The organism is Devosia sp. MDV22-iso42 (assembly GCF_058629155.1).
In genome coordinates, this window is record NZ_JBZVWR010000006.1 from 395214 (window position 1) to 450803 (window position 55590).

Annotated in this window: 55 protein-coding genes, 2 tRNA genes and 1 pseudogene (1 of these 58 cut by a window edge); 32 read left to right on the plus strand and 26 right to left on the minus strand. The window is 65.5% G+C overall.

What is annotated here, in order from left to right:
* Positions 1–511, minus strand: partial view of a TetR/AcrR family transcriptional regulator gene (locus AC4NN3_RS03575; protein ID WP_491925738.1) — the 5' portion only. 143 nt of this gene lie to the left of the window's left edge; the window shows 511 of its 654 coding nt (coding positions 1–511); it begins with the start codon at positions 509–511; its stop codon lies off the left edge, out of view.
* A gap of 144 nt (positions 512–655) precedes the next feature.
* Here AC4NN3_RS03575 and queA point away from each other — a divergent pair, with 144 nt between their 5' ends.
* The 4 genes from queA to map all read left to right on the plus strand — a co-directional run bounded on the left by queA (position 656) and on the right by map (position 5387).
* A complete protein-coding gene (gene queA, locus AC4NN3_RS03580; protein WP_491925739.1) occupies positions 656–1717 on the plus strand; it encodes a tRNA preQ1(34) S-adenosylmethionine ribosyltransferase-isomerase QueA in 1062 nt (353 codons plus the stop codon).
* A 108-nt stretch (positions 1718–1825) separates the two neighbouring features.
* On the plus strand, positions 1826–2965 hold the full coding sequence (tgt, locus tag AC4NN3_RS03585) for a tRNA guanosine(34) transglycosylase Tgt (RefSeq protein ID WP_491925740.1): 1140 nt from the start codon (positions 1826–1828) through the stop codon (positions 2963–2965).
* A gap of 21 nt (positions 2966–2986) precedes the next feature.
* Complete coding sequence (gene pgi, locus AC4NN3_RS03590) at positions 2987–4627, plus strand: glucose-6-phosphate isomerase (protein WP_491925741.1); 1641 nt, start codon at positions 2987–2989, stop codon at positions 4625–4627.
* A gap of 4 nt (positions 4628–4631) precedes the next feature.
* Positions 4632–5387 (plus strand): type I methionyl aminopeptidase, encoded by a 756-nt coding sequence (gene map / locus AC4NN3_RS03595; protein WP_491925742.1) that lies wholly within the window; start codon positions 4632–4634, stop codon positions 5385–5387.
* 95 nt (positions 5388–5482) lie between these two features.
* Here the strand turns inward: map and AC4NN3_RS03600 are convergent, their stop codons facing one another.
* The 3 genes from AC4NN3_RS03600 to AC4NN3_RS03610 form a co-directional block, all read right to left on the minus strand.
* Positions 5483–6010 (minus strand): hypothetical protein, encoded by a 528-nt coding sequence (locus AC4NN3_RS03600; protein ID WP_491925743.1) that lies wholly within the window; start codon positions 6008–6010, stop codon positions 5483–5485.
* A 33-nt stretch (positions 6011–6043) separates the two neighbouring features.
* Positions 6044–6118, minus strand: a tRNA-Lys gene (locus tag AC4NN3_RS03605).
* A 78-nt stretch (positions 6119–6196) separates the two neighbouring features.
* Entirely contained in the window at positions 6197–6970 is a 774-nt protein-coding gene (locus AC4NN3_RS03610) for a hypothetical protein (RefSeq protein WP_491925744.1), read from the minus strand.
* Between the two features lie 143 nt (positions 6971–7113).
* On the opposite strand from AC4NN3_RS03610, the gene glmU reads away from it, so the two are divergent.
* Positions 7114–8469 (plus strand): bifunctional UDP-N-acetylglucosamine diphosphorylase/glucosamine-1-phosphate N-acetyltransferase GlmU, encoded by a 1356-nt coding sequence (gene glmU, locus AC4NN3_RS03615; RefSeq protein WP_491925745.1) that lies wholly within the window; start codon positions 7114–7116, stop codon positions 8467–8469.
* Between the two features lie 11 nt (positions 8470–8480).
* Positions 8481–10307, plus strand: coding sequence for a glutamine--fructose-6-phosphate transaminase (isomerizing) (glmS, locus tag AC4NN3_RS03620; RefSeq protein WP_491926456.1), 1827 nt, complete (start codon positions 8481–8483; stop codon positions 10305–10307).
* Positions 10308–10310: 3 nt separating this feature from the next.
* Here the strand turns inward: glmS and recG are convergent, their stop codons facing one another.
* Positions 10311–12419, minus strand: coding sequence for an ATP-dependent DNA helicase RecG (gene recG / locus AC4NN3_RS03625; RefSeq protein WP_491925746.1), 2109 nt, complete (start codon positions 12417–12419; stop codon positions 10311–10313).
* Positions 12420–12521: 102 nt separating this feature from the next.
* Positions 12522–12677 (minus strand): hypothetical protein, encoded by a 156-nt coding sequence (locus AC4NN3_RS03630; protein ID WP_491925747.1) that lies wholly within the window; start codon positions 12675–12677, stop codon positions 12522–12524.
* Positions 12678–12882: 205 nt separating this feature from the next.
* On the opposite strand from AC4NN3_RS03630, the gene AC4NN3_RS03635 reads away from it, so the two are divergent.
* From AC4NN3_RS03635 to AC4NN3_RS03645, 3 genes are all read left to right on the plus strand, one after another.
* Positions 12883–13161, plus strand: coding sequence for an FAD assembly factor SdhE (locus AC4NN3_RS03635; protein ID WP_491925748.1), 279 nt, complete (start codon positions 12883–12885; stop codon positions 13159–13161).
* Positions 13158–16643, plus strand: coding sequence for a transcription-repair coupling factor (gene mfd / locus AC4NN3_RS03640; RefSeq protein ID WP_491925749.1), 3486 nt, complete (start codon positions 13158–13160; stop codon positions 16641–16643). Before AC4NN3_RS03635 ends, mfd begins: the two co-directional genes overlap by 4 nt.
* 144 nt (positions 16644–16787) lie before the next feature.
* The gene (locus tag AC4NN3_RS03645) at positions 16788–17522 is read left to right on the plus strand and encodes an invasion associated locus B family protein (protein WP_491925750.1); all 735 of its coding nucleotides are present in this window, start codon (positions 16788–16790) and stop codon (positions 17520–17522) included.
* A gap of 55 nt (positions 17523–17577) precedes the next feature.
* On the opposite strand, the gene AC4NN3_RS03650 is transcribed toward AC4NN3_RS03645, so the two are convergent.
* Genes AC4NN3_RS03650 through AC4NN3_RS03660 form a run of 3 tightly spaced genes read right to left on the minus strand, consistent with a single transcriptional unit; the run spans position 17578 to position 19660 of the window.
* A complete protein-coding gene (locus AC4NN3_RS03650) occupies positions 17578–18741 on the minus strand; it encodes an FAD-dependent monooxygenase (protein ID WP_491925751.1) in 1164 nt (387 codons plus the stop codon).
* A complete protein-coding gene (locus AC4NN3_RS03655; protein WP_491925752.1) occupies positions 18738–19208 on the minus strand; it encodes a DUF6691 family protein in 471 nt (156 codons plus the stop codon). The genes AC4NN3_RS03650 and AC4NN3_RS03655 overlap by 4 nt, the downstream gene beginning before the upstream one ends.
* On the minus strand, positions 19208–19660 hold the full coding sequence (locus AC4NN3_RS03660) for a YeeE/YedE family protein (RefSeq protein WP_491925753.1): 453 nt from the start codon (positions 19658–19660) through the stop codon (positions 19208–19210). Before AC4NN3_RS03660 ends, AC4NN3_RS03655 begins: the two co-directional genes overlap by 1 nt.
* Before the next feature lie 188 nt (positions 19661–19848).
* Between AC4NN3_RS03660 and AC4NN3_RS03665 the strand changes: the two genes are divergently transcribed.
* From AC4NN3_RS03665 to AC4NN3_RS03675, 3 genes are all read left to right on the plus strand, one after another.
* Positions 19849–20811 carry a TerC family protein gene (locus AC4NN3_RS03665; RefSeq protein ID WP_491925754.1) on the plus strand — a complete coding sequence of 321 codons (963 nt, stop codon included), beginning with the start codon at positions 19849–19851 and terminating at the stop codon, positions 20809–20811.
* Complete coding sequence (locus AC4NN3_RS03670; RefSeq protein ID WP_491925755.1) at positions 20808–21779, plus strand: quinone oxidoreductase family protein; 972 nt, start codon at positions 20808–20810, stop codon at positions 21777–21779. Before AC4NN3_RS03665 ends, AC4NN3_RS03670 begins: the two co-directional genes overlap by 4 nt.
* 44 nt (positions 21780–21823) lie before the next feature.
* A tRNA-Ser gene (locus tag AC4NN3_RS03675) sits at positions 21824–21913 on the plus strand.
* A gap of 45 nt (positions 21914–21958) precedes the next feature.
* On the opposite strand, the gene AC4NN3_RS03680 is transcribed toward AC4NN3_RS03675, so the two are convergent.
* Entirely contained in the window at positions 21959–22618 is a 660-nt protein-coding gene (locus AC4NN3_RS03680) for a DUF6629 family protein (protein WP_491925756.1), read from the minus strand.
* A gap of 266 nt (positions 22619–22884) precedes the next feature.
* On the opposite strand from AC4NN3_RS03680, the gene AC4NN3_RS03685 reads away from it, so the two are divergent.
* The 5 genes from AC4NN3_RS03685 (at position 22885) to AC4NN3_RS03705 (ending at position 25919) form a co-directional block, all read left to right on the plus strand.
* Positions 22885–23121 carry a hypothetical protein gene (locus AC4NN3_RS03685; RefSeq protein WP_491925757.1) on the plus strand — a complete coding sequence of 79 codons (237 nt, stop codon included), beginning with the start codon at positions 22885–22887 and terminating at the stop codon, positions 23119–23121.
* 119 nt (positions 23122–23240) lie between these two features.
* Complete coding sequence (locus AC4NN3_RS03690; protein ID WP_193335882.1) at positions 23241–23417, plus strand: hypothetical protein; 177 nt, start codon at positions 23241–23243, stop codon at positions 23415–23417.
* A gap of 173 nt (positions 23418–23590) precedes the next feature.
* Positions 23591–24262 carry a 5-oxoprolinase subunit B family protein gene (locus AC4NN3_RS03695; RefSeq protein WP_491925758.1) on the plus strand — a complete coding sequence of 224 codons (672 nt, stop codon included), beginning with the start codon at positions 23591–23593 and terminating at the stop codon, positions 24260–24262.
* The gene (locus tag AC4NN3_RS03700) at positions 24259–25161 is read left to right on the plus strand and encodes a 5-oxoprolinase subunit C family protein (RefSeq protein ID WP_491925759.1); all 903 of its coding nucleotides are present in this window, start codon (positions 24259–24261) and stop codon (positions 25159–25161) included. Before AC4NN3_RS03695 ends, AC4NN3_RS03700 begins: the two co-directional genes overlap by 4 nt.
* Positions 25158–25919: a 5-oxoprolinase subunit PxpA gene (locus tag AC4NN3_RS03705; protein ID WP_491925760.1), complete on the plus strand. Its 762-nt coding sequence runs from the start codon at positions 25158–25160 to the stop codon at positions 25917–25919. Before AC4NN3_RS03700 ends, AC4NN3_RS03705 begins: the two co-directional genes overlap by 4 nt.
* A 124-nt stretch (positions 25920–26043) precedes the next feature.
* On the opposite strand, the gene AC4NN3_RS03710 is transcribed toward AC4NN3_RS03705, so the two are convergent.
* The 5 genes from AC4NN3_RS03710 to AC4NN3_RS03730 form a co-directional block, all read right to left on the minus strand.
* Entirely contained in the window at positions 26044–26814 is a 771-nt protein-coding gene (locus tag AC4NN3_RS03710; RefSeq protein ID WP_491925761.1) for an ABC transporter ATP-binding protein, read from the minus strand.
* Positions 26811–27578 carry an ABC transporter ATP-binding protein gene (locus AC4NN3_RS03715; RefSeq protein WP_193335887.1) on the minus strand — a complete coding sequence of 256 codons (768 nt, stop codon included), beginning with the start codon at positions 27576–27578 and terminating at the stop codon, positions 26811–26813. Before AC4NN3_RS03715 ends, AC4NN3_RS03710 begins: the two co-directional genes overlap by 4 nt.
* 10 nt (positions 27579–27588) lie before the next feature.
* The gene (locus AC4NN3_RS03720; RefSeq protein WP_491925762.1) at positions 27589–28722 is read right to left on the minus strand and encodes a branched-chain amino acid ABC transporter permease; all 1134 of its coding nucleotides are present in this window, start codon (positions 28720–28722) and stop codon (positions 27589–27591) included.
* 4 nt (positions 28723–28726) lie between these two features.
* Entirely contained in the window at positions 28727–29758 is a 1032-nt protein-coding gene (locus tag AC4NN3_RS03725; RefSeq protein WP_491925763.1) for a branched-chain amino acid ABC transporter permease, read from the minus strand.
* Positions 29759–29919: 161 nt separating this feature from the next.
* Entirely contained in the window at positions 29920–31275 is a 1356-nt protein-coding gene (locus AC4NN3_RS03730) for a substrate-binding protein (RefSeq protein ID WP_491925764.1), read from the minus strand.
* Positions 31276–31465: 190 nt separating this feature from the next.
* Here AC4NN3_RS03730 and AC4NN3_RS03735 point away from each other — a divergent pair, with 190 nt between their 5' ends.
* Genes AC4NN3_RS03735 through AC4NN3_RS03750 form a run of 4 tightly spaced genes read left to right on the plus strand, consistent with a single transcriptional unit; the run spans position 31466 to position 36452 of the window.
* Positions 31466–33088 carry a helix-turn-helix domain-containing protein gene (locus AC4NN3_RS03735; protein ID WP_491925765.1) on the plus strand — a complete coding sequence of 541 codons (1623 nt, stop codon included), beginning with the start codon at positions 31466–31468 and terminating at the stop codon, positions 33086–33088.
* Positions 33089–33146: 58 nt separating this feature from the next.
* Positions 33147–33530, plus strand: coding sequence for a response regulator transcription factor (locus AC4NN3_RS03740; protein WP_491925766.1), 384 nt, complete (start codon positions 33147–33149; stop codon positions 33528–33530).
* Entirely contained in the window at positions 33514–33750 is a 237-nt protein-coding gene (locus tag AC4NN3_RS03745; RefSeq protein ID WP_491925767.1) for a hypothetical protein, read from the plus strand. Before AC4NN3_RS03740 ends, AC4NN3_RS03745 begins: the two co-directional genes overlap by 17 nt.
* On the plus strand, positions 33750–36452 hold the full coding sequence (locus tag AC4NN3_RS03750; RefSeq protein WP_491925768.1) for an ATP-binding protein: 2703 nt from the start codon (positions 33750–33752) through the stop codon (positions 36450–36452). The genes AC4NN3_RS03745 and AC4NN3_RS03750 overlap by 1 nt, the downstream gene beginning before the upstream one ends.
* On the opposite strand, the gene AC4NN3_RS03755 is transcribed toward AC4NN3_RS03750, so the two are convergent.
* The gene (locus AC4NN3_RS03755) at positions 36449–37270 is read right to left on the minus strand and encodes a potassium channel family protein (RefSeq protein ID WP_491925769.1); all 822 of its coding nucleotides are present in this window, start codon (positions 37268–37270) and stop codon (positions 36449–36451) included. The two genes, AC4NN3_RS03750 and AC4NN3_RS03755, sit on opposite strands and share 4 nt — an antisense overlap.
* Positions 37271–37351: 81 nt before the next feature.
* Here AC4NN3_RS03755 and AC4NN3_RS03760 point away from each other — a divergent pair, with 81 nt between their 5' ends.
* The 6 genes and pseudogenes from AC4NN3_RS03760 (at position 37352) to AC4NN3_RS03785 (ending at position 41426) form a co-directional block, all read left to right on the plus strand.
* The gene (locus AC4NN3_RS03760) at positions 37352–37852 is read left to right on the plus strand and encodes a DUF1993 domain-containing protein (protein ID WP_491925770.1); all 501 of its coding nucleotides are present in this window, start codon (positions 37352–37354) and stop codon (positions 37850–37852) included.
* Between the two features lie 152 nt (positions 37853–38004).
* On the plus strand, positions 38005–38748 hold the full coding sequence (locus AC4NN3_RS03765; protein WP_491925771.1) for a glycosyltransferase family 2 protein: 744 nt from the start codon (positions 38005–38007) through the stop codon (positions 38746–38748).
* A 120-nt stretch (positions 38749–38868) separates the two neighbouring features.
* Positions 38869–40599 (plus strand): flagellar hook-length control protein FliK, encoded by a 1731-nt coding sequence (gene fliK, locus AC4NN3_RS03770; protein ID WP_491925772.1) that lies wholly within the window; start codon positions 38869–38871, stop codon positions 40597–40599.
* Positions 40596–40868, plus strand: a complete 273-nt coding sequence (locus AC4NN3_RS03775; protein ID WP_193335899.1) for an EscU/YscU/HrcU family type III secretion system export apparatus switch protein — start codon at positions 40596–40598, stop codon at positions 40866–40868. The genes fliK and AC4NN3_RS03775 overlap by 4 nt, the downstream gene beginning before the upstream one ends.
* 73 nt (positions 40869–40941) lie before the next feature.
* A pseudogene (locus AC4NN3_RS03780) lies at positions 40942–41022 on the plus strand (hypothetical protein); the annotation flags it as partial.
* Positions 41023–41096: 74 nt separating this feature from the next.
* On the plus strand, positions 41097–41426 hold the full coding sequence (locus tag AC4NN3_RS03785; RefSeq protein ID WP_491926479.1) for a hypothetical protein: 330 nt from the start codon (positions 41097–41099) through the stop codon (positions 41424–41426).
* 16 nt (positions 41427–41442) lie between these two features.
* Here the strand turns inward: AC4NN3_RS03785 and AC4NN3_RS03790 are convergent, their stop codons facing one another.
* Together AC4NN3_RS03790 and AC4NN3_RS03795 are read right to left on the minus strand one after the other, a co-directional pair.
* Complete coding sequence (locus tag AC4NN3_RS03790) at positions 41443–41904, minus strand: cell wall hydrolase (protein ID WP_491925773.1); 462 nt, start codon at positions 41902–41904, stop codon at positions 41443–41445.
* A 109-nt stretch (positions 41905–42013) separates the two neighbouring features.
* Complete coding sequence (locus AC4NN3_RS03795) at positions 42014–42346, minus strand: hypothetical protein (RefSeq protein WP_491925774.1); 333 nt, start codon at positions 42344–42346, stop codon at positions 42014–42016.
* 166 nt (positions 42347–42512) lie between these two features.
* On the opposite strand from AC4NN3_RS03795, the gene AC4NN3_RS03800 reads away from it, so the two are divergent.
* Positions 42513–42833, plus strand: a complete 321-nt coding sequence (locus AC4NN3_RS03800) for a hypothetical protein (RefSeq protein ID WP_491925775.1) — start codon at positions 42513–42515, stop codon at positions 42831–42833.
* On the opposite strand, the gene AC4NN3_RS03805 is transcribed toward AC4NN3_RS03800, so the two are convergent.
* Positions 42830–43423, minus strand: coding sequence for a 5'-methylthioadenosine/S-adenosylhomocysteine nucleosidase (locus AC4NN3_RS03805; protein ID WP_491925776.1), 594 nt, complete (start codon positions 43421–43423; stop codon positions 42830–42832). The genes AC4NN3_RS03800 and AC4NN3_RS03805 overlap by 4 nt on opposite strands.
* A 125-nt stretch (positions 43424–43548) precedes the next feature.
* Between AC4NN3_RS03805 and AC4NN3_RS03810 the strand changes: the two genes are divergently transcribed.
* Entirely contained in the window at positions 43549–43848 is a 300-nt protein-coding gene (locus tag AC4NN3_RS03810; RefSeq protein ID WP_491925777.1) for a hypothetical protein, read from the plus strand.
* Between the two features lie 24 nt (positions 43849–43872).
* Here AC4NN3_RS03810 and AC4NN3_RS03815 read toward each other — a convergent pair whose 3' ends face one another.
* From AC4NN3_RS03815 to AC4NN3_RS03835, 5 genes are all read right to left on the minus strand, one after another.
* Complete coding sequence (locus AC4NN3_RS03815) at positions 43873–44691, minus strand: universal stress protein (protein ID WP_491925778.1); 819 nt, start codon at positions 44689–44691, stop codon at positions 43873–43875.
* A 97-nt stretch (positions 44692–44788) separates the two neighbouring features.
* A complete protein-coding gene (locus AC4NN3_RS03820) occupies positions 44789–45085 on the minus strand; it encodes a PRC-barrel domain containing protein (RefSeq protein WP_491925779.1) in 297 nt (98 codons plus the stop codon).
* Between the two features lie 76 nt (positions 45086–45161).
* The gene (locus AC4NN3_RS03825) at positions 45162–45764 is read right to left on the minus strand and encodes a DUF6969 family protein (RefSeq protein ID WP_491926457.1); all 603 of its coding nucleotides are present in this window, start codon (positions 45762–45764) and stop codon (positions 45162–45164) included.
* 421 nt (positions 45765–46185) lie between these two features.
* Positions 46186–47409 carry a YeeE/YedE family protein gene (locus AC4NN3_RS03830; protein WP_491925780.1) on the minus strand — a complete coding sequence of 408 codons (1224 nt, stop codon included), beginning with the start codon at positions 47407–47409 and terminating at the stop codon, positions 46186–46188.
* Between the two features lie 108 nt (positions 47410–47517).
* Positions 47518–48441: a sulfurtransferase gene (locus AC4NN3_RS03835; RefSeq protein WP_491925781.1), complete on the minus strand. Its 924-nt coding sequence runs from the start codon at positions 48439–48441 to the stop codon at positions 47518–47520.
* A gap of 309 nt (positions 48442–48750) precedes the next feature.
* On the opposite strand from AC4NN3_RS03835, the gene trxC reads away from it, so the two are divergent.
* Together trxC and AC4NN3_RS03845 are read left to right on the plus strand one after the other, a co-directional pair.
* Positions 48751–49191 (plus strand): thioredoxin TrxC, encoded by a 441-nt coding sequence (gene trxC / locus AC4NN3_RS03840; protein WP_491925782.1) that lies wholly within the window; start codon positions 48751–48753, stop codon positions 49189–49191.
* 119 nt (positions 49192–49310) lie between these two features.
* On the plus strand, positions 49311–50243 hold the full coding sequence (locus AC4NN3_RS03845) for an MYG1 family protein (protein WP_491925783.1): 933 nt from the start codon (positions 49311–49313) through the stop codon (positions 50241–50243).
* A 6-nt stretch (positions 50244–50249) separates the two neighbouring features.
* Here the strand turns inward: AC4NN3_RS03845 and AC4NN3_RS03850 are convergent, their stop codons facing one another.
* Positions 50250–53366: an efflux RND transporter permease subunit gene (locus AC4NN3_RS03850; RefSeq protein ID WP_491925784.1), complete on the minus strand. Its 3117-nt coding sequence runs from the start codon at positions 53364–53366 to the stop codon at positions 50250–50252.
* Positions 53367–53388: 22 nt separating this feature from the next.
* The gene (locus AC4NN3_RS03855) at positions 53389–54558 is read right to left on the minus strand and encodes an efflux RND transporter periplasmic adaptor subunit (RefSeq protein WP_491925785.1); all 1170 of its coding nucleotides are present in this window, start codon (positions 54556–54558) and stop codon (positions 53389–53391) included.
* A 208-nt stretch (positions 54559–54766) separates the two neighbouring features.
* Between AC4NN3_RS03855 and AC4NN3_RS03860 the strand changes: the two genes are divergently transcribed.
* Entirely contained in the window at positions 54767–55264 is a 498-nt protein-coding gene (locus AC4NN3_RS03860) for a hypothetical protein (protein WP_491925786.1), read from the plus strand.
* Positions 55265–55590 lie beyond the last annotated feature (326 nt).

Genomic DNA, 55590 nt, shown 5'->3' on the forward strand with positions numbered 1-55590 from the left:
GGCCGGTCCACAGGGCATGCAGGCCCCTGGCCAGTTCCCGCAACGGCAAGGCTGGGCGCAGCTCATGCCGGCTGAGAATGGCGCCGATGATGCCGCTCAGCGCATCGAGATAGGCATGGCGCGTGGCGTCATAGCGGACGGCAAAGGCGGGGTCGCGCAGGGCGTGCACCTGCAGCTCGACCGACAGCAGCGACAGATCATCATCCGCGGCGAGTTGGGCAAAGTGGGCGGCCAGCGCCTGGTTGAGCCCGACCAGGTTCTCTTCATCGTGGGTGGCCAGGAGGGCGTTGAGCTGGTCGATCTCGGCGGCGAGATGCCGCTGCATCAGGGCGAGCAGCAGAGCGTCCATGTTGTCGAAATTGGAATAGAACGCACCCTGGCTGAAGCCAGCCGCCTCGCAGACAGCGCGGGTCGAGAGCGCGGCAATACCCTTGCGGGCCACCAGCGCGCCGGCAGCGGCCAGCAGACTTTCCCTCGTTGCGAGCTGGGTCTGCTTGCGGGTGGTGGGCAAATTGGTCTCCATGCACTTCAAATCTCACTTGAGATGTGAAAATGCAAGGGACGGAGCCGTCTATATTCGGCATGGCGGCATGACTGTGAACCGTCTTACTGCCTATGGACTTGCCAATTTGCCTTGAACTGCTAGGCAGGACGCATGCTGGTTTCCGACTTCGATTTTGCACTCCCCGAAGAGCTCATTGCCCTGCACCCCGCCGAGCCGCGGGACAGTGCGCGCCTGCTGCTGGTCGATCCGGCCAGGGGGCTGCGCGACCTGCACATTCCCGACCTGCTGACCCTGCTCAAGGCGGGTGACGTGCTGGTGGTCAATGACACCCGCGTGCTGCCTGCCGAACTGCGCGGCAGCCGGGTGCGCGGGGAAAACCGCGCCAATGTGTCGTTCAACCTGCACAAAAGGGTCGATGCCCATACCTGGCGCGCCTTTGCCCGGCCGGCCAAGAGACTGCATGTGCTCGACCAGCTCGAACTGGGCAATGGCCAGGCCGATGCCCTGACCGCCCGCGTCGCCGGCAAGGGCGAGACCGGCGAGGTAACGCTGGAATTCGATCTTGGCGGGGCCGCGCTGGACGAAGCGATCAAGGCGCATGGCGCCATGCCGCTGCCGCCCTATATCGGGCTCAAGCGCGGACTCGAAGAACGCGACAAGACCGATTACCAGACCGTCTATGCGGCCGAGGATGGCGCCGTGGCCGCGCCGACGGCGGGGCTGCATTTCACCGAAAAGCTGCTGCAGCAGATCGCCGCCATGGGCGTGTCCATCGAGCGGGTGACGCTGCATGTCGGGGCGGGCACCTTCCTGCCGATGAAGGTGGACGATACCGACGACCATGTGATGCATGCCGAATGGGGCGAAATCGGCGCGGAAACGGTCGAGCGCATCAATGCGGCCCGCGCGGCTGGCGGCCGGGTGGTGGCTGTCGGCACCACCAGCCTGCGCCTGCTCGAAAGCGCCTCGCGCGCCAGTGGCACGCTGGCGCCGTTCAGCGGCGACACGGACATCTTCATCACGCCGGGCTTCAAATTTGCCACGGTGGATGCACTGATGACGAATTTCCATCTGCCCAAATCCACGCTGTTCATGCTGGTCAGCGCTTTTGCCGGGTTCGACGTGATGAAAGAGGCCTATGCCCACGCGATACGCGAGGGTTACCGGTTCTATTCCTACGGAGATTCGTCCTTGCTGCTTCGGGCGCACTAGGGCGGCCAGTGCGTCGATCCGCCCACTTGCCTCTCCCCTCAGGGGAGAGGGGCGCCAGCTCGCAGCGCCCAGTTGTGTGGCTGCGACCAACCCGCTAGAACCCGCGCCATGAGCACGACAGACAAGCAAGTCACCTTTACCCTTTCGCAGACCGATGGCCTCGCCCGTCGCGGGCGCATCGATACGCCGCGCGGCGATATCCAGACGCCCGCCTTCATGCCGGTGGGCACGGCCGGGACGGTCAAGGCCATGTATCCCGAGCAGGTGCGCGAAACCGGCGCCGATATCCTGCTGGGCAATACCTATCACCTGATGCTGCGGCCAGGCGCCGAGCGCGTGGCCCGCCAGGGCGGGTTGCACAATTTCATGGACTGGCAGCGGCCGATCCTGACCGATAGCGGCGGCTTCCAGGTCATGTCGCTGGCGCAGTTGCGCAAGCTGACCGAGCATGGCGTGACCTTCAAGTCGCATATCGATGGCTCCAGCCACGAGCTGACGCCGGAACGTTCTATCGAGATCCAGACCCTGCTCGACAGCGACATCATCATGCAGCTCGACGAGTGCATCAAGCTGCCGGCCGAGCGCAAGGAAATCGAGCGCGCCATGGAGCTGTCGCTGCGCTGGGCCGACCGCTCCAAGAATGCCTTCAACAACCAGCAGAACCGGGCGCTGTTCGGCATCGTGCAGGGCGGCGACGACGCCGACCTGCGGCTGCGCTCGGCCCAAGGGCTGAAATCGATCGGCTTTGACGGCTATGCCGTGGGGGGCCTGGCCGTGGGCGAGCCGCAGGAGGTGATGTTCCGCGTGCTCGAGGAGATTACCCCCGAGCTGCCGACCGACCGGCCGCGCTACCTGATGGGCGTCGGCAAGCCCGACGATATCCTGGGCGCCATCGGGCGCGGCATCGACATGTTCGACTGCGTGCACCCGACACGGGCCGGCCGGCATGGCCATGTCTATAGCCGGTTCGGCGTCATCAACCTGAAAAATGCCCGGCATAGGGATGACCACCGGCCGATCGACGAGGCCTCGCCCAACCCCAATTGTCGGCGCTGGAGCCGCGCCTATCTGCATCACCTCGTTAAGACAGAAGAGATTTTGGGCGCGATGATCCTTTCCCAGATGAACCTGGCCTATTATCAAGAGCTGGTGCAGGACTGTCGCCGCGCGATCGAAGCCGGTCGCTTTACCGATTATGCGGCAGAAACCCGCGCGGCATGGGCCGCGGGCGATCTGCCTGTTCTCTGATCTCCTGAAAGGGTTCTCGACATGGCTAAAGCTGGACGCAAGGCGAGTTTCTCGAGCCTGAGCAAGCATCGCAAGCGACTGGAAGACCAGCCCATGCGGGTACAGTTTGCCGTCGATCCGAACCGCTTCAAGCGCTATTCGGCGAGCGGCGCCGGCGTGCTGCTCGATTATTCCAAGAACCGCATCGACGAAGACGCCATGGCGGCGCTGTTCGACCTGGCGCGCGCCGCCGGGGTCGAGGAACGGCGCGACCAGATGTGCGAGGGCATGCATATCAACCTGACCGAAGACCGGGCCGTGATGCATATGGCCCTGCGCTACCAGGGCGACAAGCCGGTCGAGGTCGATGGCAAGGACGTCATGCCCGAGGTGCGCGCCGTGCTCGCTGCGCTCGAGAGCTACAGCACCGAGATCCGCAACGGCACCATTCGCGGCCATGGCGGCGCCCAGTTCACCGATGTGGTCAATATCGGCATCGGCGGCTCAGACCTCGGGCCGGCCATGGTGACGCTGGCCCTTGAGCCCTATACGCGGGCCGACCTGCGCGCGCATTACGTCTCCAATGTCGACGGCGCCCATATCCATGATGTGCTCAAACGGCTCGATCCCAAGACGACGCTGTTCGTCATTGCCTCCAAGACCTTCAGCACCGACGAGACCATGACCAATGCCGGCACGGCGCGGGACTGGATCGCCGATACGCTGGGCGAAGAGGCGGTGCCCAACCACTTTGCCGCCGTCTCCACCAATATCCCGGCCTGCGCCAAGTTCGGCATTCGCGAGGACCGCATCTTCGGGTTCTGGGACTGGGTCGGCGGGCGCTATTCGGTGTGGTCCGCCATCGGCCTGCCGATCGCCATTGCGGTCGGCTATGACAATTTCGCCAAGTTCCTGGCCGGTGCCGACGCCATGGACCGGCATTTCCTCTCCGCCCCGCTGGAAGAAAACCTGCCGGTGATCATGGCCGTGCTGGGCGTCTGGTATCGCAATGTCTGGGGTTTTTCGACCCATGCCGTGCTGCCCTATGACCAGCGCATGAGCCGCTTTGCCGCCTATCTGCAGCAGCAGGACATGGAGAGCAACGGCAAGTCGGTGACGCTGGCAGGCAAACCCGTCGGCTGGTCAACCGGGCCGATCGTCTGGGGCGAGCCGGGCACCAATGGCCAGCACGCCTTCTACCAGCTGATCCACCAGGGTACCGACATCATCCCCTGCGATTTCCTCATTGCTGCCAAGCCGCATGAAAGCCTGCCGCCGCATCACGACAAGCTGGTAGCCAATGTGCTGGCGCAGTCCGAGGCGCTGATGCTTGGCAAGACGGCCGACGAGGTCGTGGCCGAGCTCAAGGGGCAGGGCCTCTCCAAGGCGCAGATCAAGGACCTGACTCCGCACAAGGTGTTCCCTGGCAACCGCCCCTCCAACACGTTGTTCTACGAGCAGCTGACGCCGGAAATGCTGGGTTCGCTGGTGGCCCTCTATGAGCACAAGGTGTTCACCCAGGGCGTGATTTGGAACGTCAATTCCTATGACCAGTGGGGCGTGGAGCTGGGCAAGCAGCTGGCCAAGGCATTGCTGCCCAAGGTGGAAGGCCGCCAGAGCGGGGAAGGGCATGATAGCTCGACCCAGGGCCTGCTGGCCTATTATCAAGCCAACAAGGCCTAGACATTTGACCATCACGACGGAAGAACAGCTCGAAAAGCTCAAGGCCATCGGCCGCATCTGCGCCATCACCCGCGACGCCATGGCAGCAGCCATGCGGCCGGGCATGACGACTCTTGAGCTCGACGAGATCGGCGCCAAACTGCTGGCCGAGCATGGGGCGCTGTCGGCGCCGGTGATCACCTATAATTTTCCGGGTGCCACCTGCATCTCGGTCAATGAGGAGATCGCCCATGGCATTCCGGGTGACCGGGTGCTGCGCGAGGGGGACCTGGTCAATATCGACGTGTCGGCGGCCAAGGATGGCGTGTTTGCCGATTGCGGCGCCTCCTTCGTGCTCGGCGAGGGCGACCCGCGCGTGGTCAAGCTCTGTCGCGACGGCAAGAAGGCGATGTGGGCGGGCATCAATACGGTCAAGGCCGGCGCGCCGCTGGCCGACATTGGCGACGCCATTGGCAAGTTTGCCAAGAAGGGCGGCTATAGCCTGATCCGGAACCTGGCCAGCCACGGCGTCGGCGACAGCCTGCATGACGAGCCCGGCGAGATCGCCACCTGGCCGGATCGCTCGGAGCGACGCCGGATGACGAACGGGCTGGTGTTCACCATCGAGCCCTTCCTGTCACTGGGTGGGCGCATGGCGGACCAGAAGTCGGCCGATGACGAATGGACGCTGGTCAGCCGGCCATCGGCACCCTGCGTGCAGTATGAGCATACCGTGGTGGCGACGCCGCGCGGGGCCGTGGTTATCACCCTGGCGGCCTAGCATAGCGCCCGGCGGGCGACCGCGTGGCGATTTGTTCGGCACGCTCAGGCTTTCGACGGCTTTATCCCGGGGGGTCTGGCGGCAATGTGGAGTGGCTAAAGCCAGACCAGCAGCAGCGGTCCGAGCAACACCAGGCCGACCGCTGCCACATAGCGCAGATTGCCCAGCTGGCGCAGGGTGGGCACGCTGAGGAACGATGACAGCAGCAGAAAGCCCAGCAGGGCGATGAAGACCGGGTTGAGCGGCGTCAGATGGATGGCGGCGCCTTCAGTCAGCTGCAGGTATATCATATGGCCCACGACAAAGCCGAGCAGCGCCGTCACCACGACCGTGACGGCCTTGGCGGTGATCAGCAGGGCCATGTCGATGGTATGGGCGGTCAGCAGCAGCGCCAGCCCGGTTGCCGTGACATGCACGGCCGCCAGGGTGGGCAGGATCTGGTTGTTGGCCAGCAGGGGCACCATTTCGGGCGGGGCCGTGAGCGGCAGCGCGCCAATCATCGGCAGGTTGGCCCCATACTGGGCCAGCACATAGATGACATAGAGCATGACCAGCGTGCTGGCGGCAAAGGTCACCAGCGTCGCGGCGAGGACCTTGAGCAGATCGATGGTATCCTGTGACACTGCAGGGGCCCGATCAGAATGAAGGAAGAAGCTTGGTATGCCGGGAGGGGGTCGAACCCTCGACCATTCGATTAAAAGTCGAATGCTCTACCACTGAGCTACCGGCACGCACCAAGATCGACGCTTTGGGCGTCGCGGCGGAACATAGCCACGTTGCCCACGCTGTCAACCGCAATTGCGCCGAACTCAATCGCGCAGCGGCGTTCCGGTAAACGGGGTGGGCAGGCAGGCAATCGAAATACGTTCGAGGCGGGTACACAGCGCAGTGGCCTCCGAGAGCTCGGCGATGGGGCCGACGATGATGCGTTTGCTGACGCCGTCACCGGCGTCGAGCACCAGGGGAGACAGGCCGAACAGCAGCGGGCCCAGCTTGAGCGACAGGTCGTTCCAGGCGCCCAGCGCCTGGTCGGCCGGCACGGCCGGGCCGAGCGCCATGCCGAAAGTCATGGCATTGGGCGCGGGAATGGAGGCTGTCTCGACTATGGCCGGGAGGGGCTGTCCGGTGGCATCTGCCGCTGCGGCCATGGGCTGCTGGCGGATCTTGACCGTGCCACCATCGGCATCATATTCAACGGCCTCACCGACTGACGCCGTGACTGCCGAGCGGTCGATCGCCGTATTGGCTGTCTGATATTCGAGCAGGCGCGGCAGGCTGACCTCGAGCGAGCCGACGCGCTGCTGCACCGCATTGCCCTGCTGCTCGGCCAGGGCAAAGCGCGTCGTCAACACGGTGTTGTCACGCTTGAGCTGCAGGGTCTGCTCGCGCAGTTCGGCAACCTGGAGCCGCAACTGGTCTAGGGAGGCGCCTTCGATACGGGTCTTGTGCAGGCCGCCCAGCACGCTTGAGGGTATCACTGCCGAGACATTGGCGCCGAGCACCGCGATGGCGCCGCAGACCAGGGCGACGATGCCCCAGCTGGTGACGTCCGATTGCCGGAACTGTGCCGATGCCTTGGCCAATGTCAAAAACCCCGATGGCGCAATCGAATCAGGTATTGCGCAGTAAAGTCACCATGCGGTCCGGGTTAGGGGTTCGCCAACGCTTGGCTGCCATAAATCTGTGAAAATGTGCGCGATACAGCGCGCAATGCGGGAAAAATACCATGACGGAACTTTTGTCGATCATTCTGGCTGCCGGCGAAGGCACCCGCATGCGTTCCAGCACGCCCAAGGTGCTGCATCCGGTGGGCGGGCTGCCGATCATCGGCCATGTGACCCGGGCCGCCCGTGACGCCGGGTCGAGCCGCATTGCGCTGGTCACCGGCCCAGGGCACACGGCGATCCGTCAGGCGGTGACGGCGATGCAGCCCGACGTGGTGCATTTCGAACAGTCGGAGGCCAAGGGTACCGGCCACGCCGCCGCCATGGCGCGGGAGCTTTTTGCCGGGGCCGAGGGCTATATTGCCGTGGTCTATGGCGATCATCCCCGCCTGCGGGGCGAGAACTTCCGCGTGGTGCTCGACCGACTCGATGCGGGCCTGGATGTGGCCATTCTCGGTTTCGAGCCGAAGGATCCGACCGGCTATGGCCGCTTCATCACCGATGGCGAGACCCTGCTGGCGATCCGCGAACACAAGGATGCCAGCGAAGAAGAGCGGCGCATCCGCCTGTGCAATGCCTGCATCCTGGCGTTCCGGGCCGAGGTCTTTCGTGACCTGATCGACCGGATCGAAAACGACAATGTGCAGAGCGAATATTACATAACCGACCTGGTCGGACTGGCGAACAAGGCGGGCAAGAAGGTCGGCTTCGGTATCGCTCCCGAAGACGATGTGATGGGCGTCAATGATCGCAGCCAGTTGGCGCGGGCCGAGGGACTGTTCCAGGATGTGCGGCGGGAGGACTTCATGAGAGCCGGCGTCACGCTCAAGGATCCCAAGAGCGTCTGGTTCTCCTACGATACCGAGATCGCCCAGGACGTGACCATCGAGCCCAATGTGGTGTTTGGCCCGGGGGTGAAGATCGAGAGCGGCGCGGTGATCCATGCTTTCAGCCATATCGAAGGCGCCCATGTCGGCCCCAATGCGTCGGTCGGTCCGTTCGCCCGGCTGCGGCCGGGCGCCAATCTGGGCGCGGACGTCAAGGTGGGCAATTTTGTCGAGATCAAGCAGGCCGAGATCGGCGCGGGCGCCAAGATCAGCCATCTCAGCTATATCGGGGACGCCAGCATCGGCGCCGAGGTCAATATCGGCGCCGGGGTCATCACGGTGAACTATGACGGCTACAACAAGCACCGCACCATTGTCGGCGACAATGCCTTTATCGGCTCGAACTCTTCGCTGGTGGCGCCGGTCACGGTGGGCGAGGGGGCGCTGGTGGGCAGTGGCAGTGTGATCACCGACGATGTAGAAGCAGATGCACTGGCGCTCGGTCGCGGTCGCCAGATCAACAAACCGGGACGGGCCAAAGCGATCTTTGCCGCCGCCCAGGCGAAAAAACTCAGCAAGAAGGGCCTCTAGCCATGTGCGGGATTGTCGGGATTGTCGGGATTGTCGGCGGCGAACCAGTCGCCGGCCGTCTGGTGGACGCGCTCAAGCGCCTCGAATATCGCGGCTATGACAGCGCCGGCGTCGCTACGCTGGTGGGCGGCAGCATCGACCGTCGCCGCGCTGAAGGCAAGCTGGGCAATCTGGCCCAGAAGCTGGCCTTCGAGCCGCTGAGCGGACAGATCGGCATTGGCCATACGCGCTGGGCGACGCATGGCGCGCCGACCGAGCAGAATGCCCATCCGCATGCCACCGACCGCGTGGCCGTGGTGCATAACGGCATCATCGAAAACTATCGCGACATGCTGGCCGACCTTGCCAAGGACGGCTACCTGCCGACCACCCAGACCGATACCGAGGCGGTGGCGCTGTGGACATCGCGCGAGCTGGCCAGGGGCGCCGACCCCGAACTGGCCGTGGCGCGCACGCTCAAGGTGCTGCGCGGCGCCTTTGCGCTGGCCTTCATGTTCCGCGGCGAGGAGGGTCTGCTGATCGCGGCCCGGCACGGCGCGCCGCTGGCCATCGGCTATGGCGCGACGGAAATGTATCTGGGGTCCGATGCCATGGCGCTGGCGCCATTCACGGCAAGGCTCAGCTATCTCGAAGACGGCGACTGGGCGGTCATCACGCCCCGGGGCGTCACCATCCGCGACGGCAAGGACGCCATCGTGCAGCGCGAGCAGCAGATTTCCCAGACCTCGGCGCTGATGGTGGACAAGGGCAATCACCGCCACTTCATGGCCAAGGAAATCTACGAGCAGCCCGAGACCATCGGCCATACGCTGAGCCACTATGTCGATATGGGCGCCGAGCGCGTGGCCATCCGCGAAAACCTGCCCTTCAACTTTGCCGACCTGACCCGGCTGACCATCAGCGCCTGCGGCACCGCTTTTCTGGCGGGCGCCGTGGCCAAATACTGGTTCGAGCGCTATGCGCGGCTGCCGGTGGACATCGATGTCGCCTCCGAATTCCGCTATCGTGAGCCGCCGCTGGAAAAGGGCGGGCTATCGCTGTTCATCTCGCAATCGGGCGAGACGGCCGATACGCTGGCGGCTTTGCGCTATTGCGCCAGCCAGGGCCAGCATGTCGCCGCATTGGTCAATACGGTGGAATCCACCATTGCCCGCGAATCCGACGTAGTGTTCCCGATTCTGTGCGGCCCGGAAATCGGCGTCGCCTCGACCAAGGCACTGACGGCACAGCTGACGGCGCTGGCGAGCCTGGCCATCGCGGCCGGTCGGGCGCGTGGCGTGCTGAGCGCCGAGCAGGAGACCGACCTGGTGCGGGCGTTGATCGGCCTGCCGACGGCCGTGTCCGAGGCCTTGGGAACCGAAGACCAGATCAAGGACATCGCCAAGGGGCTGAGCAAGGCCAAGGATGTGCTCTATCTCGGGCGCGGCCCGATGTTCCCCATCGCCATGGAAGGCGCGCTCAAGCTCAAGGAAATCAGCTACATCCACGCTGAAGGTTATGCAGCAGGTGAACTCAAGCATGGCCCCATCGCCTTGGTGGACGAAGCCATGCCGGTCATCGTGGTGGCGCCCTCCGACGAGCTGGTCGACAAGACGCTGTCCAATATGCAGGAAGTGGCGGCGCGCGGCGGCAAGATCATCCTGATCACCGACCCCGAAGGCGCCAAGACGGTGGGCCACGGCGTCGCCGACATCATCCTGATCCCGCATGTCTCAAGCTTCGTGGCGCCGATCCTGGCCACAATTCCGGTGCAACTGCTGGCCTATCACACCGCGGTATTCATGGGCACGGATGTGGACCAGCCGCGCAATCTGGCCAAATCGGTGACGGTCGAATAGGGGCTACCCCGCCCGGATCAGCGGGATCGCCAGGTCCTTGCGGAAGAGGTAGAGCGCGGTGCGGGCGGCCTGGCCCGCCGGGCTGGTCAGCGCCGGATCGGCTGTGAGCAGCGCCTTGGCATCGTCATGAGCATAGTCGAGCAGATGGCGATGCACATCGGGCACGGCGAGGCGATAGCCGGGCATGCCGGACTGGCGGGTGCCGAGCACGTCGCCCTGGCCGCGCAGTTCGAGATCGCGCTCGGCGATGACAAAGCCATCTTCGGTGGACTTGATGGTATCGAGCCGGGCCTTGGCGGTTTCGCTGAGATTGCCCTTGTAGAGCAGCAGGCACGAGGAGCGGGTCGAGCCGCGGCCGACGCGACCGCGCAGCTGGTGCAACTGGGCCAGCCCGAAGCGCTCGGCATGCTCAATGATCATGATTGAGGCATTGGGCACGTCGACGCCGACCTCGATGACGGTGGTGGCGACCAAGAGCTTGATGCCATTGGCGGAAAAGCGGGTCATGACGTCCTGCTTGGCGGCGGCGCTCATGCGGCCATGCACCAGCGCGACCTGGTCGCCAAAGACCTTTTGCAGCTCGGCGAAGCGGTCTTCGGCGGCCATGACGTCGAGATGCTCGCTTTCCTCGACCAGCGGGCAGACCCAGAAGGCCTGGGCCCCATCGTCTAGACGGGCCTGCAGTCGGCCGATGACGCGGTCATAATCACCGATGGAAAGCACCGCCGTATCAATGGGTTGGCGCCCCTTGGGCTTTTCGCGCAGGATGCTGACATCCATGTCGCCAAAGTGCGTGAGCACCAGGGTGCGCGGGATCGGCGTGGCGGTCATGACCAAGAGGTCGGTGTGCCTGCCCTTGTCGGAGAGGGCGAGGCGCTGATGCACGCCGAAGCGGTGCTGCTCGTCGACGACGGTGAGGCCCAGATTGTGAAACTCGACGCCGGACTGGAACAGGGCATGGGTGCCGACGACGATGTCGGTGCTGCCATCGGCAATGCCGGCCAGTTTGGTCCGGCGCTCGGCGGCGCCCATCTTGCCGGTGAGTAGTTCGCAGCCCAGCCCGGCCAGATCACATAGCGGTTTGAGGGTCTTGAAGTGCTGGGCGGCGAGCAGTTCGGTGGGCGCCATCAGCGCTGACTGGGCGCCGCTCTCGACCATGGCGGCCATGGCCATCAGCGCCACCACGGTCTTGCCGGCGCCGACATCGCCCTGCAGCAGGCGCGACATGCGGTTGGGCGAGGCCAGGTCGGCGCGAATTTCACCAATGGCCACCAACTGCCCCTCGGTGAGGGAAAAGGGTAACAGACTGCTCACCTTGGCCGTGACCTTACCGTTGAACGTGCGACTGATGCCGCGGTCGGCGACCATTGTGGAGCGGATCAGCTGCAGCGTCAGCTGGCCGGCAAAATACTCATCATAGGCAAGGCGTTGGCGGGCAGGGGCCCAGAGCTGGGCTTCGTCCGGATTGGCGGGCAGATGCACCATGCGCATGGCATCGGCGAAACTGGGCCATTTGCGCTGGGCTATTGTCGCAGTGTCGATCCATTCGGGGATAGCGGGCACGCTGTCGAGCACCTGGCGCACCAGCTTGCCCAAAGCCTTGGAACTCAAGCCCTGGGTCAACGGATAGACCGGCTCGACCAGCGGCAGGCTGGCAAACTTGTCGGGCTCAACGATATAGTCGGGATGGGTGATCTGCTTTTCGCCGTTGAAAAAGCCGATCGTCCCGGAAACGAACCGCTCCTCGCCAAGGGGCAGGGCCTTTTCCACCCAGCCGCCCTGGGCGCGGAAGAAGACCAGCTGCACTTCGCCTGTTTCGTCATGAGCGAAGACCCGGTGCGGCACATGCGGCTTGCCGTGCGGCGGCGGCTGGTGGCGGTCGATATGGATCAGCAGGGTGACGATCTGGTTGAGATAAGCCTCGGCGATACCGACCTGGCGGCGGCGATCGACCACGCCGGAGGGCATGTGCATCAGGATATCGAGGGCAATGGCCTCCTGGCCATCGGGCGCGCCGAAGAACCGCGTCAGCAACGCGGCCAGCTTGTCGCCGACACCCTTGATCGAGTGCAGCGAGGCAAACAGTGGTGAGAGGCTTTCTGGACGCGACACGGCAGTGATTCTCCTGACCACAGGGTACAGGTGTTGCGTTGCCGATTGGCGCGGGTGGCTCGAAATCCACCACGCAATGTCGCACCGGGCGACTGGAGGAGCCTAAAGCTCCCTCAAATCATCTGCCGACCACCAGGCGATGACCACGATGCCGAGGTCGATCACGCGGACCTCCCGGTTGTGTTCGGCAGTCCGCATCTGCCAGCGCGGCTTGATCTTGAGAACACCGCCCCGTGTTCTGAAACGGATCCACGACATACAGAACTCCTTCAAGAGCCTGAGACGGCTCATTTAAGCAGGAAGACAGAGATGATTAAACAGGCATATGGCGCACGGCAGCCTGGCGGTCGCCGCAGGATCGGGAGCGATGGCGCCGCTCACTGCCGGGGTGGGGCTGACAAGGCCGCGCGATCCGCGTACACACAGGACAAATCAACCACCATTCAGGATCATGGCGTGTCAAATGACTGCCGGTGAAGATATTGCCGTGCGCCGCAAGAAGCTGCGCTACCGTGCCTGGCACCGCGGAACCAAGGAGATGGACCTCATTCTGGGGCCCTATGCCGATGCCCATACCGAGGCGCTGGACGCGGCCGGCCTCGACCGGCTCGAGGCGCTGATGAGCGAGGAAGACCCGCCACTGCTCACCTGGGTGATGGGGCAAGTGACGCCACCTGACCATATAGATCTCGAGTTTTTGGCCGAAGTGATCGCCGACCATCACGCCCGGCTGGCCAAATGAACGAGATCATCGCCCGGCGCCCGACCCGAACCATTGCCAATGTGCCCGATGGCATGCAGCCGCTGGTGCTGGCGCGACTGATCCAGCAGCGCATCGAGGCGGCGCCCGAGGATGCCGCCAGCATTGTCTTTGTCGCGCGCGACGGTAGACGGCTGCAGCGCATGGCCGATATCCTCACCGCCATGCTGCCCGGCCATCCGGTGCTGACGCTGCCGGCCTGGGACTGCCTGCCCTATGACCGGGTCTCGCCCAACAATGTGACGATTGCCGCGCGGATGAATACGCTGGCGGCGCTGACCAGCGGCACCAGGGGCGCCGTGGTGCTGACGACGGTCAATGGCTTGATCCAGCGCCTGCCGCCGCGCGACGTGGTGGAAACCATGTCATTCTCCGCAGCGGCGGGCCGTATCGTCGACAGCGAAAAGCTGATCGGCTGGGCGGCCAATAATGGCTATCTGCGCGTCGCCACCGTGCGCGAAAGCGGCGAATTTGCCGTGCGCGGCGGGCTGGTCGACCTGTTTCCGGCCAGTGCCGAGGCACCGCTGCGCTTTGACTTCTTCGGCAGCCAGCTGGAATCGATCCGCACCTTCGATCCGGACAGCCAGCGCACCACCGGCACGCTCAAATCCATCGCGCTGACGCCGATGAGCGAGGTGGTGCTGACCGAGACCACCATTCGCCGCTTCCGGCAGAACTATACCGCCACCTTTGGCGGCAATACCGCGGGCGACACGCTTTATGCCTCGATCAGCGGCGGTTCGCGCTATTCGGGCACCGAGCACTGGCTGCCGTTCTTCTACGAGCACCTGGACACGCTGGCCGACTATGTCGGCGACGCGCCCTTCATCTTCGATGAGCAGGCCAGCGAAGCCTATGGCGACCGCGTGGCACAGATCCGCGACTATTATGACGCCCGCGAAGCCGCCCGCCTCAGCCCGCAGGTGGCCGGTACCGGCGCGCCCTACAAGCCGGTAAAGCCGGAACTGCTCTATGCCGTGGACGAGCATCCCTATGCGCTGGCCGGCGCCTCGGTGATCCAGCTTTCCCAGTTCATGGCGCCCGACACCAAGAAGGCAGACGATGCCGGTGGGCAGATTGCCCCCAGCTTTGCCGCCGAACGCCAGGCCACCGATACAAACCTCTTCCAATCGGTGGTCGAGCGCCTGCTGGCTGAGCGCAAGGCTGGCCGCCGCACCGTGGTGGCCTGCTGGAGCACGGGCACCCGCGACCGTATGGCCCAGGTGCTCAAGGATCATGGCCTGACCAATCCGCGCTTGGCGGAAAACTGGCGCGACGCCGAAACCACCAGCGCCGCCACCACTTCGCTGGTGGTGCTGCCGCTCGAAAGCGGCTTTGCCACCAAGGACCTGCTGGTGCTCTCCGAGCAGGATATACTGGGCGAGCGCATCCTGCGGCCGCAGCGTCGCAAGAAGGCCAGCGATGCGCTTACCGAGGCGGCAAGCCTCGCCGCCGGCGACCTCGTGGTGCATGTCGATCACGGCATCGGCCGGTTCCTTGGGCTCAAGGTCATCGAGGCCGGCGGGGCGCCGCATGAATGCGTCGAGCTCGAATATGGCGGCGATACCAAGCTCTATCTGCCGGTCGAAAATATCGAGCTGCTGACCCGCTATGGCAGCGACGAGGGCAATACCACGCTCGACAAGCTGGGTGGCGTCGCCTGGCAGGCCAAGAAGGGCAAGCTCAAGCAGCGCATCCGCGAAATGGCCGAGCAGCTGATCAAGATCGCAGCCGCGCGCCAGCTCACGCGTGCCGATGTCATCGAGATCAATCCGGGCGCCTATGACGAATTCGCCGCGCGTTTCCCCTATGAGGAAACCGAGGATCAGATGGCCGCCATTTCGGCCGTGTTCGACGACGTGACTTCGGGCCGCGTCATGGACCGACTGGTCTGTGGCGATGTGGGCTTCGGCAAGACCGAAGTCGCCCTGCGCGCCGCCTTTGCCGTGGCGCTGAGCGGCAAGCAGGTCGCCGTCGTGGTGCCGACGACACTGCTGTGCCGCCAGCACTTCAAGACCTTTGCCGAACGCTTTGCCGGCTTGCCGGTGCGGGTGCGGCAGGCCTCGCGCATGGTCGGCTCGGCCGAGCTCAAGGCGACCAAGGAAGGCCTGGCCGATGGGCAGGTCGATATCGTGGTGGGCACGCATGCCCTGCTCAGCAAGACCATCGAGTTTCGCGATCTGGGCCTGCTGATAATCGACGAGGAGCAGCATTTCGGCGTCGGCCATAAGGAACGCCTTAAGGACCTCAAGGCCAATGTGCATGTTCTGACGCTGACGGCGACGCCAATTCCGCGCACGCTGCAGATGGCGCTGACCGGGGTGCGCGATCTCAGCCTGCTGGCGACGCCACCAGTCGATCGCCTGGCCATCCGCACCTTCATCTCGCCGTTTGACGCGCTGTCGGTGCGCGAGGCGCTGCTGCGTGAGAAATATCGCGGCGGGCAGAGCTTTTACGTGGTGCCGCGCATCAAGGACCAGGTCGAGATTGCCGAGTTCCTCAAGGAGCAGGTGCCCGAGGTGTCGTTTGTCGTCGCCAATGGCCAGATGGCCCCAGGCGCGCTCGACGACGTGATGAATGCCTTTTATGACAACAAGTTCGACGTGCTGGTCGCCACTACCATTGTCGAGTCCGGGCTCGACATTCCCAATGCCAATACGCTGATCGTGCATCGCGCCGACCATTTCGGCCTCGCCCAGCTTTACCAGATCCGCGGCCGCATCGGCCGCGCCAAGGCCCGCGCCTATGCGCTGTTCACCGTGCCGGCCGACCGCAAGCTGACCGACACGGCCGAACGCCGGCTGGGCGTGCTGCAGTCGCTGGAAAGCCTGGGCGCCGGCTTCCAGCTGGCCAGCCACGATCTCGACATCCGCGGGGCCGGGAACTTGCTGGGCGACGAACAGTCTGGCCATATCCGCGAGGTGGGCTACGAGCTCTACCAGGCCATGCTGGAAGAGGCCGTGGCCAATCTGCGTAATGGCGACGCCGATTACGAGGACAAGAACGAGTGGAGTCCGCAGATCTCGCTGGGCATGCCGGTGATGATCCCGGAATATTACGTGCCCGACCTGCAGTTGCGCATGCAGCTCTATCGGCGCCTGGGCGATCTCACCGATATCCGCGACATCGACGCCGCCGGAGCCGAGCTGATCGACCGCTTCGGGCCCTTGCCCGAGGAGGTGGAGGCCCTGCTCAAGGTGATTCTGGTCAAGGCGCTGTGCCGCCAGGCCAATGTCGAAAAGGTCGATGCCGGCCCCAAGGGGGCGGTTATCACCCTGCGCAACAACGAGTTCGCCAATCCGGCGGGGCTGGTCAAGATGGTGAGCGATCCGGCCAGCCAGGTGCGCATCAAGCCCGATCAGAAACTTGTGTTCGCCCGCAACTGGCCCACACCCGGTGACCGGCTCAAGGGCGCGGCAGCGATTTTGTCCCGGCTGGCCAGACTTGTGGAGAATATTGCCTGACGCCCCGCGTAAACCCTGTCTCGCCATAATGCTTTGGCATGAGGTGTTGGTCATGGTATTGCCCGAATTAAGCACTTGAAGGGCAGTTCAATATTCAAGGTGGCGTCAAGTCACCGGGACCGCCAAGGAAGCCAAGGAAATTCTATGAACTTCAGGAAACCCCTCGTCGCTGGTTTTGCGGTGGCCGCGCTTACGCTGTCCTCGATGTCGGCCTTCGCCCAAGATGCAGCACCGGCGCCCGCACCGGACGCAGCCGCTACCGAGGCACCTGCTGCCGATGCCGCGGCTCCCGCCGCAGCGGAAGGCGCCGCCTCGTCAAACTGGCTCAAGGTTTGCGACCCGCTGCCCGATGGCCAGAAGGCCTGTATCCTGCGCCAGGTCGTCGTGGCCAATGGCCAGTTCCTCGGCTCGTTCCTGCTGCGTGACGATCCGGGCCAGGAAAGCCGACTGCTCGCGGTTGCTGCAGTGCCGCTCGGCGTATTGCTGCCGTTCGGCCTGACCTGGCAGATCGACGGCTCCAAGCCGGTGCGCGTGCCCTATATGCTGTGCGATCCCACCTCCTGCGCCACCCAGCTGGTGATCAACGAGCAGTATGTCAGCTCGCTCAAGAAGGGCAGCACGCTCAAGCTGACGGCCAAGAACCGGCAGAACCAGGACCTAACCATCGAGATCAACCTGGCCGGCTTCACCGCCACCTATGACGGCGACACCGCTATCACCTTCGACGAATTCCGCCAGGAAACCACCGGCGAGAACGCGCTCGAGCAGGTATTGCAGGATCGGGCCGAAGAGCTGCGCAAGCAGCTTGAGACCCCGGCGGCAGAGGGTGCTGCGGCACCGGCAGCCGATGCGGCGGCGCCAGCGCCGGCTGCCCAGTAGCCTGGACCAACGGATCGATTGCAGAGGGCGCGGGTGACCGCGCCCTTTCTGCGTTCTAGCGGCGACCCATGCCGATGGCGAAGGCCTGGCGCCGCAGGGCGGGCGCCAGCTTGAGCGCCCACAGCCCGCCGGCGCGCAGCGCCTGGGCCGGGATCATGTCGGCCAGCAGCGAGCGGAACAGCGTATCGACCATGGTGCCGGTGCGGGCCAGGTCCGCCGTCCGGCGGCGCGCATAGTCGGCGCTGACCGCGCTGGCCCAGTCCGGCTGCGTGCGATCGGCCTCGGCCAGGGCGGCGGCCAGATCGGCGACGTCGCGCAGGCCCAGATTGAGCCCCTGCGCGCCGATGGGCGGAAAGGCATGAGCCGACTCGCCGGCGAGCACGACGCCGTCGCGGCCGGCACTGGCCACGCTGAGGGCGCTGAGCGGGAACACGACGGCGGGTGTCGCCATGGCAATGGCACCGAACAGGCGCTGCGATTTTTCGGCGAACAGGGCCAGCAGATGCTCGGGTCCGCCGGCCTGGGCGGCGCGCAGGGTTGCGGCGTCGTCGATCCAGACCAGGTTGGCGCGGTTATCGCCGGCCGGCACGAGGGTGAAGGGGCCCTGGGGGTAATGGAACTCGATCGAGGTGCTGCCAATGGGCCGGCCCAGCTCGAGATCGCAGACCAGAGCCGACTGGCTGAACGGGCGCTCGCTGCTGCGCAGGCGGGCGGCCTCGCGTACCAGGGACTTCTTGCCATCGGCACCGACGACCAGCGGTGCCGTCAGGGTGGCGCCATCGGGCAGCGTCACGCTCCAGCCGTCGCCGGCGCGCTGCAGCGAGGTCGCGCCCTGGGGGCGGATGGCGAGGTTGGTCAGGGTGGTAGCGACAGCGTGGAAACGCTCCAGCAGAGGCGCGTTGGCGAAGTTCCAGCCAAAGGCGTCGAGCCCGGCCTCGGCGGCGTCAAACAGCGTTTCGGGGGCGCGGATCAGCCTTCCGGTGGCGTCGATGATGCGGATTTGCGTCAGGGCATGGCCCAGGGTCTCGGGTGCCGCGATGAGGCCGGCCTGCTGCAGGTAATCGACGCTGGGCAGCATCAGCGCCGAGGTGCGCCGGTCCGGCGGGGCGGGCGGCGCCAGATGGATGGTTTGCAGGCCGGCCTGGGCGACGGCGATGGCGGCGGCGGTGCCGGCCAGCCCGCCCCCGACCACGATGGCGTCGGCGTCAAAGGGGCTCACTTGGCATCCGCCAGACGCCGGGCATGGCCGCTGGGGATGACGAGGCTGCCGGCATAGGAGCCGATCAGCATGGTGAGCAGGAAGATCCACAGATCGTCGGGCAGAAAGGCGATGAGGGAAATGGCGGGGCCGGGGCAGATGCCGGCCATGCCCCAGCCGAGGCCGAACAGCACCGCGCCGCCGACGAGGCGCCGGTCGATGCGATCATATTCGGGCTCGTGGAAGGCCAGGTCGAAGAGCGGTGCCTGCCGGCCTCGGCTGACCCGGACGGCAATGAACATGATGACAATGGCCGGCACGATGACGAAGGCCAGGCTCGGATCCCAGCCGCCGGACGGAATCGCAGTGACATCGAGAAAGCGCAGTACCTTGGTGGCGTCGACCATCTGCGAGACGTAGAGGCCGGCGCCAAACAGGCCGCCGCTCAGGGCGGCGGTGACCAGATAGGGCAGCTTGAGATTGGCCATCAGACTATTCCCGTCACGGCGACGGTGAGCATGGCCACCGAAAAGAACACGGCCACGGCGACGATGGAGCGGCGCGACAGCCGGGCCAGGCCGCAGACGCCATGGCCCGAGGTGCAGCCATTGCCGATCTTGGTGCCGATGCCTGTCAGCAGGCCGGCAATGGCCAGCCAGACCGGGGTGGGAATGCCCCAACCGGACGGCGCCGGCACCAGCGTGGCAGGGGTGTCTCCCCCCATGCCGATGGCGGGCAGCAGGCGGGCGGCGAGCACGGTGGCAGCCACCATGGCGAGCAGGAAGACCAGGCGCCAGACCACGGTCTGGGCCGGGGGGAGCAATTGCCCGAAGATGCCGGAAATGCCGGCAATGCGGCCATTGCCCAGCCACAGCACGGCTGAGGCCAGACCAATCAGGCAGCCGCCAAGGGCGGCGGTGAGCGGCGTGAACGATTCCATCTCTGTCTCTTTTTAACCCGGTTGCCCGCCAATCTATCACCCCGGAGCGCGCCGATGCCAGCGATGCGGCGCGCCCCACATGCTGCGCAACGCCGCAGGGGCGGTGAAAACTCTGTCACAGCGGCTTTTGCCGGCCGCAAGAACAGCCTAGACATGGACAATCGCCTGGTGGTGACTCGGAGACTACAATGCTTGAAATGCTGGCCGATCCCAATGTCTGGATTGCCTTTGGAACCCTGACGATCATGGAGATCGTGCTGGGGATCGACAATATCGTGTTCATTTCGGTGCTGGTGTCGCGGCTGCCGCGCGAGCAGGCCGAATTCGCCCGCAAGCTGGGTATCGGGCTGGCGCTGGTGTTCCGCATCATGCTGCTGTTCGTGATCAGCTGGATAGTGCAGCTGCAGGACCCGGTATTCGAGGCCTTCGGGCATGGCTTCTCGTGGAAGGACATCATCCTGATCAGTGGCGGCGCCTTCCTGATCTACAAGGCCACCCATGAAATGCATGCGGCCATCGAGGACACCCATGAGGTCGGCGTGGCCGACGTTGCCAAGGCGACGCTGCAGGCGATCCTGATCCAGATCGTCATTGTCGACATGGTGTTCTCGATCGATTCGATCATCACCGCCGTGGGCATGGTGCCGGCCGACCAGGTGTTCGTCATGGTCGCCGCCGTTCTGGTTGCCGTGGGGGTGATGTTCGTGGCGTCGGGTCCGATCGCCAAGTTCGTCGCCGATCATCCCACCACCAAGATGCTGGCTTTGTCCTTCCTGCTGCTGATCGGCATGACCCTGGTGGCGGACGGCTTCGGCTTCCATATCCCCAAGGGCTATATCTACTCGGCCATGGCCTTCTCGGTGCTGGTGGAAGTCTTCAACGTCTTTGCCAAGACCCGCAAGCTGCGCAAGGCCGGCGGGCATGCGGCAAAGTCAAGCTTCACGCCTTTTACGGGCGATACCGGTTCGGTTTCCAGTGAGGCAGCCCTGGCATCGCTGGGCCACAGTGCCAATCCGACGGCCAGAGTGGTTGCCGCCAAGCCGGTGACCCCGGCAGCGCCAGCTCCCAAGCCGCGCAGTGCCAGCACGCCGACCGCCAAGGCCCAAGCGCGACCCAAATCGGCGCCGCGCAAGCCACGGACGCCCAAGTGAGCCGCGCCATCGTCGTCCATCACGTTGGGGGTCCCGACGTGATGGCTTTCGAGGAGCTGGCCCTCGGGGCGCCGGGTCCCGGCCAGGTTGCGCTGCGCCACACCGCCATAGGGCTCAATTTCGTCGACACCTATCAGCGCTCCGGGCTCTATCCGGTGCAGACGCCCTTTGTGGCGGGCAATGAGGCGGCCGGGGTGATCACGGCACTGGGCCAAGGGGTCAGCGATTTCAAGGTCGGCGACCGCGTCGTCTATCAGGGGCAGATCGGCGCCTATGCAACCGATCGCCTGGCCCAGGCGGATCGCCTGGTGCCAATTCCCGATGGCATCGACGACCAGACCGCCGCCGCCATCCTGCTCAAGGGGCTGACGGCCTATTACCTGCTGTTCCAGACCTGGCCGCTGGCTGCCGGCGAAACCATCCTGTGGCATGCGGCAGCCGGCGGCACCGGGCTGATCGCCACGCAATGGGCCAAGGCGCTAGGCGCCACGGTGATCGGCACGGCGGGCAGCGACGACAAGACGGCACTGGCCAAGGCGCATGGCTGCGATCACGTGATCAATTACAGCACCGAGGACTTCGCTGCCCGGGTGCGTGAACTGACCGATGGCCGCGGCGTCGATGTCGTCTATGACGGCGTGGGTAAGGCGACCTTCGACAAATCGCTCGATTGCCTGCGTCCGCGCGGGCTGCTGGCCAGCTTCGGTAATGCTTCGGGCGTGGTATCGATTCCCGACTTGATGGTGCTGGCGCGCAAGGGTTCGCTCTATGTGACGCGGCCGACCGGCGCGCATTATCTGAGCCAGCGGCCGGCGCTGCTCGAAGGCGCAAGGCTGCTGTTTGCGGCCGTCGCCAGCGGCGCGATCAAGGTTCAGGTCAGCCAGACCTATCAGCTGGCCGATGCCGCCGAAGCGCATCGTGCCCTCGAAGGGCGGCAAACCACCGGGTCGGTCGTCCTCATCCCCTGATCCTCTGGACAGCCCGCCACTCTGCCGCTAAAGGCTCACCCGACGGGTGGGTGGCAGAGTGGTCGATTGCTCCGGTCTTGAAAACCGGCGGGCGTGCAAGCGTCCCGGGGGTTCGAATCCCTCCCCACCCGCCATTGCCCCCCGCGACAGAGATTGTCACCTGCAGCGTGCTGCTTGGCTTAGCCCGGATTGGCCGTAACCGGCTTCGCGCGAGCGTCGTCGCGCACATACCAGTATAGCAGACTGCTGATCACGGCGGCGCAGAAGCACCAGACCGAGGGCAGGTTGAGGCTGAAGAAACTGGCGGCAATGCCGAAGCCGACCAGGTTGGCCACGCCCAGCCAGTGCAGCCGATGATCGCTGGCGATGAAGAAGGCGCCGCAGGTGGCCAGCAGATAGACCATTTCCATGCCCGGCCAGATCCCGGCCGGATTCTGGTAGACCAGGCACTGGTGTTCGACATGGACGGAAAAGCCATAGAGCGCCATGACCACCAGCGTGTAGATCGCCATGGCGCCGCCCAGCGCCACGACCAGACCGATGAGCCGGCGGCGCATGGCGTGGGGTTCGAGCAGCAGCAGGCTGAGCGGAATCACGACCGGCCAGACCATGCCGACAAAGAAGGCGTAGAACTGCGCCAGCCCATGCAGCACCGGACCGGTATCGGCCTGGTCGAGGGCCAGCCAGATGAAGCCTTCGGTCAGCTGCTGCACGCCGAACAGCAGCGGGATGGCGGCCAGCAGCCTGATTTCGGGCCGGCGCGCCTGGCGCAGGGCCAGCACGCCGACGGTCGCAATCACCAGGCCCGTAGAGAAACTGACGGAAGCCGAAAAGCACATGACGTCGCCTGTCCGGGTCGGGCGGTGCCTGCATGGGCACCGTCTCTTGGTCGATGCCCGCATCCTGGGGCCACGCACCAGGGGCACGCGCCGCTGCACGCTAGCAGAAACCGGACTGGATCTAGGAATAAAGCGCGGCAAGGCGGTTGGACAATGAGGCCGGTGGCTGTATGGACCGGTTCGGCCCGATCATGTATCTGTGGCCGGCGCCCTGCCTGCCATTGTCCGGGCGCTGAAGTCGCCGTCTGCGAGACAAGGAACTGCCCGTGAGCCGCAAGGAATTCGAAGCGTCAAAGATGCGCCGGCTGAAGCGCATTGCCGGCCGGTATGGTCTGACCATCCTGACGGCGGAGAAGCTGACGGCCAAGATGGGAAAGGGCGGCCACGCCATCCGCGAGGACGAGAGCTTCAAGGTGATTTTCGGGGACAGCCCGCAGCCGTTTTCGGCCACCTTCGATGAAATCGAAGCCTATGTCGAAAAACTCGAGGCGGACGAAGAGTAAGCGGCGCTGACCTTTATGGCAATCGCCTGAGAACCCGGCCGCTCCAAATTTCATTATTTATTCTGTAACAGGAATCGCGTCACACTGCCTCCATTGGCTACCTTTGGAGGCGCGTTATTGTGTTTACTCTGATCAACGCCGACGCAGAAGAAGACGACGCCGAAATCACCGATCCCCAGGAAATTGCAGAATTGTTCGCTGCCATTGCCACGGTCGCCATCGAGGCGATCGGCGCAGGGCAGGCGAGACAGCTGTTTGACGCTGTCATCGAACAAGAGGGCAAGGACCCCAACTAGAGCCGGACGACGCACCCGACCCGGCAGGTCAATCTGGCCGCTATCGCATGGCGATATCGGCAGTCACAAACGGTCTTCCGAGGCAGGCAGAGTTCCTGGCCTTATGGACCGGATTGACTGATCCGGGCTGGTTCGACAGAACCAGCAGCATGTTGCACCCAGGAGGCTGCCTCATGACCGGTTCGACCGTAACCAACAGATTTCCGACGCCGACCATTGTGCTGCTGGGCGACAGCGCCGTGCTGGTGCGCTTCGGGACCGTGCTGAGCGATGCCGCCAACCAGGCGGCGATCGCGCTGACGGGCATGCTTGATCGCGACCCGCTTGAGGGTGTGCTCGAAGTGGTGCCCAACCTGGTGTCGGTGTTGCTGCGTTATGATCCGTGCCGGCATGCCGCCGCCGATATTGCCGGGCAGTTGCGGTTGCGGCTGTTTGCGCTGGCTGACGCCCCTATTGAGGCCGGGCGGGGGTGGACCGTGCCGGTGCATTTCGATGGCCGCGATCTCGAGAGTGTTGCCGGTCTGCTGGAGATGACCGTGGCGGATTTCATCGCCGCGCATAATGCCGTGCCGCTGCGGGTGCTGGCGACCGGCTTTGCCCCAGGCTTTGTCTATTGCGGCCTGCATGGTGAGACGCTGGTGGCGCCGCGGCGCACAGAGGTGCGGCCCATGGTGCCGCCGGGCACGGTGCTGTTTGCCGCCGGCCAGACCGCGATTGCCGCCACCGAGCTGCCGACCGGCTGGCACATTATCGGGCGCACCGATTTCGCCAATTTCGACCCGGTGGCAGTGCCGCCGACCCGGTTGCAGGCGGGCGACGCCATCCAGTTTACGGTGGCTCCATGAGTGCCATCATCGCCATTACCCGCGCCGGACCGCTGACCAGCGTGCAGGATGAGGGCCGCTTCGGCCAGCTGCGCCATGGCATCAGCGCGTCCGGGCCGATGGATGGCGCCAGCTACCGGCTGGCCGGGGACCTGGTGGGCGCAGAGCCCGGCGGCGTCGAATTCACCACGGCCGGGCTGGCGCTGCGCCTGCAGAGCGGATGCTGCGGCATTGGCATGGCGGGCGGCAGCTTTGTCGCCCGGCACAATGGCGCCATCGTGGACTGGCCCGGCGCGGTGACGCTGGCGGCCGGCGACGAATTCAGCATCACGCCCGGTGCGACCGGCAATTACGGCTATCTGCGCTTTGCCGGCAAGCTGGTGCTGCCCGCCATGATGGGAAGCCTCGCCACCAGCAGCCGGGCGCGCCTGGGCGGGGCGGCGGGCCGGGCGCTGCAGGTGGGCGACGTACTCGAACTGGCAGAACCGCGGGCGGCCGCGCCCCAGGCCATTGCTGCGGCCAGGGAGGCAGAAGGGCCGATCCGCTTTGTCTGGGGCCTGCATGCCGATCTGTTCCCGGCCCAGACAAGACAGCTGTTTGTCGAGACGGGCTTTACGGTGTCGCGCCAGCTCGACCGCATGGGCGTGCGGCTGGAGGATGGCGGCGGGGTGTTTGCCGGGGTCAAGAGCCTGTCGCTGGTGTCCGATGCCATCGTGCCCGGCGATATCCAGATCTTGGGTGACGGCACGCCGATCGTGCTGATGCGCGATCACCAGCCCACGGGCGGCTATCCGCGCATTGCAACCATCATCAGCGCCGATATCGACCGTTTTGCGCAGCTGCGCCCGGGCAGCGATCTTGCCTTTGCTCCGGTCAGCGTGGCACACGCCCAGCGGCTCCTGCGGAACCAAGCACCATGATCTCGATCGATCTCAATGCCGATCTGGGGGAGGGCACCGGTCACGACGATGATCTGCTCGACATCGTCTCCAGCGCCTCGATCGCCTGTGGCGGCCATGCCGGCGACGCCGCAACCATAAGGCATATTCTCAAGGTCTGCCGGGCGCGCAATGTGCGGGCGGGTGCGCATCCCGGTTACGCCGACCCCAAGCGCTTCGGCCGGTTCCGGCTGGTCATGCCGCTGGACCAGTTGCTGGGCCAGATTCGCGAGCAGCTGTTCCTGGTGCGGTTCATCGCCGACGAGGTGGGCCACCCGCTCTCCTATGTGAAGCTGCATGGAGCGCTGGCCAACCAGACGGCCGAGGAACTGGCCTTTGCCGTGGGCATTTTCGCCACCATCCAGGGCATGGCGCCCCATATGGCGGTGCTGGCACTCGACAATAGCCAGCAGGTGCGGGCGGCCAAGGCCGTGGGCATGCCGCTGATCCGCGAGGCCTATGCCGACCGCGCCTATACAGCCGATGGCCTGCTGGTGCCGCGTAGCCAGGAAGGGGCGGTGATCCACGATGTCGATGCGGTCATCGCGCGCTGCCTGCGGCTGGCCAAGGCGGGCGAACTGGTTGCGATTGACGGCACGGTGATGAGATCGGCGGCGCGCTCGATCTGCCTGCATGGCGATACGCCGGGCGCGGTCGACCTGGCGCGCGAGGTGCGCGACGCGCTCGAGGGCGAGGGGATCAGCATTGCCGCCAATGCGCCGGAAATGCCGGAAGGATAGAACTTACCCTGGATCTCCCAACGGGGAGAGGTGAGATCGGCGGAATGCCTTTAGTCGAAAGACCCAGGGTAGAGCGTGCCGGCCCGCGGCTTGAAGACCGCCGGACCGGAAACCGTTTCCCGCGCTAGATGGCGAGGTATTCGTGGCGCAACTCGGTATTATCGAGCACTTCCCTGGCCGTGCCGGAGAAGGCCACTTCGCCGGTGTCCAGAATGACGGCGCGGTCGGCCAATTTGAGCGCCGCCACCGCATTCTGTTCGACAATGATGGTGGTGATGCCCAGCGGCTTGATCGAATGCAGGATGCGCTCGATCTCGTGCACAATCACCGGTGCCAGGCCCTCATAGGGTTCGTCAAGCAGCAGCAGCTTGAGATTGCGCGCCAGGGCCCGGGCGATGGCCAGCATCTGCTGCTCGCCACCCGAAAGGGTCACGCCCTCCTGCTTCCGCCGCTCGGCCAGGCGCGGAAAGCTCTCATAGATCTGATCCAGGCTCCAGCCGACCCCTGGCGCGACCTGGGCCAGAAAGATGTTCTCCTCAACCGTCAGGCCGGCAATGATGCGCCGGTCCTCGGGCACCAGCTGGATGCCGGCCTGGGCGGCCTGGTAGCTCTTCATCTGATGGATGGGTTCGCCATCGAGCCAGATTTCGCCCTGCCGCATCTGCGGCGTGTCGGTGCGGGCGAGGGTGCGCAGGGTCGAGGTCTTGCCGGCGCCGTTGCGACCGAGCAGAGCGAGGATCTCGCCCTTGCGGATATCGAAGGAGACGCCCTGCACGATATAGCTCTCGCCATAATAGGCGTGCACGTCGCGCACCGAAAAGAACGGGCGGGTGGTTTCGACCGCGGCGGCCTGGCTGCCGCTGCCAATCTGGGTTTCCATAGCCATCGTACTCATGCGACTTCGCCTCCGAGATAGGCTTCCTGCACCTTGGGATTGCCGCGCACCTGATCGGGCGTACCATCGGCAATGATGCGGCCCTGGGCCAGCACCGAGATCTTGTCGGCCAGCGAGAACACCACATGCATGTCGTGTTCGATGATGACCTTGGTCATGCCGCGGCTCTTGATCTTCTTGAGCAGTTCGATTGTGGTATTGGTGTCATGCCGGCTCATGCCGGCAGTGGGTTCGTCGAGCAGCAGCAGGCGGGGATGCTGGATCAGGCACATGGCCAGTTCCATACGCCGCTTGTCGCCGCGGCTGAGGCTGCCGGCATGGTCGGAGCGACTGCTGAGCATGCCGACATCCTCGAGCATGTGCTCGGCTTCCTGGCGGATGGCCTTTTCCTGGTCGAGGCCGGAGAACATGTTGAGGCGGAAGGCGCCGTCCCGCTTGGCCAGAGCCGGGATCATCACATTGTGCAGCACGCTGAGATCAGCAAAGATTTCCGGAGTCTGGAACACCCGGGCAATGCCGAGCTGGTTGATCTCATAGGGTTTGCGGCCGGTAAGCACCACGCCATCGAAGACCACCTGGCCGCTGGTCGGGGCCAGCTTGCCGATGATGACATTGAGCAGCGTCGACTTGCCGGCGCCATTGGGGCCGATGATGGCGTGGGTCTGGCCCTCCTCGACCTCGAGGTCGATATCGGCCAGGGCATGCAGGCCGCCGAAGCGCTTGTGGACGTCGGCAACGTGCAGCACGACATTGGGTACACTCATCTGGGGCGTCCTATTCGGCTGGCTGTGGCTGGGGAGCGGTCTTGCTCGGCGGCGGCGACTTGCGGAAGAGCTGGGCGATGCGCCGCACCCCTTCCATCACGCCGCCGGGCAGGAAGACCACGATGAGCACGAAGACCAGGCCCAGGGTGAGGAACCAGCCCTCGCCGACGAACTTGCTGCTGATGGTGACGGCCGCCTGATCGAAGCCGTCGGGCAGGAAGCTCCAGAAGCGCGCCAGGATGCTGTCATTGAGCGCGGAGAAGATGTTCTCGAAATACTTGATGATCCAGGCGCCGATGACCGGGCCCACGAGGGTGCCGGCGCCGCCCAGAATGGTCATCAGCACCACTTCGCCCGAGGCGGTCCACTGCATGCGCTCGGCGCCGGCCAGGGGATCTGTCACGGCCAGCAGGGCGCCGGCCAAGCCGGCATACATGCCCGAGATGACGAAGGCGGCCAGCGTATAGGGACGGGTATTGAAACCGGTATAGTTCATGCGGATCTGGTTGGACTTGATGCCCTTGAGCATCATGCCGAAGGGCGAGTTGGTGATACGCTGGGCGATGAAGAAGGCGAGGATCAGGAAGCCGGCGCAGAAATAGAAGCCGGCAAAGCCGCCCAACGACTGTCCGAGGAGGGTCGGCACCGGCTGGCCGGGCATGACCTCGCCGAACAGACGATCGACATGACGCGGATCGTTGATGGTCAGCTGCAGGCCGGTCTCGCCATTGGTGATCGGGGTGAGGACCGAATAGGCGAGGTTATAGCTCATCTGGGCGAAGGCCAGGGTGAGGATGGAGAAGTAGATGCCGGAGCGGCGCAGACTGAGATAACCGATGACCAAGGCAAACAGGCCGGAGATGATGATGGCGAACAGCATGGCCGGCAGGGCATCGAGGCTGAGCAGCTTGAACGACCAGACAGCGGCGTAGGAGCCGACGCCGAAAAAGGCGGCGTGGCCGAAGCTGAGATAGCCGGTGAGTCCGAACAGGATGTTGAAGCCGACGGCGAAGATGCCGAAGATCATGAAGCGCTGCAGCAGGTCCGGATAGGCGGCGCCGAACGGCGCCATCCAGATCGGCATGGCCAGCACCACGATGGCGAAGCCCAGGAACAGCAGAAGGTCGTTGCGGGACATGGCCATTGGATCAGGCCTCCATCACGCCGCGGCGACCAAACAGGCCACGCGGCAATACGAGCAGAATGACGACGGCGACGAGATAGATGATGATCTGGTCGATGCCGGGGACGAGCGCCTTTACCTGGGTCATCGAGGCAAAGGACTGCAGGATGCCGAGCAGGAAGCCGGCCGCCACGGCGCCGGGCAGGGAGCCCATGCCGCCAACCACCACGACCACGAAACTGAGCACGAGGAAGTCCATGCCGAGGTGATAGTTGGGCGGCAGCAGCGGGGTGTACATCACCCCGGCGACACCGGCGACGACGGCCGCCAGACCGAACATGATGGTGAAGCGCTTATCGATATTGATGCCGAGCAGGCCCACGGTCTCGCGGTCAGCCATGCCGGCGCGGACCACCATGCCGAAGGTGGTGAACTGGAGGAAGGCAAAGACGCCGCCGATGATCGCCGCGGAGAACAGGAAATAGATCAGGCGCCAGATCGGATAGGTGATGACATTGGCCTGCATGCCCAAAAAGGCGCCGATATCGGCCGCGCCGCGCAGGTCGGTTGGCATGGGCTGGGGAATGGGGTTGGGGCCGAAGAAGGACTTGATGACTTCCTGCGCCACGATGGCCAGGCCAAAGGTCACGAGGATCTGTTCGGCATGGGGGCGCTTGTAGAAGTGCTTGATGATGCCGCGTTCCAGCGCCACGCCGATCACCAACATGATGGGAATGGTAATGATGATGCTGAAGGGCACCGAATAATTGACCAGCACGGCACCGAAATCGCCGAACCAGGCCTGGACCAGGGGTTCGCGCACTTCGAGCGGCTGGCCCCAGGGGGAGAGCTTTTCGGGGTCGATGGTGATGGTCTCCATCGTCAGCACCTGGCGGAACAGCACGGCGCAGAACGAGCCCAGCATGAACAGCGCGCCATGGGCGAAATTGACCACGCCCAGGGTCCCGAAGACCAGGGTCAGTCCCAGCGCGATCAGCGCATAGGCGGCACCCTTGTCGAGGCCGTTGAGGAATTGCAGAAAGATGACTTCGAACATGGTTTTGGTCCTAGCGAGCCCGGCGTCCGGTAGCCTCAGCGTGACCTGTCGAACCACGCAAGGTGGCACGACAGGCCCGGAGGCAGGGCCTCACCCCTGGACAGGCTCGGGGCGAGGCCTACTGAGAAATGGGCCGCTCCAAGAATGGGGCGGCCGCGGGATCAGCACATCGGTACGGGTTCTGCCGGGCCGAGGTCGCCGCCGAAGATGGCCGGATCATAGGCCACGGCTTCGCGATCGATTTCCTGCACTACGTTGAGCACGTCATACTCGCTGGTCGGGTTGTCATTGCCCTGCACGACGAGGACCGACTTGATGCACTGGTGGTCTTCGGCACGGTAGAGGGTGGGACCATTGCCCATGCCGTCGAACTCGTGGCCTTCCAGCGCCTTGATCACTTCAGGCGGATAGAAGGTACCGGCGCGCTCGCAGGCATCGGCATAGAGCAGGGCCTGGACATAGGCGGTGTGGGCGGCCTGCGACGGCGGGGCGCCATAGGCGGCGCCGAAGGACTTGGTGAAGGCCTTGGTGCCTTCGTCCTGCAGGTTCCAGTGCCAGTTGGAGGTGCCGAAAATGCCCTTGATGTTGGTGCCGGCACCCTTGGCCATGAGCTCGGAGAACAGTGGCACGACGATCTGGAAGTCCTTGCCGTTGACCTGGCGGTCGCGCATGCCGAACTGCACGGCCTGGGTCAGCGAGTTCACCATGTCATTGCCATAGTGGTTGAGGATCAGCACGTCCGCGCCAGAATTGAGCACGGGCGTCAGGAACTGGCTGAAATCGCCGGCGCCCAGGGGCGTGCGGACGGCTTCGACAGTCTGCCAGCCGAGCGCTTCGGTGGCGGCCTTCATGGATTCTTCCTGGGTCCAGCCCCAGGTATAGTCGGCCGTCAGGTGATAGGCGCGGCGGTCGGCGCCATATTCCTGGCCCAGCACCGGACCCAGGCCGATGCCGGACTGGTAGGCGTTGAAGAAGTGGCGGAAACCGTAGCGGCGCTTGTCCTTGCCGGTGGTATCATTGGAGTGGGTCAGGCCGGCCATGAAGATGACGCCCAGTTCCTGGCACAGGCCCTGCACGGCAATGGCTTCACCCGAGGACGAGCCGCCGGTGACCATGATGGCCCCATCGCGTTCGATCATGCGGGTGGCGCCGGCACGGGCCACGTCCGACTTGGTCTGGCTGTCGGAGGTCACGAAGGCGACCTTCTTGCCCAGAATGCCATTGCCCTTGAGAGCGGTCGGGGTGAGGACATTGATCAGCCCGCCATCGCCTTCACCATTGAGGTGCTGGATGGCCAGTTCATAGGCCTTCTGTTCGTCGGCACCTTCTTCGGCATAGGCGCCGGTCAGGGGCAGGTTGAGACCGAACGTCACCGTGTCACCGGTCGGGTTGTTGCAGAACTCCTGCGCCCACGCGCCCCGGGTCAGGATCATGGGTGCAATACCAGTGCCGATAATGCCGGCCATGCCGGTCTGCAGCACTCGACGGCGGCTGAGGCCGCGCTTCAAAAGTGTCATTGATTTCCTCCTTTTGGCGCGGGGCAACTGATACTTAGCCAGCAGCTCACCGCAGGCCGAGTATTTCCCGATATGCAAACGTCGGCAATAGGACGTTGTAATTGCAGGGATAATCTGTCAATTATTGATCTGAAATTCGCCATCGTCTGTCACGTTGTTGACAGGCGCGGCGAGAAACGAGGATCCAGCCATGCGCGCACCGATCGGCTTCCGCATCAGCAACAGACGGAAATTGCTGCGCATTTCCCAAGCCAGCCTGGCGCGGCTGGTCGGCATTTCGCCCAGCTATCTCAACCTGATCGAGAACAACAAACGCGATATCGGCGGGGCCCTGCTCAACCGCGTGGCCACGCAATTGCAGATCGATGTCGATGAACTGGCCGGGCGCACCGAGCAGAAACTGCTGCAGGACCTCGAAGAAGCTTTCGCCGACCCGGTGGTTGAGTCGCTGCCCTTCCGGCCCGAAGAGCGGCGCGAACTGGTGGCGCAATATCCCGCCAGTGCCGCCGCGCTGGCCCGGTTGCACCGCGCCTATACCGATGCGGTGTCCAATGCCGATGCCTATGCCGACCGGCTGCGCTCCGATCCTCTGCTGAGCCAACTGCTGCACCAGATCCTGTCCGGTGTCACCGCCATCCGCTCCAGCGCGGAAATCCTCGAAGATGTCGCCGATCTCGACGAGGCCGAGCGGCGGCGGTTCCTGGGGGCCATCGGGCGCGAGACGCTGGCGCTGTCGGATGTGGCGCGCAACCTGATCGGCCAGTTCGACACCTCGAGCGAAATCAGCCGCAACGTGTCGCCGGTGCGTGAGATCGATGACCTTATCATCGAGCGGCAGAACCATTTTCCTATCCTTGAGGACGCCGCCGACCGCCTGCGCGCCGAACTCACGCGGGCTGGTCCGTTCAGCATTGCCACCCTGGTGGCCGTGCTGGAAGAAAAGTTCGGCGTGACCGTGGCCTTTGGCGGCCCGCCGGACGAGCCGGACTTTCCCGGCCAGTATCGCTTCGATGCTTCCATCCGCCGCCTGTGGTTCCAGGGCACGACGACGCTGGCCACACGGCAGTTCCAGCTGGCGCGCCTCTACGGCGAACTGGCGGCGGCCGATGCGATCGGGGAGACGCTGCACAGCGCGGTGCTGTCCACGCCGACTGCGCGCCGGCTGGCGTCGCGGGCGGTCGGCTCCTACCTCGCCGGCGCCATGGTGTTTCCCTATGAGCGGATGCTGGGCGATGCCGAGGCCAGCGCCTATGACATCGACCATCTGCGCCAGGTCTACAATGCCAGCTTCGAGCAGGTCGCCCATCGGCTGGTGACCCTGCGCCGGCCGGGGCAGGAGGGCGTGCCCTTCGGCTTCCTGCGCTCCGATCCGGCCGGGCGCCTCACCAAGCATTTCCCGCTGCCCGGTCTGCTGCTGCCCAATAGCGGCCATGCCTGCCCGCTCTGGGCCATCTATGGCGCCTTCCGCATGCCCGACGCGCCCTTGCGGCACGTAGTGCGGTTTTCCGACGGTTCGCGCTACCTGTTCCTGGCCCGCACGGTGCAACGCCGCACCGCCGCCTTCCGCGAGCAGATCGTGGCCTCCTCGGTGATGCTGGCCTGCGACGTGCTGCATGCCGACCGCACCATTTACGCCTCCGGGCTCGATCTGGACGATCTGTCGGCCGACATTCCGGTGGGTCCGAGCTGCCGGCTGTGCACCCGAAGAGACTGTGCCAGCCGGCAGGAAGAGACGCTGTCGCCCGATGCTGGCGCGTCGCGAACCCGGGCGCCGCTGCTGCCCGCCGCATTTGCGCTTGGCGATCCGGGGTGATTGCGGTTAAGTGGGCCGGCATTCGCGGAGGGGAGACCGCGTCTGACCAGGGGGAAAGTTGGCAGTCGACATACTCATTGCCGAGGACGAGCCAAGCATTCTGGAATCGCTCGATTTCATTCTGCGGCGCGCCGGCTACAGCATCGGGGCGGTGACCGACGGCGATGCCGTGCTTGATGCCGTTCGCCGCCTCAGCCCGCGCCTGCTGGTGCTCGACGTCATGCTGCCTAAGCGCAGCGGCTTTGACGTGCTCAAGCAGATCCGCGCCAATCTCGAGCTGCGAGACATGCCGGTGCTGATCCTGACCGCCAAGGGTCAGCAGCAGGACCGCCGCACCGCCGAGGAACTGGGTGCGGACGGCTTCGTGACCAAGCCCTATGCCAATGCCGACGTGGTCGGTGCGGTGCGGCAATTGCTGGCTGGACATGGCGGAGCGGCGTAAACTCATTGCCAGCATGCTGGTGCTGACGGTAACCGGCGCGCTGCTGCTGGTGCCGCCGCTGGTCTATGTGTTCAACCAGCCGATCACGCATTTCGGTACGCCGCAGATTGTCATCTACCTGTTCGTGGTCTGGCTGCTGCTGATCATCGGTACAGCCGCGCTGAATCGCCTGCTGCCGCCCGATGGCGCCGAGGCGACCACCGGGGCGGAGGGCGACTGATGCTCTCAGCCGATTTCGTCATCGCCACCGCTGTCGGCTATGTCGGGCTGCTGTTCGTGCTGGCCTTTTTCGGCGACCGAAGGGCGCGCGCCAATACCAAATCGTTCCTGCATTCGCCGGCGGTCTATACGCTGTCAATCTCGGTCTATTGCACCAGCTGGACGTTCTACGGGGCGGTGGGCAATGCCGCTCGCAGCGGGCTGGAATTCCTCACCATTTATCTCGGCCCGACGCTGGTCTTTGTCGGCTGGTGGTTCCTGCTGCGGCGCCTGGTGCGCATCAGCCACAACCAGCGCATCACCTCGTTGGCCGATCTGCTGTCTTCGCGCTTCGGCAAGTCCAACCGGCTGGCCGTGCTGGTCACCTGCATCGCCGTGATCGGCATCGCCCCCTATATCGCGCTGCAGCTCAAGGCCGTGACATCCTCGATCCAGACCGTGGCCGGCGCCTCAGAATTCGGGCAGGGCAGCCTGGCCGGCATTGACGATGTGGGCCTGGCCTTCGGCGTTGCGGCGGCCATGGCGGTCTTCACCATCCTGTTCGGCACCCGGCATGTCGACGCCAAGGAACAGCATCACGGCGTGGTCGCGGCCATTGCCTTTGAGGCCGTAGTCAAGTTGGCCGCATTGCTCGCCGTGGGCATTTTCGTGGTCTATGCCGGAGGTGGGCTGGAGCCGATCTTCACCCGGGCCAGCGAGATGAGCGTAGGGCTGCGGCCCGACAAGGGCTTTGACGACCGCTGGCTGACGACGCTGGCGCTGTCGGTGGCGGCGATCGTCTGCCTGCCGCGGCAGTTCCAGGTGACGGTGGTGGAGAATTCGGACGAAAACCACCTGCGCGTCGCCAGCTGGGCCTTCCCCGCTTATATGCTGCTGATGAGCCTGTTCATCCTGCCCATCGCCATGTTCGGGCTCATCACCTTGCCGGCAGGCTCCAATCCCGACATGTTCGCGCTGACGCTGCCGATGGCTTTCGGGCAGGATGCGCTGGCGCTGTTTGCCTTTATCGGCGGCTTTTCCTCGGCCACCTCGATGATCATCCTGGAATCCATCGCGCTGTCGATCATGGTGTCCAACCATATCGTCATGCCGCTGGTGTTGCGCTTCAGCTCGGGCCAGGGCAGCGGCGACGGGCAGGGGGTCAGCCACCTGCTGCTGGTGGCGCGCCGGTTTTCCATCGTGCTGATTCTGTCGCTAGGGTTTTTCTACTTCTTCTTCACCCGGGATTCGGATGCGCTGGCCCCGATCGGGCTGATCTCCTTTACCGCCATTGCCCAGTTCTTCCCCGCCGTGCTGGCGGCGCTGTTCTGGCGCGATGCCTCGCTCAAGGCCGCGACCGCTGCCATCGCCGTGGGTTTTGTCGTCTGGGTCTGGTGCAGCTTCCTGCCCTCGTTCGAGTCCGTGTCGCCAGCGGTTGCCATGCTGATGCGCGACGGGCCCTGGGGCATTGCCTGGCTGCGGCCGGAAGCGCTGTTCGGGTTCGACGGACTCGATCCGCTGAGCCATGCCGCGTTCTGGAGCCTGTCACTCAATGTGCTGACGCTGACGGTGGTGTCGCTGTTGACCACGCAGTCGAGCCTGGAGCGCATTCAGGCCACCCTGTTCGTCGACGTGTTCAAGCGCGGCCATACGGCCCAGGGCAATTTCGTGCGTGGCTCTGCGACGGCCAATGACCTGTTCTTCGTCGCCGAGCGGGTACTGGGCGAGCGGCGGGCGGCCGCGCTGTTCGAGGCGGCAGCGCGCGACATCGGCGTCGAGCCGGACCAGCTTGAGCCGTCCTCGGAATTCATCGGACAGCTGGAGCGCGAGCTGGCCGGCTCGATCGGGGCGGCTTCGGCCCATGTCATGCTGTCAAAGGTGGTGTCGGGCAGCGATGTGTCGCTCGAGGAAGTCATGCAGATGGCCGACGAGACCCAGCAGGTCATCGAATATTCCCAGCAGCTGGAAAAGACCTCGGCCGAGCTGCGCTCCACGGCGCAAAAGCTCGAGGACGCCAATGTGCAATTGCGCGAGCTGGACAGCCAGAAGGACGAGTTCCTCAGCCAGGTCAGCCACGAGGTGCGCACGCCGATGACCTCGATCCGCTCGTTCTCGGAAATCCTGCTCGAGCCGGAGGGGCTCGACGCGGCGACGCGGCAGCATTTTGTCTCCACCATCCACCAGGAGAGCCTGCGGCTGACCAAGCTGCTCGACGAGATTCTCGACCTGTCGGCGCTTGAGCGTGGCGAACGGGCCTGGGACAATTCGCCCATCGACGCCGAAGCGGCGCTGGACCGGGCGATGCGGGTCTGTGATGCGCTGCTGCGCGAGCGTGGCATGCGGGTGGAAATGGGCGACCGCGCCCGGACCACCATGGTGGAGGGCGATGCCGACCGGCTGTGCCAGGTATTCATCAACCTGGTGTCCAATGCGGTCAAATACAACGATGCTGCCCCCGGCGTGCTGCGGGTCACGTCATCGGTGCGAGCGGGCAGCTATATTGTCGATATCGCCGACAACGGCCCGGGCATTCCCAAGCGCGAGCGCAAGCTGATCTTCGAGAAGTTCTCGCGCGGCGCCCATGGCGCCAGCGACCAGAGCGGGGCTGGGCTGGGACTGGCGATTTCGCGCCAGATCGTGGCGCGCATGAACGGCACGCTCGAGCTGGTGCAGGGGCCGTTGCCAGGCGCCTGCTTCCGGGTCCGGCTACCGGTGATCCGTTAGTACTGGCCGGAATCGGGGATGTTGAGGATATGGCCGCAGGCCTTGCAGTGCACGGCGTCGGGGTCGTGCTTCTGCAGCCCGCATTGCGGGCAGGGGAAGTGCACCTTGGCCGGCCGGAAGATCGACTGCGCCAGTTTGACGAACAGCGAAATGCCCACGATCATGATGACGATGGAGGTGAGCTTGCCGCCCGGACCGGGCAGGGTGATATCGCCGAACCCGGTCGTCGTCACTGTCGCCACGGTGAAATACAGCGCGTCGATATAGCCGGCAATGCTGTCGCCGCCGCGATAGGCAAAGGCGGTGTAGACAAAGCCGGTGACCACGAAGAGGAAAACCAGCAGGTTGATCACCGCCTGGATGGTTTCCCGATACTGCATCAGCCCCCGGCGCCGCAGCGGCCGCCACAGCGTGCTGCTGCGGGTGAGTGTCCAGAGGCGCAGAATCCGCAAGAATCCCAGGTTGAAGAACACGGTGGGGACCAGCAGGGTGGCCAGGATGAAGATATCGAGGATGACCGGCACCTGGCGCAACCAGCGGCCGATATCGGTGGCTGCCAGCGCCCGTGCCGTCAGGTCAGCCGCCAGCAAAAGAGCGATCGAATAGTCGATCCACAGAAAGGACTCGTTGTCGCGCAATAGCGGCGTGGCAATGAAAAAAACGATGATCGCCAGATCCACGATCAGCACGGCTGCCTGGAAGCGCTGCGCCTTGGGCGACTGGCTGTGATAAAGCAGCCGCAGCGTGCTGCGCAGGCGCCTGAAGCCGCTGGTTCGTCCGTCCTCCGGCGTCACCGGCTTGTCAGTCTTACTCCGCATACGCAAACCTACTTGTCAGCCTGCCAGTGCAGGCGCATGTGACTGTTCCCTGTCATGTCGCCACAATCAAGGTATCTCTCGATGACGATCGCCGTTTATGACCTGACCGTGCCGGTTTATACCCGCATGCTCACCAATCTGCTGACCATCATGGACAAGGCCGAGGCCAATGCCGCCGAACGCAAGTTCGACACTGCCGTGCTGGCCGGGGCACGCCTTTCGCCGGATATGATCCCATTCCGCGGCCAGATCATGATCGCCACCGATCACGTCAAGGGCAGCGTGTCCCGGCTGGCCGGGCGCGACGTGCCGTCCTGGCCTGATACCGAACAGACTTTTGACGAGTTGCGCGCGCGCATCCGCAAGGCGCTCGACCTGCTGGCCACGATCACGCCGGCCGATCTCGATGGTAGCGAGACACGTGACGTCACGCTCAAGCTGGGTGGCAGTGACGTGCAGGAAAACGGGCTGGTCTATTTGACCCAGCGCGCCTTGCCGAACTTCTATTTCCACATCACCACGGCCTACGCCATCCTGCGCGCCAATGGCGCGCCGATCGGCAAGCGTGACTATATCGGCTGACGCCACGGACCGACCATGTCCGCACCACCGCCCCGGCGGCGGTGCGGTTCGCGTTGGCCGGTGCTGGAAAAAGCGGCGTGCAGTGTTGCCCATCGCTGGCGCAACCGCTATTTGCACCGACCAAGGTCGTTCCGGCCGAGCATGAGGCAGCAATGAAACTGGCATTCGTCATACCCGCCTATAATGAAGAGGCGCTGATCGGCAAATGCCTGGAATCGGTCGTTGCTGAAATTGCCCGCGCTGGGGCTGACGCCGAGATCATCGTTGTCAACAATGCCTCCACCGACCGGACCGGGGAGATTGCCCGCAGTTTCCCGACGGTGCAGGTGGTCGACGAGCCCAAGAAGGGTCTGGTCAATGCGCGCGATGCCGGCTTTGCCGCCACCGAGGGGTTTGACCTCGTCGCCAATATCGACAGCGACACCATCGTGCCGGCAGGCTGGCTCGACACCGTGTTCGCCGAGTTTGCCCGCGACCCCAAGCTGGTCTGCCTCAGCGGCCCCTATGTCTATTACGACATGAGTGCCTGGAACCGGTTCCTGGTGAACATGTTCTATGGCCTGACCTGGCTGATCTATGTGCTCAACCGCTATATCCTGCGCGTGGGCTCGGTGGTGCAGGGGGGCAATTTCATCTTCAGGCGCGAGGCGTGGCAACGCGTGGGTGGCTATGATCGCTCGATCGAGTTCTTCGGCGAGGATACCGACGTCGCCGTGCGCCTGTCCAGGGTCGGGGCGGTGAAATGGACCTTCGGGCTCAAGATGATGACCTCGGGCCGGCGCCTTGAGAAGGAAGGTGTGTTCCGCACGGCGGGCACCTATACGCTGAACTTCTTCTGGGTCACGTTCCGCGGCAAGCCGGTTACCAAGGCCTATACCGATATCCGCCCTGACTAGGCGCGGCAGGCCGGGGACCTTGGTCACGGCTCGTTAAGTTTCCCAAGCAGGACAGAATCAGCGAATGCTGATGTTGCGCTAGAGTAGCGCTGCCGCACGGTGCGGCGGGGCGGATACACCATGCTTATCCCCGGCCAGCTACCCCAGATCGTCGCGGCCGCGCGCAGCTCGGTGCTGCAGGCGCTTGCGCTCAAGGCGGGCCAGGTCATCAGCGGCACGGTCATCGGGCCGGCGCCCAATGGCGGCACGCAGGTGCAGATTGCCGGCCAGACGCTGAACCTGGCGCTGCCGCAGCTGGCCCTGGCGGGCGAGGCGCTGCGCTTTGAAGTCCAGGGCAGCGGTGCGCAACTGCGGCTGGCGCTGCAAGCGGCGCCCGCGGCAAGCGCGGCAAAGACCGCCACGCCACGGCCGGCGCCTGCCAGTTCGACCGCCTCGGCAGCCATTCCGGCGGCACAGGGGCAAGCCGCGCCCGCCGGCACAGCCAGCAGTCCTGCTACCGTGTCCCAGGCAGTGGCCAGTGCCGCGCCTTCGTCCGCAGCCATTCCCGCCGCGGCGACCGCCCCTGGTGCGGCACGTCCGGCGCCGAGCGGAGTGCCGGTGACAACACCGCCCGCCGCCGCCAACGCACCGCTGGCGAGTGCGGCTTCGACAGTCACGCCCGCCACCATGTTGGCCGCCCAGGCGGCGGCGGGCCCGGCGACGCCCGTCACTTCACAGACGCCTGCCGCCGTCACCGCACAGCCGGACGCCCAAGGGCAGGTGATTGCGCCGTCGACCGCGCGTCCCGCCGTACCCTATGCCCAGGCACCACCTGCCGGCGCCTCGATAACCGGGTCGCCGCCGGCGCTCCCGGGCGCGACGGCAGCGCCCCCAGTAGCCCCCGCGGCCGGGCGGGTGGCCCAGTCTGCAGTGGCGCCGGCGCCAAGCCCGGCCATAGCCAGCACGCCACAGGCAGCGCTGGCGCAGATGGTGCAGTCCGCCTTGCCGCAGCAAAACAGCATTGTCGGGCTGACGGCAGCCCTGACCTCGATTGCCGGCACCGTGGCGCTGCCCGAGCCGGTTGCCCGGGCTGCGCAGCAGGTGCTGGCCAACCAGCTCAATCTGGCCAGTGGCAAGCTGGACGGCGCCAACCTGCAGAAGGCGGTGCTGAACTCAGGCGTGTTTCAGGAAGCCGGGCTGGCCCGCGCCGGCACGCCGCTGCTGGCGCCGCAGGTCGACATGAAGGCTTCGCTGCTGGCGCTGCGCTCGACGCTGACCAGCTGGCTGGGCCAGCAATTGCCGGTAGTTGCCGCCGTTACCCAGGTTGCCCCGCCCCTGCGCGGCAAGTTTCCGCGGGTGACGGGGTCGGATATTCCGCCGATCGATCCGGCGGCGGCGGCCGACGAGGTGGGCAAACACCTGCTGGACCGGACCGAGGCGGCGCTGTCGCGCCTGCGACTGCATCAGCATGCGTCCCTGCCGGACCCCAATGTGAAGGGCGCCGAGTGGAGCATGGACCTGCCGGTGGTGATCGCCGGTCACCAGACGCTGCTGCAACTGCAGATTCATCGCGACGAGCAGAATGCGGGCGAAGTGGCGTCGGACCGGGGCTGGCAGATGCGTTTTGCCATCAATCTGCCGGGGATGGGCGAGGTCGGGGCCCAGGTGTCGCTGCGCGGCCGCGCCACCGGCGTGATGCTATGGGCCAGCGAACCGGCCACGTCGGCGGCGCTCGAGGCCGATATTGACGGGTTGCGCGGCACACTGGCTGGCATGGGCCTGACACCGGGCGCGATCATCGTGCGGCACGGGGCGCCGCCCGCCTCGCCGCAGGCCGCCCATTCGGGCCATCTGGTGGACGCCACGACATGAGCGAAGACCCCAAGGATCGCGCGCTGGCGGTGGCACTGCAATATGAGCGCGGCACCCGCGACGCGCCGCGTGTGGTCGCCAAGGGGCGCGGCCTCGTCGCCGAGCGCATCATCGCGCTGGCACGCGACAATGACGTGATCATCGAGGCCAATCCGGTGCTGGCCCAGGCGCTGAGCGGCATCGAGATCGACGATACCATTCCCATCGAGCTCTATGAGGCCGTCGCCGTGGTCATCGGCTATGTGCTGCGCACCAGCACCAAGCTGTGAATTGCGGCCGCAGCCATTGCACCCTCCGCTGCGCTCCCCATCTCTAGCACTACCGAATAGAGGGAGCGCCGCTATGGCAAGCCAGCAAGACCAGACCGTCATTGATGATTTGTTCGACCGGATCGAGGAGGTAGCGCGCAACAGCGCGCCGCGCGACCGCGATGCCGAGGCCCAAATCCAGCAGCGGCTGCGCGACTTTCCGCCCGCGCCCTATTCCTGGCCCAGACCGTGGTCGCCCAGGAACAGGCGCTGCGCGAGGCCCAGACCCGCATTGCCGAACTGGAGGGCAAGCAGCGGGCGCGCGGTCCCTGGGACAATGTCGGCGAGGACAGGCCCGGCCGCGGCGGGCAGGGTGGGTTTCTGGCCGGCGCGGCGCAGACGGCGCTGGGCGTGGCGGGCGGCATGATGCTGATCAATGCCTTTGGCGGCCTGTTTGGCAGCGCTCACGCGGCAGAACCTGAGGCCACCGCTGAGCAAGACCTGCCAGCCGACGACGGCGATAGCGGCGGCGGCGATGATTTCGGCGATGGCGGCTTCGACATGGGCGGCGACTTCTAGCGTCGCCGCATCACCCCTAGTATTTTTCGTAGAACTCGTTGCCGCCGGCTTCGAGCACGTAATGCATGTTGTTATAGGGAAAACGCAGCCCGGCCGTGTGGAAATGCTGCGCATTGCGCACGCCGGGATGACGCCAGCCAGCCAGTACCTGATCGGCGGTCTGGGAGGCCAGCACGGCGCCGCTGTCGGTCATCTTCTTGGTCAGCACGCCCTGGGCGAACTGGTTCTTCTGCCCGACGACCGCACAGACCGATTTTGGGTAGCGCGGATCGTTGAGGCGGTTCATCACCACGGTGCCGACGGCCAGCATGCCATCGACGCTGGAGCGGTTGGATTCAAAGTACATTGCCCGCATCAGGCATTCCTTGGGACTGAGCTGGGCCGTGCCAAAGCTGATACCGAACAGGCTGCAGCCGCCGAGCACACTGCCGGTGAGGATCACGGCCATCGTGCGCAGCACGGCTTTGGTGATCTTCATGGGGCAGTCTCCGTCGGACGATCAAATGCAGGCTCGTCCGACAATGACCCATTAGGCTTAAGCAAGCCCTGAGCGGGACGGTTAGCGAAGTGCTAACGTGTCGCCCAGATCAGTCGCGGGTAAACAGCAGCGTCGAGAGCAGGGCGATGGTGCCGAGCACGACGAGAACCGGGACCGGGTTTTCCTGCACGGCCTTGCCGGCGATATTGGCCTGGCGGCCGACCTGGCGGGCGACAACGCGGCCCTGTTCGCGGACTTCGTGGGCCAAGGCGACGGCATTGTGCTGCAGGTCATCGATGGAGTGACCGCCATAGGACTGCACGGAACGGGACATTTCGTCGACCTGCTTGCGCAGCACAGCAATCTGCTGGGCCAGATTTTCCGAGATTGCTTCGCCGCTGTGTTCTGCGCGACGGAGTGCGCGCTGAGTTGCCGTAGCCATGGGGACGCTCCTTGAGGGTTATCCTCATTCAACTCTGGTGCGGGGTAGAAGTTCCATTTTTGGGGGCTGCCTGGGCTTTGCACGTCGCTGCCACACAATGACCCTTGGCGGGCGCGCCGGGGCGCACTACATCAGAGGCATTGCGACTGCCACCAAAGGGATCTTTATGGCCAAGAGCCGCGCCCGACTTGATCGACAGTTCGACCGCATCGCGCGCAAGGTGCCGCAGGCGGCCGGCCTGCTGGCCCATTTGCGGCGTCCGGGTGCGCGCTGGCTGCGCATACCGCTGGCGATCCTGTTGATCCTGGGGGGCATTTTCAGCTTCCTGCCGGTGCTCGGCATCTGGATGCTGCCGCTCGGCCTGCTGCTGCTGGCGCTCGACCTGGCCTTCCTGCAGGGCCCGGTGAACATGGCCATTGTGCGCGGCATGCGCAAATGGAGCACCTGGCGGCGCCAGCGGCGCGACAAGAAGGCTGCGGGCCGCTAGATTCGTCCGGTCGCCACCGCCACTTCGACCAGTTCCACCGCTGCCGCCAGCTTTTCGTCGATGACGTGCAGATATTGCGTCCAGTCATCCACATGGCCGAGCTCGGCCGCGCCATCGGAAATGCCGCGCAGCGCTACCAGCGGAACGCCGAAGGTCTGGCAGGCCCGCAGGACGGCAAAGGTTTCCATATCCACCATGTCGGCATCGATGCCGTCATAGGCTGCGCCGGAGACGACATTGGCGCCGGTCGACAGCCGCGCCGTTTCAAGCCCCGGGATAAGCGGGGTAAGCATCTGGACCGGGGCCTGATCCAGAAACGGCGTCTGCCCCCTGGCAAAGCCCAGGGCCGAGGCATCCATGTCGCGATAGCTCACCGACATGGCCTGGTAGATGCCGCACTGCGCCAGCACGCGCGAGCCGGCCGAGCCCAGCGACACAACGAGGCGCGGCAGTGGCCGGGCCTCGGCCAAAGCCCGGGAGACGGCAATGGCGGCCTCGACCGGACCGACGCCGGTGATCAGCGGATTTATCCTGGCCTGCAGTTGGGGGCCGTATTCGGCCTGCGCAGCCATGACGTAAAGGATGGTCATGCCTGCAAGGCTAACACGGCCCGGCCCTTGCCAAAACCCCGCGTTACCGTTTCGGTAAGGGGTCGGTGACATGCTGATGACAGAGGCGGCGCCGAGGGGCAGGCGGCCAGAGAGCAGAGGACCAAGTGCGTTTCGCAGAGATCGAGGGAAGCAGGGAGTGGACGGAGCCGAACTGGCAGCGCTCACAGGCTGCGCCGGTGGCCGTGCTGGTCGAGGATGTCGAGGCAGAAGCCCGGCGTCGGCTACGGGCGATCAAGCTGCATGAATGGCGCACGCGGGAATTCATTACCGGCCAGCCCATGCCCGACGATGTCCGCCACTATGCCTTGCAGGTCGAGTTTGCCGCCACGGCGATCTCGCGCCTCTCGCCCATCCCGCAGGATTTCGACAGCGACGTGTACTGGCCGAAGCTGTGGACCCGCTGACCAGCGGGTCCCGTACGTTTCGTTCTAGTTCGATAGGAAGCGGTGAATGCCCGGCGCGGCCAGCAGGTCTCGGGTCATGCCGCCGACCAGCCATTCACGCAAGCGGCTGTGGCCATAGGCGCCGCTGACGATCAGATCGGCGCTGGCGGACTTGGCGGCGTCGAGGATTGACTGACCCGCACCGCCACGATTGGGCAACACATCGCCACGCGCCTTGACAGCGTGGCTCTGCAGCCAGGCCACGGCGTCCAGCATGCTGTCGCGCTCGATGCCCAGATCGCCTTCGCTGATCACCACCACCTGCACATCAATGGCAGCCTGCAGCAGCGGCAGCGCGTCGACGATGGCGCGCCGCGCCTCCTTGGTATCCTTCCAGGCGACGATGACCGTACTGGCCTTGAGCTTGGGGGCCCCGGCGGCGGCGATCAGCACGGGCCGGCCAGCCGAGAGCAGCAGGGTGCCCAGGTCAATGGTGCGATAGCCTTCATCGCGCAGTTCACCGGGGGAGCCGATCACGATCAGATCGGCCTTGCGCGCCGCCTGGATCAGGCCGAGGGCCGGCTGCTGGATGCCGGCAATCCAGCCATGCTTGAGGTCGGCCGGCACCAGCTCGGCGAATTTATCGCGTGCCATGGCAATGGAAGTCTCGATCTCGCCGAGCTGCTCGGTATAGAGCGCGCCAGCGACATCACCGGCGCCCATGCTGGCAATCACCGGCGGCTCGGCGGCGACAAAGCCGGTCAGGCTGGCCTTGTGCTGCTTTGCCAGATCGGCAGCAAAGGCAATGAGGGCCGGGTCGACACCGTCAATGGTCAGGCCGACGACGATATTGCGAATTTCCATCTCAGATCTCCCGTGACTGCCAAAGCCATCCTAGCGATGTGTCGGGACGGTATCTTGATCCCGATCAATTGCGCCGCCGTTGCCGGGCGGCGCCGGTTCATTCTGCATAGGCCGGCATGGAGAGCAGCTGCTGCTGGGTCCAGCCGGTTGCGGCATGCACCGTGCCCTTGGCGTCGCGCATGAAGGAGAGCTGACCGAGGCCGACCGCGACCGGCTTGGCCCCCAAGCCGAGGAAGCCTCCGACATCGACGATGACCTGGCAGGCGGCGCCGCTGCCGAGGAGATGGGAGACGTGGCCGACCTCGGCATTGTCGGCACCGTAGATGATGGCGCCCTTGAGGGCCTCGGAATTCAGTTCGTCACTGCCCAGCGGCGTATGCTCAGAATGGTCCATGGCGCAACTCCTTGCTTTGCATAGATAAAGGGACAACACGCCCGGACCGGCAAGCGTTCCGCTGGCCGTGGCGCGGCTAGAGGCCGAGCGCGGCGGCGCGGGCGGCCAGGTCGACGGCGCACTGGGAAACTACTTCGAGGTCGCGGTCCTGCCGGGCAGGGATGCCGGCAGGCGGCATATGGGCGGCGAGTGTCGCGTCGCGTGCGAGGATAAGCGCGGCGACCTCGTCGCGATAGAGGCCCAGCATGGCGGTGAGCCAGCGATTGACCAGATAGGAGGGGCGGGCCATGTGCACGTCAAAGCCGTCGAGCAGGGCGATGGTGGCGGCGGCATCGGCCCAGGTGTCGTCGACGACCCACTGGTTGACGGTGAACAGGCGAATGGCCCGGCCATAGGCATCGACGCCGATAGCGACGAGGTGGTGGATGGGGCCATCTTTGCCCTGCGGCCGCATGAAGCAGTGGAAATGGCCGTGTTCGGCCGCGCCGGGCGGGCCAGCATGGCTGTGGTAATACCACTGCGCGCCGGAATCGCGGTCGAAGACATCGCCGGGCGGGTAATGTTCCCAGGTCACCGGACTGGCGCCGCGCAGGGTTTCGAGGAGGATATTGTCGCCCGACTTGGCGAGCACTCTCTCGCAGAACAGGGCCTCCTGGGCGGCCTGGCGCAGGGCGTCCATACCGGCCTCCCGCCCGTCTATTGGCCCGCCGCCGCACAGGGGGCGGCAGCGGCGCAAGGCGATGCAGCGGCGCATGGCGCGGCCGCTGCGCAGGGAGCAGCGGCAGCGCAGGGAGCAGCGACGGGTGCGGGTGCTGCAGAGCAGGGTGCAACCGCGGCACAGGGGCTGGCGGCCGAGCAGGGCGCGGCAGCAGGAGCGGCGGCGCAGGGTGCAGCCGCAGGGGCGGCCGAGCACGGTGCGGCCGAGCAAGGCGCTGCTGAACAGGGTGAGGCCGAACATGGCGCTGCGGCGCAGGGGGCGGCGCTGGCCATGGGCGCAGCAACGGCAGCGGGTGCTGCCACGCGATGGGCAAGGTGATCGGCGGCAATGGCGCCGGTGGCGGCGACCAAGGCGGCGCCGAACAGCATGGTATTGCGCGTGCTCATGAGCGTTTGAATCCATCAAGACCGAAGAGGGGGCGGGCCAGGATGCCGCCCAGGCTGCCGACAAAGGCGGCGGCAAACCAGAGCCAGCCATGCAGGCTGCCCGAGGCGATGCCGGAGAACAGCGCGCCGATATTGCAGCCGAAGGACAGGCGGGCGCCATAGCCCATCAGCACGCCGCCAATGGCCGCAGCCAGCAGCGACAGGAAAGGCAGCTTGGCCTTTGGCGCAAACTTGCCGGCCAGGCCCGCCGCGAGGGCAGCGCCCAGCACGATGCCAAAATCCATCACCGAGGTCGTGTCGGCCAGCACGCTGCTGTTGAGCGCCTGGGCCTGGGCCGGCCAGGTCCAGAACTCCCAGCTGGCGACGGGAATGCCGACGGCCTGAGCGATCTTGGCGCCCCAGAGGCCGAAGCCATAGGTGATCGACCAGGGGTGGCCGGCGACCAGCAGGGTTGCGACGTTGAGCCCGGCCAATGCCAATCCGGCGCCGACCAAGGGCCAGGGACCGTGCAGCAGGCGTTCCAGGCCCCTGCGCTCCGGGCGGGGCTGGGTTTCGAGCGTGCCATGGCGGGCGCGTTCGATCAGCACGGTAATGCCGGCCACTGCGGCCAGGCCGGCCAGCGTCACGGCCAGACCGGCCGGCACGCCCAGCACAGCGCCCAGGCTGGTGGGCGGCATGGCGGGCAAGGTCAGCCAAAAAGGGAGGTGAGCGGTGCCGAGCACGGCGCCGATGATGAAGAAGACCAGGGTGACCAGCATGCGGGCACTGCCGCCGCCGACGGTGAACAGCGTGCCCGAGCCGCAGCCGCCGCCCAATTGCATGCCGAGGCCGAACAGCGCCGCGCCAATCAGGACCGAAACGCCGACCGGCGCCGTGGCGCCCACCAGCGACTGGCCCAGCACATTGCCGCTGGCCAGCAGCGGCAGGAAGGCGATGGCGGTGACGCCGATCATCAGCATCTGGGCGCGCATGGCGTGGCCGCGCCCCTCGACCACCATGCGGCGCCAGCCGCCGGTAAAGCCGAACGAGGCGTGATAGAGGGTAGCACCGAGCAGGCCGCCGATCAGAAACAGCAGCGACTGGCGCGGCGAAATCAGCTGGCCGATAATCTGCGCGCCGAGCACGATGCAGAGGCTGACGGCGAGCACCACGCCCTTGTCGACGCTGAGCCCGCCGTTGGCGGGGGCGGGCCGGGTTGCGGTGGCGGAAATATCAGTCATGGCGCTGGCGCCCCTTCAGGAATGAACTGCACTTCTGGACGGCCAAAAGGACAATGTCCAGAACCGTGGTCCTGGACATTGCCGGTCATCGGGCCGCGTCGTCGGCGGTTAGATGCCGTTGGCGACGGGGCGGCTCTCATCGGCGGCCCATTCGGCCATCGAGCCGTCATACATGCGGGTATTCTTGTTGCCCTGCACTTCGGAGAGGGCGAACCAGGCGATCGAGGCCCAGTGGCCGGTATTGCAGAAGGCGATATTGGCTTCAGTTGCCTCAAGGCCAACGCCGGAGGCCAGCTGGGCAACGGTATCGGCGCTGACGAAGGATGCGCTTTCGGCATTGTAGAGCTTGCCGTTGTCGATATTGACCGCACCGGGAATGGTGCCGGCAATGCGCACGACCGGGCTCTTGCCCTCGCCGCGATACTGGGCGACGGGACGGCCATCCACCAGGGTGGTGCCATCAGCCAGGGCGGCCTCGACATCGGCGGTCGTGGCCAGCAGATGCTGCTGGAAATCGGCGGTGAAGGTGGTTGGCTCGAGCACGGCGGCCTCGGCGGTCACTTCGCCGCCAGCGGCTTCCCAGGCGCGCGCGCCACCATCAAGGATGGATACGGCATCATGGCCGAGCACCTTGAAGGTCCAGTAGACGCGGGTAGCCGCGCCAAATTCGGAGGCATCGGTGCCCTGCGAGACGATCACCACGTGGTCGTCATTGCTGATGCCCAGCTTGCCGATCAGCGCCGAAGTGGCCTCGACACCGGGAAACTGGCCGGGTACGCCCTCGATTTCCATGCGCCAGCCGGCGCCGGCATAGGGGGCCTTGATGGCGCCGGGGATGTGGGCGGCATCATAGGCGGCGACGTTTTCGACCGGATCGCGCACGTCGACAACCACCAGGCTCTCATTGCCGAGATATTGTTCGAGCCAGGCGGCGTCCACCAGCGGGGCATCGGTCAGCCGCTCGGCCTGTGCGGCCGTCGACAGCATGGCGACGGTGGTCAGGGCAGCGGCGGCGAACAAAGCAATGCGCATTATCAAAACTCCAATTCCAGACTTGGGTCCAATCTAGGTGAAGAGGTCGTTCCTGTCCGGTCACAGCGTGTCAAAGATGACCGATGCGGAGAATTTTCATGCCATGATCGGCGTGCAAGGCAGCATCGCTTTCCGAGAGGGCCCTTCGGCCCCTACAGGTCGGGCATAGCCTCATCTGCCGACAGGCGCAGCCTTGCATTTGCGCGCATGAAACATTAGATATTGCTAATATAGATAGATCGGGCCGAGGCGGTCTTCAGCGCGGCCGTGCTGCGCCCGAGATGGTCAAGTCGGCCAGGAGTGTAAGGTATGAACCAAGCCAGCCACGTCGTCTGCACCGCCTGCGGTGCCATCAACCGGGTGTCGACCAGCCAGGACGCTGCCGCCGGCAAATGCGGCAAGTGCGCCGCGCCGCTCTTCACCGGCGAGCCGGCCGAGCTGTCGGCCAGCGCGCTGGAGCGGCAGATCGCCAAGACCGACATTCCTGTGTTGGTCGATGTCTGGGCGCCGTGGTGCGGTCCGTGCCGCATGATGAGCCCTCAATTTGCCGCCGCCGCCGCCCGGGCCGAGCCGGCCATGCGCTTTGTCAAACTCAATTCCGACGAGGCGCCGGAGTTGTCTACGCGCCTGGCTATCCGCAGCATTCCCACCATGCTGCTGTTCGAGGGCGGCAAGGAAGTGGCCCGAGTCTCGGGGGCCATGTCCTCCAGCGACATCATCAAATGGGCCGAAGGGGCACGGCGCGGTTAGTCGTTTCTGCATCTCTGCATCTGTATCGCCGCACCGAGACGGGTTGAGCCGGCTGGCGACAACGTCTATCTGGAACCATCTCCAGGCGGCGCTGCCGCATAGCAAGGGCGCGTTGCGGCATGACTCCAGACTTCCTCGTCACCCATTCGGGTGGCTTTCACGCCGATGAACTGCTGTCCAGCGTCATCCTGACCCGGCTGTTCCCGCAGGCGCAGATCGTGCGCAGCCGGGCGCCGGAATGGATCACGCCGGGAACCGATCGCATCATCTATGATGTCGGCGGCGCCTATGACGCCGCCGCGGCCATCTTCGATCACCATCAGCGCGGCGCGCCGCTGCGCGAAGATGGCCAGCCCTATAGCTCGTTTGGCCTGGTGTGGAAGCATTTCGGCCGCGACTATCTGGTGGCATCCGGCCTGCCTCCGGCCCGTATCGAGACCGTCCATACCAGTTTCGACACCGGCTTCGTGCTGCCCATCGACCTGATGGACAATGGCGCGCTCAGCCCCTCGGTTGCCGGGCCACTGGCCGGCCTGACATTGCCGGTGCTGCTCGAAACCCTCAAGCCGGTCTTCGACGAGACCGATCCCGCAGCCGAAGACCGCGGCTTCCACGCCGCGCTGGCCATTGCCCGGGCCTTTGTCGAGGCGCGCATTGCCCGCAGCGATGCCAAGTTGCGCGCCGAGGGCCTGGTGGCGGGTGCCATTGCCGCGGCCGGGAACGGCCGGGTGCTGGAATTGCCCATGGGCATGCCGTTCCGGCCTGCCGTGGTCAAGGCGGGGGCCGATCACCTGCTGTTCGTCGTGCATCCACGGGGCAGTGACTGGTCCCTCACCACCATTCGTCGCGATGACGACGGCTTTGCCGTGCGGGCCGATCTGCCGGCGGCGTGGGCCGGTCTGACCGATGCGGCGCTGGAAGCCGCCAGCGGTGTGCCTGGCGCCAGCTTCTGCCATAATGGCCGCTTTATTGCCGCGGCCAAGACACGGGCAGCGGCGCTGGCCATGGCCGAGCTGGCCGTGACCGAGGCGCTGGCCAACCCGCCGGCATAGACCGACCTATTCGGCCGGTTCGGGCGCCGCGTTGGCGGCGTCCAGCTCGCGCTCGAGCCGCGCCTCTTCCTCGGCCTTGGGCCTGGAGAAGCGGGCCAGCAGCAGATAGGCTGCCGGGGTCAGGTAGAGCGTCGAGATCGCGGCAAAGCTCAGGCCGCCGACCATGACCCAACCCAAGGCGGACCGGGCTTCGGCGCCGGCGCCGGAGGCCAGCACCAGCGGCAGGCCGCCCAGAATGGTGGCGATCATGGTCATTATCACTGGCCGCAGCCGGATATTGGAGGCCTCCTCGATGGCCTCATGTACCGACATTCCCTTGTCGCGCAGCTGGTTGGCGAACTCGACGATCAGGATACCGTTCTTGGCCATGATGCCGACGACCAGCACCAGCCCGATCTGGCTGAAGATGTTCAGACTCCCCCCGGTGACCAGGAGGGCATAAAGGCCCGCGGCGACCCCGAAGGGCACTGTGGTCATGACGATGACGGCGCTCCACAGGCTTTCGAACTGCGCCGCCAGCACGAGCAGGATGATGACGAGGGCAAAGCCGAAGGTGATGAAGAGGCCGTTATTGGCCTCGCCGATGGTGCGGGCCTCGGCCAGCGGAATGATCGAGACGCCTTCAGGCAGCAAGTCTCGCGCCATGTCGAGGGTCTGGTAATAGGCGTCGCCCAGGGCAATGCCGCCGCCGTCAAGGCTGGCGGTCACCGGCACGGCGCGGCGCTGCTGCTCGCGGCGCAGCGACGGCGGTACGGCCGATTCCTCGATACTGGCTATGGTGGACATGGGTACGTAACGGCCGTCACCGGTCTTGATGAAGAGGCTTTCCAGATCGCGTGGATCGTTGATCGGGGTGCTGGTGGAGACCATGCGCACGGTGTAGCTGGTGTCGTTGATGAAGACATTACCGATATCGCTACCATCGATCATCGCCTGCAGAGTGGCGCCGAGCCCGTTGATGTCGACGCCCAGGGCATCGGCCTTGGCGCGGTCGACCGTCAGGGTGAGCTGGGGCTGGGTGGTATCGAAATTGACGCTGACGCGGCCGAAGCGTCCGTCCTCGTCGAGCCGGTCGGCAATGGCCTGGGCGGTATTGGCCAGCACGGCATAGTCCGAGCCCACGACGGCAAATTGCAGGCCCGAGCCGCCGCCGCGGATCCCCAGGCTATTGCCCTGGCGGATCGAGGCACTGACGCCGGGTACCTGGGTCATCAGGGCATTGATCTCGGTGGCGATTTCAGCCTGACTGCGCTCGCGCTCGCCCCAGGGGGCCAGGGTCATTGTCATGAAGCCGCCGGTGCCGAAACCGGACAGCACGAAGAGGCTGCGGACCTCGCCGCTGTTGACATAGGGCTGCAGCAGCGCTTCGACCGTGGTCATCTGGGTGCGGACGTAATCGAGGCTGACCGTATTGGGCGCCGAGATGCGCAGCGAGAGCTGCGAACGATCCTCGGGCGGGGTGATTTCCTGGCGCAGATTGCCATAGACGAACCAGGACGAACCGGCAAAGAGCAGGGCGATCAGCACCACGACGAAGGGGTTGGCCAGGGCGATCTTGAGGGTGACCCGGTAGAACCGCGCCAGGGCCCGGCCGACGGCGCCGATGACACCGCCATGCTGGTGGGCCGTGTTGGCCTTGAGGAAGCGCGAGGCGATCATCGGTCCCATGGACAGCGCCACTACCGAGGACAGCAGCACGGCGATGGCCAGGGTGAAGCCAAATTCGCGGAATAGTCGGCCGGTCTGGCCTGCAAGGAAAGACAGCGGGATGAAGACGGCGGCCAGGGTCAGCGTGGTGGCGATGACGGCAAAAAACACTTCCTGGGTGCCGAGCACGGCGGCGGCGCGCGGCCCGGCGCCCATGGCTTTGCGGCGGACGATGTTCTCCAGCACGACAATGGCATCGTCGACGACGAGGCCGGTGGCCAGCACCAGCGCCAGCAGAGTGATGATGTTGAGCGAGAAGCCGGCCAAGTAGATGCCGGCAACCGCGCCGAGCAGGGCAATGGGCATGGAGATGGCCGGCACGATGGTGGCGCGCCAGTCGAGCAGGAAGAGGAAGATGATTGCCACCACGACGACCAGCGAGACGACCAGGGCGATCTGCACCTCATGCAGCGCGCCATCGATGAAGATGGCGTCGTCGCTGGACACCCTGATGTCGACGCCGGCGGGCAGGGTGTCGTTGAGCACGTCGACGGCGGCGTGCACGCCCTCGGAAATTGCGATCGTATTGGACTGCGCCTGGCGGACAATGCCCAGGCCGATGCCGGGCTTGCCGTCCGAGCGCAGAGCCGAGGTGCTGGCGGCGGCGTCGAAGACCACGCTCGCGACGTCACCCAGCCTTGTGCGGCCATTGATGATGATGTCCTCGAAATCGGCGGCCGTGGTGACCTCTGAAATGGCGCGCACGGTGATGTTCTGGTTGGGGCCGTTGATCGAGCCGGCCGGGGTGTCAAGCGCAATGGTCGCCAGGCCGTTACGGATATCGGCGACGGTCAGGCCACGGCTGGCCAGCTTGAGCGGGTCGACATCGACCTCGAAGGCGGTGCTGCGCGTGCCATAGACCTGGACCTCGGCGACGCCGGGCACGGCGCCGAGGCGCTCGGCAATCAGGTTTTCGACCAGCTCGCTCATATCGGCGATCGACAGCGTATCGGAGGTCACCGCCAGCTGCAGTACGGCCTGGGCGTCGTTGTCGGCCTTGAAAATGGTGGGGTCATCGACCCCCTCGGGCAGGTTGCGGGTGCTGCGGCTGAGGGCATCGCGAACGTCGGAGGTGGCGACGTCGAGATTGGTGCCGTCGGAAAATTCCAGCGTCACGCGGCTATTGCCGGTGGAGGAGCTCGAGGAAATCGAGGTGACGCCCTGGACGCGGGCCACGGCGCCCTCGATGACGGCGGTGACTTCGCGGTCCACGGTCTCGGCCGCGGCGCCGCTGAAACTGGTGGAGATCGACAGCACGGGCTGCTCGACGCTGGGCAGTTCGCGCACTTCGGCGCCCAGGAGGGCGGCCAGGCCGGCCACGACGATCAGGGCATTGACGACCACGGCCAGGACGGGCCGGCGCACGAAGAGGGCCGCCAGGGTGCCGCCACGCTCGTTCTTCTGTTCGATCGACATATGGCGGGCTCCTTGCCGGGGCTCAGTTGGGCGGGGCGGCGGCGGTGTCGGCACCGCTCGTGCCGTCGGGGCCGCTCAGCAGGGTGACGGCCGCGCCGTCGCTCAGCTGCAATATGCCCTCGGTGATGATGGCGTCGCCCGGCGCCAGATCGGCCCGCACCAGCACGCCGTCGCTGTTGCGCTGGACGATTTCGGCCGGCACGCGCACGGCTTTGCCGTCGACATATTGCCAGACATAGGAGCCTTCGGCCGACCAGAGGATGGCGAGCGGGTTGACCGTGGGGTAGTCCTCGCCGGCAAAGCTCAGCGCCACCGAGAGCGAGAGACCGGCGCGCAGGGCGCCGTCGGCGTTGGGGATTTCCGCCTGCACCTGCAGCGTGCGGCTGGCCGGGTCGATGCGGCTGTCGACGGCGCGCACCGTGCCGGCAAAGCTCTGGCCGGGCAGGGCAATGGCGGCGACGCTGACCGGCATGTCCAGCGCAATGGCGCCGGCATAGCGCTCGGGCACCCAGAAATCGACGCGGATGGCCGAATTGTCGTCAATGGTGGTGACCGGGGTCTGGGCGGCGACGTAATTGCCCGGGGTCACCTGGATGAGGCCGATGGTGCCGGCGATGGGGCTGGTCATGGTGCGGCGCGACAGCGCCACTTCGGCATTGCGCAGTTCGAGATCGGCATTGTCGGCGGCCAATTGTGCGGCGGTCAGCGCCGTGGTGGCGACGAGGCTGGAGCTGGCGAGGCCCTGGGTGCGGGCCAGGGTGGCATTGGCGTCGTCGGCGGCCAGCCTGGCGCGGTCATAGTCGATCTGCTCGTCGGCCGATTCGAGGCGGGCCAGCACCTCGCCCTGGGCGACGACCTGGCCGGGGCGCACGAGGACTTCGGCCAGGGTGCCGCCGGCCGGGGCGGTGACGGTGACCGAGCGGGCAGCGCTGCCTTCGCCGATGGCGGTGAGGCCGGCATTGATGGTGGCCAGGGTGACCGGGGTGGTCACCACATTGGTCTGGCGCCCGCCGCCGGGCCTGCCGCCGGGGCCGCGGGTGCGGGGTGCGGCCGTGGCGACGGCGTCGGCCGTGGCAAAGGGCAGGACGATGCCGTAGCTGGCCAAAGTCGGGCCGGCGCTGGGCACGAAGAGGAGCCAGGCCAGGGCGGCTGCAGCCAGAATGACGAGGGACGCCAGAATTTGCCGTATCAAAGCAGAACCTCGGATGTGCCAGGGAAGACCGGCATGCCGGCGAACTGGCCCAAGTCTAGCAGCCGTCACCGCCCGGGAACATTACAATGTTGTAAGGTGCGATCACGCAAAGATTATCCGGCCCCGCCGATCACCATTGGCGGCGCGCAAGACAATGTTAGCGATTGCCGGTGCAGTGCAGGCGGCACTGTCCGATCCGGAGCCAATGATGCGCAAAGCCGTTTTCGCCCTCGCCCTGAGCCTGCTGCTGGCCGCGCCCGCTCTGGCCGAGACCTGGCATTATGAGGGCGGCGGCACGCCGATCGCCTATATCGACAATGGCCCGGCCCAGTTCCAGTTCGCCTGCCGCGGCGGCCAGCTGGCCATGGGTTTTTGGGTGCGCGCGCCCGAGGCCAGCGTGGCCGGCGCCAGTGCGCTGAGTCTGGCCATCACGCCCGATGCGCCAGCCAGCAGCACGGTGTCGGCCAGCAGCGGCGGGACGCTGTTTGCCCAGGACATGCCGCTGATCCACCTCGAGGGCAGCTCGGCGATCATCCGCGGCCCGGTGGCCCGGCAATGGGCGCGGCTGGCGCAGGGCGCGCGCGAGAGCATAAGCGTCGCCTTCGTGCGCCAGACCGGCAGCGGCATCACGGCGCTGGACAGCCAGGTCTTTGGCGCAAGGGGGTCGAAATCCATGATCGCCCAGGTGCTGGCCAAGTGCGGCTAGTTTCGTCGGCGTGACGGCCGGGCTGCCCGAGTTGCGGGCAGGCGGAGGCGCCGCCTGGATGCGGTTGTCAAAGGATAGGCGGGCCCCGAGGCGGGTTTCGCCCCTGGTAAATTTAAAAAATGAGACGAAAACCGCCTCGGAGCGCCGGTTTTTGGAGCTGTCCGGTCCTAGGGGTCGCTCGCCCTGTCGCAACGCAGACTTCGAACCTGTGGAAGAGGCGTCCTCCACCCGGCTCACCCCACCACTGTTCGCCTGCAGGCCGCCGTATGGAGTGATGGGGGAAGTATGGCACGGGGCCCGGGGGCGGGGACAAGTTTGCCTGGCCC

What these genes read in the sequence shown, in the direction of transcription:
- AC4NN3_RS03790 (WP_491925773.1), bottom strand. Translation starts at nt 41,904, where the DNA reads ATGAAGATCACCAAAGCCGTGCTGCGCACGATGGCCGTGATCCTCACC.
- AC4NN3_RS03755 (WP_491925769.1), bottom strand. Translation starts at nt 37,270, where the DNA reads ATGCGGAGTAAGACTGACAAGCCGGTGACGCCGGAGGACGGACGAACC.
- AC4NN3_RS03830 (WP_491925780.1), bottom strand. Translation starts at nt 47,409, where the DNA reads ATGACTGATATTTCCGCCACCGCAACCCGGCCCGCCCCCGCCAACGGC.
- AC4NN3_RS03665 (WP_491925754.1), top strand. Translation starts at nt 19,849, where the DNA reads ATGCTTGAAATGCTGGCCGATCCCAATGTCTGGATTGCCTTTGGAACC.
- AC4NN3_RS03720 (WP_491925762.1), bottom strand. Translation starts at nt 28,722, where the DNA reads ATGGCCATGTCCCGCAACGACCTTCTGCTGTTCCTGGGCTTCGCCATC.
- AC4NN3_RS03735 (WP_491925765.1), top strand. Translation starts at nt 31,466, where the DNA reads ATGCGCGCACCGATCGGCTTCCGCATCAGCAACAGACGGAAATTGCTG.
- mfd (WP_491925749.1), top strand. Translation starts at nt 13,158, where the DNA reads ATGAACGAGATCATCGCCCGGCGCCCGACCCGAACCATTGCCAATGTG.
- AC4NN3_RS03730 (WP_491925764.1), bottom strand. Translation starts at nt 31,275, where the DNA reads ATGACACTTTTGAAGCGCGGCCTCAGCCGCCGTCGAGTGCTGCAGACC.
- AC4NN3_RS03815 (WP_491925778.1), bottom strand. Translation starts at nt 44,691, where the DNA reads ATGGAAATTCGCAATATCGTCGTCGGCCTGACCATTGACGGTGTCGAC.
- AC4NN3_RS03655 (WP_491925752.1), bottom strand. Translation starts at nt 19,208, where the DNA reads ATGGCCAATCTCAAGCTGCCCTATCTGGTCACCGCCGCCCTGAGCGGC.
- AC4NN3_RS03630 (WP_491925747.1), bottom strand. Translation starts at nt 12,677, where the DNA reads ATGTCGTGGATCCGTTTCAGAACACGGGGCGGTGTTCTCAAGATCAAG.
- AC4NN3_RS03645 (WP_491925750.1), top strand. Translation starts at nt 16,788, where the DNA reads ATGAACTTCAGGAAACCCCTCGTCGCTGGTTTTGCGGTGGCCGCGCTT.
- AC4NN3_RS03700 (WP_491925759.1), top strand. Translation starts at nt 24,259, where the DNA reads ATGAGTGCCATCATCGCCATTACCCGCGCCGGACCGCTGACCAGCGTG.
- AC4NN3_RS03800 (WP_491925775.1), top strand. Translation starts at nt 42,513, where the DNA reads ATGGCCAAGAGCCGCGCCCGACTTGATCGACAGTTCGACCGCATCGCG.
- fliK (WP_491925772.1), top strand. Translation starts at nt 38,869, where the DNA reads ATGCTTATCCCCGGCCAGCTACCCCAGATCGTCGCGGCCGCGCGCAGC.
- glmU (WP_491925745.1), top strand. Translation starts at nt 7,114, where the DNA reads ATGACGGAACTTTTGTCGATCATTCTGGCTGCCGGCGAAGGCACCCGC.
- AC4NN3_RS03825 (WP_491926457.1), bottom strand. Translation starts at nt 45,764, where the DNA reads ATGGACGCCCTGCGCCAGGCCGCCCAGGAGGCCCTGTTCTGCGAGAGA.
- AC4NN3_RS03750 (WP_491925768.1), top strand. Translation starts at nt 33,750, where the DNA reads ATGCTCTCAGCCGATTTCGTCATCGCCACCGCTGTCGGCTATGTCGGG.
- AC4NN3_RS03745 (WP_491925767.1), top strand. Translation starts at nt 33,514, where the DNA reads ATGGCGGAGCGGCGTAAACTCATTGCCAGCATGCTGGTGCTGACGGTA.
- AC4NN3_RS03850 (WP_491925784.1), bottom strand. Translation starts at nt 53,366, where the DNA reads ATGTCGATCGAACAGAAGAACGAGCGTGGCGGCACCCTGGCGGCCCTC.
- AC4NN3_RS03845 (WP_491925783.1), top strand. Translation starts at nt 49,311, where the DNA reads ATGACTCCAGACTTCCTCGTCACCCATTCGGGTGGCTTTCACGCCGAT.
- AC4NN3_RS03705 (WP_491925760.1), top strand. Translation starts at nt 25,158, where the DNA reads ATGATCTCGATCGATCTCAATGCCGATCTGGGGGAGGGCACCGGTCAC.
- AC4NN3_RS03760 (WP_491925770.1), top strand. Translation starts at nt 37,352, where the DNA reads ATGACGATCGCCGTTTATGACCTGACCGTGCCGGTTTATACCCGCATG.
- AC4NN3_RS03805 (WP_491925776.1), bottom strand. Translation starts at nt 43,423, where the DNA reads ATGACCATCCTTTACGTCATGGCTGCGCAGGCCGAATACGGCCCCCAA.
- AC4NN3_RS03835 (WP_491925781.1), bottom strand. Translation starts at nt 48,441, where the DNA reads ATGCGCATTGCTTTGTTCGCCGCCGCTGCCCTGACCACCGTCGCCATG.
- AC4NN3_RS03680 (WP_491925756.1), bottom strand. Translation starts at nt 22,618, where the DNA reads ATGTGCTTTTCGGCTTCCGTCAGTTTCTCTACGGGCCTGGTGATTGCG.
- trxC (WP_491925782.1), top strand. Translation starts at nt 48,751, where the DNA reads ATGAACCAAGCCAGCCACGTCGTCTGCACCGCCTGCGGTGCCATCAAC.
- tgt (WP_491925740.1), top strand. Translation starts at nt 1,826, where the DNA reads ATGAGCACGACAGACAAGCAAGTCACCTTTACCCTTTCGCAGACCGAT.
- AC4NN3_RS03660 (WP_491925753.1), bottom strand. Translation starts at nt 19,660, where the DNA reads ATGGAATCGTTCACGCCGCTCACCGCCGCCCTTGGCGGCTGCCTGATT.
- AC4NN3_RS03710 (WP_491925761.1), bottom strand. Translation starts at nt 26,814, where the DNA reads ATGAGTACGATGGCTATGGAAACCCAGATTGGCAGCGGCAGCCAGGCC.
- AC4NN3_RS03765 (WP_491925771.1), top strand. Translation starts at nt 38,005, where the DNA reads ATGAAACTGGCATTCGTCATACCCGCCTATAATGAAGAGGCGCTGATC.
- AC4NN3_RS03860 (WP_491925786.1), top strand. Translation starts at nt 54,767, where the DNA reads ATGCGCAAAGCCGTTTTCGCCCTCGCCCTGAGCCTGCTGCTGGCCGCG.
- AC4NN3_RS03820 (WP_491925779.1), bottom strand. Translation starts at nt 45,085, where the DNA reads ATGGACCATTCTGAGCATACGCCGCTGGGCAGTGACGAACTGAATTCC.
- AC4NN3_RS03775 (WP_193335899.1), top strand. Translation starts at nt 40,596, where the DNA reads ATGAGCGAAGACCCCAAGGATCGCGCGCTGGCGGTGGCACTGCAATAT.
- AC4NN3_RS03715 (WP_193335887.1), bottom strand. Translation starts at nt 27,578, where the DNA reads ATGAGTGTACCCAATGTCGTGCTGCACGTTGCCGACGTCCACAAGCGC.
- AC4NN3_RS03635 (WP_491925748.1), top strand. Translation starts at nt 12,883, where the DNA reads ATGACTGCCGGTGAAGATATTGCCGTGCGCCGCAAGAAGCTGCGCTAC.
- AC4NN3_RS03795 (WP_491925774.1), bottom strand. Translation starts at nt 42,346, where the DNA reads ATGGCTACGGCAACTCAGCGCGCACTCCGTCGCGCAGAACACAGCGGC.
- AC4NN3_RS03695 (WP_491925758.1), top strand. Translation starts at nt 23,591, where the DNA reads ATGACCGGTTCGACCGTAACCAACAGATTTCCGACGCCGACCATTGTG.
- pgi (WP_491925741.1), top strand. Translation starts at nt 2,987, where the DNA reads ATGGCTAAAGCTGGACGCAAGGCGAGTTTCTCGAGCCTGAGCAAGCAT.
- queA (WP_491925739.1), top strand. Translation starts at nt 656, where the DNA reads ATGCTGGTTTCCGACTTCGATTTTGCACTCCCCGAAGAGCTCATTGCC.
- AC4NN3_RS03725 (WP_491925763.1), bottom strand. Translation starts at nt 29,758, where the DNA reads ATGTTCGAAGTCATCTTTCTGCAATTCCTCAACGGCCTCGACAAGGGT.